The 57009-nt window shown below is 66.2% G+C and carries 49 protein-coding genes and 3 tRNA genes (1 of these 52 only partly in view); 8 read left to right on the top strand and 44 right to left on the bottom strand.

The window, feature by feature from the left end:
• From lpxD to rpsB, 11 genes are all read right to left on the bottom strand, one after another.
• Positions 1-946, bottom strand: partial view of a UDP-3-O-(3-hydroxymyristoyl)glucosamine N-acyltransferase gene (lpxD, locus tag LRH25_RS26805; RefSeq protein ID WP_231012864.1) — the 5' portion only. The gene continues 101 nt to the left of window position 1, outside the view; 946 of the gene's 1047 nt are visible here — the first part of the coding sequence; it begins with the start codon at positions 944-946; its stop codon lies beyond the left edge, outside the window.
• 27 nt (positions 947-973) lie between these two features.
• A complete protein-coding gene (locus LRH25_RS26800) occupies positions 974-1477 on the bottom strand; it encodes an OmpH/Skp family outer membrane protein (protein ID WP_141287902.1) in 504 nt (167 codons plus the stop codon).
• A 2-nt stretch (positions 1478-1479) separates the two neighbouring features.
• Positions 1480-3825 carry an outer membrane protein assembly factor BamA gene (bamA, locus tag LRH25_RS26795; RefSeq protein WP_141287899.1) on the bottom strand — a complete coding sequence of 782 codons (2346 nt, stop codon included), beginning with the start codon at positions 3823-3825 and terminating at the stop codon, positions 1480-1482.
• Between the two features lie 11 nt (positions 3826-3836).
• Entirely contained in the window at positions 3837-5204 is a 1368-nt protein-coding gene (rseP, locus tag LRH25_RS26790) for an RIP metalloprotease RseP (RefSeq protein WP_141287900.1), read from the bottom strand.
• Between the two features lie 11 nt (positions 5205-5215).
• Complete coding sequence (locus LRH25_RS26785) at positions 5216-6406, bottom strand: 1-deoxy-D-xylulose-5-phosphate reductoisomerase (RefSeq protein WP_141287901.1); 1191 nt, start codon at positions 6404-6406, stop codon at positions 5216-5218.
• Positions 6407-6488: 82 nt separating this feature from the next.
• Positions 6489-7325 carry a phosphatidate cytidylyltransferase gene (locus LRH25_RS26780; RefSeq protein ID WP_231012862.1) on the bottom strand — a complete coding sequence of 279 codons (837 nt, stop codon included), beginning with the start codon at positions 7323-7325 and terminating at the stop codon, positions 6489-6491.
• Between the two features lie 7 nt (positions 7326-7332).
• Complete coding sequence (uppS, locus tag LRH25_RS26775) at positions 7333-8103, bottom strand: polyprenyl diphosphate synthase (RefSeq protein ID WP_141289401.1); 771 nt, start codon at positions 8101-8103, stop codon at positions 7333-7335.
• A gap of 15 nt (positions 8104-8118) precedes the next feature.
• Positions 8119-8679: a ribosome recycling factor gene (gene frr / locus LRH25_RS26770; RefSeq protein WP_141289400.1), complete on the bottom strand. Its 561-nt coding sequence runs from the start codon at positions 8677-8679 to the stop codon at positions 8119-8121.
• Between the two features lie 24 nt (positions 8680-8703).
• Positions 8704-9414 (bottom strand): UMP kinase, encoded by a 711-nt coding sequence (gene pyrH / locus LRH25_RS26765; RefSeq protein ID WP_141289399.1) that lies wholly within the window; start codon positions 9412-9414, stop codon positions 8704-8706.
• Positions 9415-9510: 96 nt separating this feature from the next.
• On the bottom strand, positions 9511-10434 hold the full coding sequence (gene tsf, locus LRH25_RS26760) for a translation elongation factor Ts (protein WP_141289398.1): 924 nt from the start codon (positions 10432-10434) through the stop codon (positions 9511-9513).
• A 119-nt stretch (positions 10435-10553) separates the two neighbouring features.
• Positions 10554-11300: a 30S ribosomal protein S2 gene (gene rpsB, locus LRH25_RS26755; RefSeq protein ID WP_141289397.1), complete on the bottom strand. Its 747-nt coding sequence runs from the start codon at positions 11298-11300 to the stop codon at positions 10554-10556.
• Between the two features lie 714 nt (positions 11301-12014).
• Between rpsB and LRH25_RS26750 the strand changes: the two genes are divergently transcribed.
• A complete protein-coding gene (locus tag LRH25_RS26750) occupies positions 12015-13283 on the top strand; it encodes an NAD(P)/FAD-dependent oxidoreductase (protein WP_231012861.1) in 1269 nt (422 codons plus the stop codon).
• A gap of 49 nt (positions 13284-13332) precedes the next feature.
• Positions 13333-14937 carry an NAD(P)H-hydrate dehydratase gene (locus LRH25_RS26745; protein ID WP_231012860.1) on the top strand — a complete coding sequence of 535 codons (1605 nt, stop codon included), beginning with the start codon at positions 13333-13335 and terminating at the stop codon, positions 14935-14937.
• Between the two features lie 24 nt (positions 14938-14961).
• On the opposite strand, the gene rnr is transcribed toward LRH25_RS26745, so the two are convergent.
• Positions 14962-17217 carry a ribonuclease R gene (gene rnr / locus LRH25_RS26740; RefSeq protein ID WP_141286967.1) on the bottom strand — a complete coding sequence of 752 codons (2256 nt, stop codon included), beginning with the start codon at positions 17215-17217 and terminating at the stop codon, positions 14962-14964.
• Between the two features lie 151 nt (positions 17218-17368).
• Between rnr and LRH25_RS26735 the strand changes: the two genes are divergently transcribed.
• A tRNA-Leu gene (locus LRH25_RS26735) sits at positions 17369-17453 on the top strand.
• Between the two features lie 155 nt (positions 17454-17608).
• Here LRH25_RS26735 and LRH25_RS26730 read toward each other — a convergent pair.
• From LRH25_RS26730 to rlmN, 16 genes are all read right to left on the bottom strand, one after another.
• Positions 17609-18130: a phosphoribosyltransferase gene (locus LRH25_RS26730; RefSeq protein WP_141286969.1), complete on the bottom strand. Its 522-nt coding sequence runs from the start codon at positions 18128-18130 to the stop codon at positions 17609-17611.
• Between the two features lie 51 nt (positions 18131-18181).
• Positions 18182-19534 carry an adenylosuccinate synthase gene (locus LRH25_RS26725; RefSeq protein WP_211361342.1) on the bottom strand — a complete coding sequence of 451 codons (1353 nt, stop codon included), beginning with the start codon at positions 19532-19534 and terminating at the stop codon, positions 18182-18184.
• A gap of 61 nt (positions 19535-19595) precedes the next feature.
• Entirely contained in the window at positions 19596-20759 is a 1164-nt protein-coding gene (locus LRH25_RS26720) for an ATP phosphoribosyltransferase regulatory subunit (protein WP_141286971.1), read from the bottom strand.
• 75 nt (positions 20760-20834) lie between these two features.
• Positions 20835-21023: a DUF2065 domain-containing protein gene (locus LRH25_RS26715; RefSeq protein ID WP_141286973.1), complete on the bottom strand. Its 189-nt coding sequence runs from the start codon at positions 21021-21023 to the stop codon at positions 20835-20837.
• A gap of 62 nt (positions 21024-21085) precedes the next feature.
• On the bottom strand, positions 21086-21982 hold the full coding sequence (hflC, locus tag LRH25_RS26710; RefSeq protein ID WP_141286975.1) for a protease modulator HflC: 897 nt from the start codon (positions 21980-21982) through the stop codon (positions 21086-21088).
• A 34-nt stretch (positions 21983-22016) separates the two neighbouring features.
• On the bottom strand, positions 22017-23318 hold the full coding sequence (gene hflK / locus LRH25_RS26705; protein WP_141286977.1) for an FtsH protease activity modulator HflK: 1302 nt from the start codon (positions 23316-23318) through the stop codon (positions 22017-22019).
• A gap of 63 nt (positions 23319-23381) precedes the next feature.
• The gene (hflX, locus tag LRH25_RS26700) at positions 23382-24626 is read right to left on the bottom strand and encodes a GTPase HflX (protein WP_141286979.1); all 1245 of its coding nucleotides are present in this window, start codon (positions 24624-24626) and stop codon (positions 23382-23384) included.
• Between the two features lie 49 nt (positions 24627-24675).
• Entirely contained in the window at positions 24676-24918 is a 243-nt protein-coding gene (gene hfq, locus LRH25_RS26695) for an RNA chaperone Hfq (RefSeq protein WP_141286981.1), read from the bottom strand.
• 81 nt (positions 24919-24999) lie between these two features.
• A complete protein-coding gene (der, locus tag LRH25_RS26690) occupies positions 25000-26334 on the bottom strand; it encodes a ribosome biogenesis GTPase Der (protein ID WP_141286983.1) in 1335 nt (444 codons plus the stop codon).
• 22 nt (positions 26335-26356) lie between these two features.
• Entirely contained in the window at positions 26357-27496 is a 1140-nt protein-coding gene (bamB, locus tag LRH25_RS26685; protein WP_231012859.1) for an outer membrane protein assembly factor BamB, read from the bottom strand.
• Positions 27493-28161: a YfgM family protein gene (locus LRH25_RS26680; protein WP_231012858.1), complete on the bottom strand. Its 669-nt coding sequence runs from the start codon at positions 28159-28161 to the stop codon at positions 27493-27495. Before LRH25_RS26680 ends, bamB begins: the two co-directional genes overlap by 4 nt.
• Before the next feature lie 101 nt (positions 28162-28262).
• Complete coding sequence (gene hisS, locus LRH25_RS26675; protein ID WP_141290134.1) at positions 28263-29582, bottom strand: histidine--tRNA ligase; 1320 nt, start codon at positions 29580-29582, stop codon at positions 28263-28265.
• Positions 29583-29695: 113 nt separating this feature from the next.
• Positions 29696-31000 (bottom strand): flavodoxin-dependent (E)-4-hydroxy-3-methylbut-2-enyl-diphosphate synthase, encoded by a 1305-nt coding sequence (ispG, locus tag LRH25_RS26670; protein ID WP_141290135.1) that lies wholly within the window; start codon positions 30998-31000, stop codon positions 29696-29698.
• Between the two features lie 10 nt (positions 31001-31010).
• Positions 31011-32042: a helix-turn-helix domain-containing protein gene (locus LRH25_RS26665; RefSeq protein WP_231012857.1), complete on the bottom strand. Its 1032-nt coding sequence runs from the start codon at positions 32040-32042 to the stop codon at positions 31011-31013.
• Entirely contained in the window at positions 32035-32811 is a 777-nt protein-coding gene (gene pilW, locus LRH25_RS26660) for a type IV pilus biogenesis/stability protein PilW (protein WP_141290516.1), read from the bottom strand. Before pilW ends, LRH25_RS26665 begins: the two co-directional genes overlap by 8 nt.
• Positions 32812-32903: 92 nt before the next feature.
• A complete protein-coding gene (gene rlmN, locus LRH25_RS26655) occupies positions 32904-33983 on the bottom strand; it encodes a dual-specificity RNA methyltransferase RlmN (protein ID WP_231012884.1) in 1080 nt (359 codons plus the stop codon).
• On the opposite strand from rlmN, the gene LRH25_RS26650 reads away from it, so the two are divergent.
• A complete protein-coding gene (locus tag LRH25_RS26650) occupies positions 33921-34064 on the top strand; it encodes a hypothetical protein (protein ID WP_231012888.1) in 144 nt (47 codons plus the stop codon). The two genes, rlmN and LRH25_RS26650, sit on opposite strands and share 63 nt — an antisense overlap.
• 25 nt (positions 34065-34089) lie before the next feature.
• Here the strand turns inward: LRH25_RS26650 and ndk are convergent, their stop codons facing one another.
• The 4 genes from ndk to LRH25_RS26630 form a co-directional block, all read right to left on the bottom strand.
• On the bottom strand, positions 34090-34515 hold the full coding sequence (gene ndk, locus LRH25_RS26645; RefSeq protein WP_141290512.1) for a nucleoside-diphosphate kinase: 426 nt from the start codon (positions 34513-34515) through the stop codon (positions 34090-34092).
• A gap of 167 nt (positions 34516-34682) precedes the next feature.
• A complete protein-coding gene (locus LRH25_RS26640) occupies positions 34683-36830 on the bottom strand; it encodes a pseudouridine synthase (RefSeq protein WP_231012855.1) in 2148 nt (715 codons plus the stop codon).
• A 10-nt stretch (positions 36831-36840) separates the two neighbouring features.
• Complete coding sequence (scpB, locus tag LRH25_RS26635) at positions 36841-37623, bottom strand: SMC-Scp complex subunit ScpB (protein WP_231012854.1); 783 nt, start codon at positions 37621-37623, stop codon at positions 36841-36843.
• Positions 37624-38126: 503 nt separating this feature from the next.
• A complete protein-coding gene (locus tag LRH25_RS26630) occupies positions 38127-39188 on the bottom strand; it encodes an RluA family pseudouridine synthase (RefSeq protein ID WP_310742446.1) in 1062 nt (353 codons plus the stop codon).
• A 73-nt stretch (positions 39189-39261) separates the two neighbouring features.
• Between LRH25_RS26630 and LRH25_RS26625 the strand changes: the two genes are divergently transcribed.
• On the top strand, positions 39262-40068 hold the full coding sequence (locus LRH25_RS26625; protein WP_141291065.1) for an outer membrane protein assembly factor BamD: 807 nt from the start codon (positions 39262-39264) through the stop codon (positions 40066-40068).
• A gap of 45 nt (positions 40069-40113) precedes the next feature.
• Here the strand turns inward: LRH25_RS26625 and yoaA are convergent, their stop codons facing one another.
• Together yoaA and LRH25_RS26615 are read right to left on the bottom strand one after the other, a co-directional pair.
• Positions 40114-42126, bottom strand: coding sequence for a DNA repair helicase YoaA (yoaA, locus tag LRH25_RS26620; RefSeq protein WP_231012853.1), 2013 nt, complete (start codon positions 42124-42126; stop codon positions 40114-40116).
• Positions 42127-42134: 8 nt separating this feature from the next.
• Positions 42135-42338, bottom strand: a complete 204-nt coding sequence (locus LRH25_RS26615; protein WP_141289428.1) for a DUF465 domain-containing protein — start codon at positions 42336-42338, stop codon at positions 42135-42137.
• 44 nt (positions 42339-42382) lie between these two features.
• On the opposite strand from LRH25_RS26615, the gene LRH25_RS26610 reads away from it, so the two are divergent.
• On the top strand, positions 42383-43150 hold the full coding sequence (locus LRH25_RS26610) for a PP2C family protein-serine/threonine phosphatase (protein WP_141289429.1): 768 nt from the start codon (positions 42383-42385) through the stop codon (positions 43148-43150).
• Positions 43151-43289: 139 nt separating this feature from the next.
• Here LRH25_RS26610 and zapE read toward each other — a convergent pair whose 3' ends face one another.
• The 4 genes from zapE to LRH25_RS26590 form a co-directional block, all read right to left on the bottom strand.
• Positions 43290-44387 (bottom strand): cell division protein ZapE, encoded by a 1098-nt coding sequence (gene zapE / locus LRH25_RS26605; RefSeq protein WP_141289430.1) that lies wholly within the window; start codon positions 44385-44387, stop codon positions 43290-43292.
• Positions 44388-44481: 94 nt separating this feature from the next.
• Complete coding sequence (gene lpdA, locus LRH25_RS26600) at positions 44482-45909, bottom strand: dihydrolipoyl dehydrogenase (RefSeq protein ID WP_141289431.1); 1428 nt, start codon at positions 45907-45909, stop codon at positions 44482-44484.
• Positions 45910-45989: 80 nt separating this feature from the next.
• Positions 45990-47255, bottom strand: coding sequence for a 2-oxoglutarate dehydrogenase complex dihydrolipoyllysine-residue succinyltransferase (gene odhB / locus LRH25_RS26595; protein ID WP_231012852.1), 1266 nt, complete (start codon positions 47253-47255; stop codon positions 45990-45992).
• Between the two features lie 174 nt (positions 47256-47429).
• The gene (locus LRH25_RS26590; RefSeq protein ID WP_141285017.1) at positions 47430-50288 is read right to left on the bottom strand and encodes a 2-oxoglutarate dehydrogenase E1 component; all 2859 of its coding nucleotides are present in this window, start codon (positions 50286-50288) and stop codon (positions 47430-47432) included.
• A gap of 338 nt (positions 50289-50626) precedes the next feature.
• Here LRH25_RS26590 and LRH25_RS26585 point away from each other — a divergent pair, with 338 nt between their 5' ends.
• Entirely contained in the window at positions 50627-50974 is a 348-nt protein-coding gene (locus LRH25_RS26585; RefSeq protein ID WP_141285019.1) for a hypothetical protein, read from the top strand.
• A gap of 30 nt (positions 50975-51004) precedes the next feature.
• On the opposite strand, the gene LRH25_RS26580 is transcribed toward LRH25_RS26585, so the two are convergent.
• The 4 genes from LRH25_RS26580 to LRH25_RS26565 form a co-directional block, all read right to left on the bottom strand.
• On the bottom strand, positions 51005-51964 hold the full coding sequence (locus tag LRH25_RS26580) for an NAD(P)H-dependent flavin oxidoreductase (protein WP_141285021.1): 960 nt from the start codon (positions 51962-51964) through the stop codon (positions 51005-51007).
• Entirely contained in the window at positions 51964-53754 is a 1791-nt protein-coding gene (locus LRH25_RS26575; protein WP_141285023.1) for an acyl-CoA dehydrogenase, read from the bottom strand. Before LRH25_RS26575 ends, LRH25_RS26580 begins: the two co-directional genes overlap by 1 nt.
• An 87-nt stretch (positions 53755-53841) precedes the next feature.
• The gene (locus tag LRH25_RS26570; RefSeq protein WP_141285025.1) at positions 53842-54771 is read right to left on the bottom strand and encodes an electron transfer flavoprotein subunit alpha/FixB family protein; all 930 of its coding nucleotides are present in this window, start codon (positions 54769-54771) and stop codon (positions 53842-53844) included.
• 2 nt (positions 54772-54773) lie between these two features.
• Positions 54774-55523: an electron transfer flavoprotein subunit beta/FixA family protein gene (locus tag LRH25_RS26565; RefSeq protein WP_141285027.1), complete on the bottom strand. Its 750-nt coding sequence runs from the start codon at positions 55521-55523 to the stop codon at positions 54774-54776.
• Positions 55524-55777: 254 nt separating this feature from the next.
• Here LRH25_RS26565 and murI point away from each other — a divergent pair, with 254 nt between their 5' ends.
• Positions 55778-56593, top strand: a complete 816-nt coding sequence (gene murI, locus LRH25_RS26560) for a glutamate racemase (RefSeq protein WP_141285029.1) — start codon at positions 55778-55780, stop codon at positions 56591-56593.
• Between the two features lie 26 nt (positions 56594-56619).
• Here murI and LRH25_RS26555 read toward each other — a convergent pair.
• Both LRH25_RS26555 and LRH25_RS26550 read right to left on the bottom strand, forming a co-directional pair.
• A tRNA-Leu gene (locus LRH25_RS26555) sits at positions 56620-56706 on the bottom strand.
• 90 nt (positions 56707-56796) lie between these two features.
• Positions 56797-56872: transfer RNA gene (locus LRH25_RS26550), tRNA-Gly, on the bottom strand.
• Between the last annotated feature and the right edge of the window lie 137 nt (positions 56873-57009).

The following is a 57009-nucleotide window of genomic DNA, read 5'->3' as shown; positions in this document are numbered from 1 at the left end:
CGATCGGAAAGATGCCGCTGTAATGACCCGGCTGGCGCAGCGAGTGCATCACGAAGCTGCCGGCCGATACCTGCACATGGTCGACGATCTCGATGTGGCCCTGGATCAGCGCCGCACCACCGATCAGGCAATGGGCGCCAATGCGCGCGCTGCCGGCCACGCCCACGCAGGCGGCCATGGCCGTGTGTTCGCCAATGCGCACGTTGTGGGCGATCTGGATCAGGTTGTCCAGCTTCACGCCATTGGCCAGCACCGTGTCGTCCAACGCGCCACGGTCCACGCAGGTGTTGGCGCCAATGTCGACATCGTCGCCGATCTGCACCGTGCCAAGCTGTTCGATCTTTTCCCAGCGCCCTTCGAACGGCGCAAAACCGAAACCGTCTCCGCCGACGACCGCGCCGCTTTGCAGCATGCCTCGCTCGCCGATGCGGCAGGCCTCGGCGAATACCACATGCGCGGCCAGGCGGGTGTGTGCGCCGATCACGGCCGCAGCGCCCACATGGCAGTGCGCGCCAATGATCACGCCTTCGCCAATGAACGCACCGTCGTCGATCACCGCTTGCGGGCCAATGCTCGCCGTGGGATGCAGCCGCACGCCTTCACCGATCACGGCGCTGGCGTGCACGCCGGTCTTGACCGCGGCACGGCGGCGCTCAGCCCACCAGCGTGACAGCCGGGCATAGTAGAGGTAGGGATCGGCGGTGACGATCACCGCACCGCGGGCCTGAGCCGCCTCGCTCAGGTCGGCCCGCACGATCAGGCAGCCTGCCTGCGTCGTGTCCAGCAAGGCCCGCAAACGGGCCTGGGCCAGAAAGCTGATGCTGTGCGCGTCAGCCGCCTCCAATGAGGCGATGCGCCGGATCTCCAGCGCTGCATCGCCCACCAATTCACCGCCCAGGGCCTGAACAATCTCTGCCAGGCGGACCGGAGCGGTCGCACCCGGCATTTGGTTCATTGTTCGTGCCGCCGCAATTCACTTGCCGGCGTTCAACGCGTCGATCACCTTCTTGGTGATGTCCACTCGCGGGCCTGCAAACACGACTTCCTGCAGGATCAGGTCGTACTTTTCCTGTTCGAAGATCTGCTTGATGACCTTGCTGGCGCGCTCGGTCACCGCGGCAAGCTCTTCGTTCTTGCGCTGGTTCAGGTCTTCCAGCAATTCGCGGCGCTTGCGGTCGAAGTCGCGCTGCTGGTCGGACAGGTCACGCTGGCGGCGGCTACGCTCAGCCTCGGGCAATGTCGGTCCGTCCTTGTCCAGCTTGTCCATCGCGGCGCGCAGCTTGGTGCCAACGTCGTTCAGCTCGGTTTCCCGCTTCTTGAACTCGGCTTCCAGCTTGGCCTGGGCCGCTTTCGCCGGCGTGGCTTCGCGCAGCACCCGCTCGCCATTGACATAGCCGATCTTCAGCTCCTGCGCGGACACACCCAGCGCAGCGCACAGGGCCACGGCGGCCAACAGGGATTTCAAAAGCGAAGTCATCATCAAAAGGCCGTTCCGATCTGAAACTGGAAGCGCTGGATTTTATCCCCGCTGAAAGAACGCAAAGGCGTGCCGTAACTCATCTTCAATGGGCCCACAGGCGAGATCCAGCTGAGGCCAAAACCGGCAGAGGCGCGGATGTCGGTGAGGCTGCCTGTGCGGCCACGATCACGGTCTTGCTGCGTCACGGTGCCTGCGTGGTCGCCCCACACATTGCCAGCGTCCGCAAACGTGAAGATGCGCAAGCTCTTGTCGTTTCCGGTGCCTGGCACCGGGAAATACATTTCCGCATTCAGGTTCAGGCGCTTGTTGCCGCCGTTGTAGACGCCGGTGACGTCCACGTCGCCCAGCGAATTCGGCTCGAAGGCACGGACTGAACCGAGGCCGCCACCATAGAAATTCTTGAAAGTGGGATAAGGCAAACCACCCAGCCCTGCGCCATACCCAATTTCACCGTTCAGGCCCAAGGTGAGCTTGGGGAAATACGGCACGGCCATGAAGTGCTGCATCTGACCGTTCAGGCGCGCGTACCGCACGTCGCCGATGAGGCTCAAGTCCAGGTTGATGCGCTTGTATTGACCCCGTGTCGGCGACACCGGGTTGTCGCGCTCTTCCCGCGCCCAGCCCACCGTCAGCGGCGTGGCCCAACTGTAGCGACCAAAGGTGTCGACGTACTTGGTGTAGCTCAGCGGCAGGCCCTCTGAGGTGCCAATGACGGTCTCTTCACCGCCGACGCCAAAGAACACGGTATCGAACTCGGTAAACGGCACACCAAACCGGATCGAGGCACCCGGCGTGGCCAGCTCGAACTTGTCGCCCCGGCTGTTGATTGGCTTGGAGGTTCGGTAGTACACCTCGATGGCACGCGACACGCCATCATCGGTGAAGTACGGGTCCACCGTGCTGACCGACAGGCTTCGGCTGGACCTGCTGGTGTTGATGTCGAAGCCGAGGTAGTTGCCGCTGCCGAAGACGTTTTCCTTGCGGATCGACGCACTCAGCGAGAGCCGGTCAGCACTGGAGAAGCCGGCAGACAACTGCAGGCTGCCGGTCGGCTTTTCGGTCACGGTGATCACCAGGTCGACCTGGTCGGGCGAACCCGGCACCTCGTTGGTCTCGACCGTCACCTCATTGAAGAAGCCCAGTCGCTCGACACGGTCGCGCGAGAGCTTGATCTTGTTGCCGTCGTACCAGGCACCTTCGAACTGCCGGAACTCGCGGCGAATGACTTCGTCGCGGGTGATGGAGTTGCCGGCAATGTTGACGCGGCGAACATTCACACGCTGGCCTGGCGCACCTTGCAGCACCAGCACGACCTGGCCGGTCTTGCGATCAATCTCCGGCCGCGATTCGACCTTGGCGAAAGCGTAGCCGTAGCTGGCGTAAAGATCGGTGAACAGCCGCGTCGTGGCGGTCACATCGTCCCCGCGATAGGCCTCGCCGGGCCGAACCACGACACGGTTGCGGAAGTCGGCTTCGCGGCCCAGGAACTCGCCTTCCAGCCGCACACCTGCCACCACATAGGGCTGGCCTTCGGAGACCGTGACCGAGATGTCGATGTTCTGCTTGTCCGGCGAGATCGTCACCTGGGACGAAGTGATGTCGAACTCCAGATAGCCGCGGTTCAGGTAGTACGAGCGGATCTTTTCCAGGTCGGCATTGAGCTTGGTGCGGGCATAGCGGTCGGACTTGGTGTACCAGGTCAGCCAGCCGCCAGTGGTCAGGTCCATCAGGCCCAGCAGCGTGGACTCGGAGAAGGCGTGCGTGCCGAGGATGCGGATGTCGCCGATCTTCGCAACGCTGCCTTCGGTCACGTTGAAGGTGATGTCCACGCGGTTGCCGCCCACCGGCGTCGCGGTGGTCACGACTTCGGCACCGTACAGGCTGCGCGACAGGTACTGGCGCTTGATTTCCTGCTCGGCGCGATCGATCACGGCCTTGTCGTACGGCTGGCCTTCTGCAATGCCGTTGTCCTTCAGCGCCTTGGCGAGGGTGTCCTTGTCGAACTCCTTCAGGCCGCTGAAGTTGACCGATGCGATGAACGAACGCTCATCGACGATGATCACCACGACCTTGCCATCGAGCTCGATGCGCACGTCCTTGAACAGGCCGGTGGCAAACAAGGCTCGCAGTGCCGCAGCGCCCTTGTCATCGTTGTAGGCGTCGCCAACGCGGAAAGGCAAGGCAGCGAACACGCTGCCCGGGTCGCTGCGCTGCAAGCCTTCGACGCGGATGTCGCGAATGTCGAAAGGTTCGACAGCCAGGCTGACTTGCGCGAAGCCCGCGGCCATCAGAGCCACGCAGGCCGGCACCGGCCGCAAGAAACTTGCTAGAGGGGAAAATCGCATCGGGAGGAGTGTCACTGCAGGCCCAGGAAGCGGGCCACGTCGTTGGATAGGGCGATGGACATCATCAACAGCAGCACCAGCGCACCGCCACGTTGCAGCCACGTGAGCCACTGGTCGGACACCGGCCTGCCGGTCACCGCCTCAAAAAGATAATATATCAGGTGCCCCCCGTCGAGCATCGGCAGCGGCAGCAGGTTGAGCACGCCCAGGCTGACGCTGACGAAGGCCAGGTAGGCCAGGTAGTAAACCAGCCCGCGCTTGATCGCCTTCCCTGCGTAGTCGGCCATCGTCAACGGCCCGCTGATATTGCGTAAAGAAGCTTGTCCAGTCGCCACGCGCCCAAGCATGCGCAAGCTGGTCCAGGCCATTTCGCCAGTGCGCGTCCAACCAGCACTCAAGCCATCCCAGAAGCCCAGTTGCACGAGCGTTGTCGACTCCGGCGCACCCACCTGCGCCTCAATGCGACCAATCGTGCGACCCGCTTCAGTCACCTTGCGCGGCTCGACCACCAACAACACCCGTTGCTGGGCTCGCTCGACCTGCCATTGCATGACGGGCACCGTGAGGCTTCCCGCGCCCCTGATCCGGTCCAGCAACATCTGGGCATCCCGAATGGATTCGCCATCGATGCTCAGCACGCGGTCGCCCGCCTGAAGACCGGCCTGCGCTGCTGCGCCGCCTGGCAGAACAGCATCGATCATCGGTTCGCGAAATGGTGCGCCTATGCCCACCAGTCGAAGCACATCGACACTCGGCTCCTGCCCTGCGAATTGATCAAGCGGTAGCGTCAGCGTACGACGACGTTCGCCTTGTTGGTTGGCCACCTGCAACTGAAGCGGTTGGCCGTCCAACAGCGCCTGCATCAACGCCCACTGCAGTTCGCTCATCGCGCTAAGTTCACGCCACACCTGGCCACCACGCGATACCGCCACGACCTGATCACCAGCCTGCAAGCCAATTTTTTCGGCAAGACTGTTGGCAGGCGGCGTAGCCAAGACCGCCCGCGGCTCCTCATTGCCCAGCCAGCCGACGGCAGCGTAGAGCAGCACGGCGAGCGCCAGATTGGCGAGCGGTCCGGCCAGCACAATGCTGATGCGCGCCCTCAAAGGCTGCCGATCAAAAGCACGCCCTAGCTCCGAATGGGCAACCGGCCCTTCTCTCGAGTCCAACATCCTCACATAGCCACCCAGCGGCAGCGCAGAAAGGGTGAACTCCGTGGCATCCGGACCGGCCTGCCGCCGCCATAGCACGGGACCAAAGCCAATCGAAAACCGATGAATCCGCACACCCCACCATCGAGCGACACGGTAGTGGCCGTACTCATGGATGGGAATCAAGATGCCCAGCATCAACACGATGCCAACGAAGTAATAGCCCATCTCAGTCCGCCTCAGCGTTGCAGAGTCGCAATGACAGCCCGAGCCACAGCGCGCGCTTCCTGGTCCAGCGCCAGCAGGGCCTCGACAGGCGCCTGAAGGTCCAGCTTGGGTGGCAAGGCTTCGAGCGTTGCCGCATTGGCCTGGTGGATGGCGTTGAAGCCGAGCCGGCCGTCCAGGAAGGCCGCCACCGCCTCCTCATTGGCCGCGTTCAGCACGGCAGTGCTGCCGTGCGGCCCCCGCAGCGCGTCCCAGGCCAGGAACAGGCCGGGAAAGCGGCTGCGCTCCGGCGCCTCGAAGGTCAAGGGCGGCAGGCTCAGGAAGTTCAAGGCTTGGGCGCCGGAGGCGATGCGCGCGGGGAAGGAAAGCCCGTAGGCAATGGGCACGCGCATGTCGGGCGTGCCCATTTGCGCCAGCACCGACTGGTCGCGGCAGACCACCATCGAGTGCACGATGCTCTGCGGATGGATCACCACCTGCACCTGCTCGGGCTGCAGGTCGAACAGCCAGCGCGCCTCGATCACTTCGAGCGCCTTGTTCATCATCGTCGCCGAGTCGACCGAAATCTTGCGGCCCATGACCCAGTTCGGGTGCGCGCAGGCCTGGTCCGGCGTCACGTCGGCCAGGCTGGCCGGGTCGCGCTGGCGGAAAGGCCCGCCGGATGCCGTCAACACGATGTGATCAATGCGCTGGGCCCAGGTGCCGCGGTCTTCCGGCAGGCACTGGAAGATGGCCGAATGTTCACTGTCGATCGGCAGCAATTGCGCACCGCCCTGCCGCACGGCGGCCATGAACTGCGCACCGCCCACCACCAGCGCTTCCTTGTTGGCCAGCAGCAGGCGCTTGCCGGCCAGTGCAGCGGCCATGCAGGCCGGCAAACCTGCAGCGCCGACGATGGCCGCCATCACGCTGTCCACGTCTTCGTGCGCGGCCAGCTCGACCAGCGCCTGCGGGCCTTCCAGCACCTCGGTTGGCAAACCGGCTTCTCGCACCTGCCGGCGCAATTCGGCCGCAGCAGCCGGGTCGCTCATCGCCGCGAAGCGTGGTTGCCATTGGCGCAGCTGCGCAAGCAACTCAGGCACCCGCGCATGGCCGGTCAGGGCGACGACCTCGAAACGATCGGGGTGGCGCGCCACCACGTCCAGGGTGCTGGTCCCGATCGAACCGGTGGCGCCCAGAATGCAAAGACGCTGGCGAGTGGTCATGGACAAGTCCGTCAAAACGTAAGAGGCCGACATCACAGTCTGCGCCATCGCGGGACGGCGCGGCGCGGCGTGAAAGGACTGCTCAAAAGCTGGTCAAGGCCATGATGGCCGGCAACACCGGCAGCAAGGCATCCACACGGTCCAGGATGCCCCCATGCCCAGGCAGCAAGGCGCTGGAATCCTTGGCGCCCACGGCCCGCTTGGCCATCGACTCCACCAGATCGCCCATCACGCTGAGCGCGGACAGGAACACCAGCGCCACCGGCCAGCCCAGCCAACCCAAGCGCGCCCAGAGCTGGGCAAAGACGCTGCTGGCACTGCCGAACCAGACGGGCTCCAGTTGCATCCACAACACGCCCAGCACCAGCACGCCCAGCATGCCGGACCAGACACCTTCCCAGCTTTTGCCGGGACTGATGGCCGGCGCCAGCTTGTGGCGGCCGAAGGCACGCCCACCGAAGTAGGCCGCAATGTCGGCCATCCAGACCACGCAGAAGCAGGACAGGATGAAATTCAAGCCGCGGGCCCGCGCAGCAGTCAGCGCCAGCCAGGCGGCGCAAAGCACCAGCACGCCAATCAGCAGGCGCAGGCCCTGGGCCCGCTGCGGCCACGCGCTCGGGCCAGCCCGCAGCGCCGCGGCGCCACCCAGCACCCAGCAGGCCGTGGCCAGCCACCAACCGGCCGCTGGCATGCGCGCCACCCAGCCCGCCCACCAGGCCAGGCCGCACAGCAGCAGCACCAACAGGCCAAGCGCCACCGGCGACACGCCCTTCAGCCCATTCAACCGCCCCCACTCCCAGCCCCCCAGGCCGATCAGCACCAAACTGAGCAACGCGAACGGCAGGGGGTTGACGACCAACAAGGCTGGCAGCAGCAGTGCGAGCAGCACCAGTGCGGTGATCACACGCTGAAGCAGCATCTGGGTCTCAGGCCGAAGCCTCTTGAGTGGAAGGTGACGGCTTGACGCCACCGAAGCGACGGTCGCGCGAAGCGAAGACGGCAATCGCCTTGTCGAGTTCGGCCTCGTCGAAATCCGGCCACAGGCAATCGGTGAAATGCAGCTCGGCATAGGCCAGCTGCCACAACAGGAAATTGCTGATGCGCACCTCACCGCCGGTGCGGATGAACAGGTCCGGATCCGGCGCATAGCCCAGCGCCATGTACTTGCTCAAAGCTTCTTCGCTGAGCGCCTCGGGCGCCAGGCCATCGGCGATGGCCCGCTTGCAGGCCTGCACGATGTCCCAGCGGCCACCGTAGTTGAAGGCCACGGTCAGCTCCAGCCCGGTGTTGCCCGCGGTCGTGGTCTCGGCGTGATGCCACGCCTGGCAGACCCGCTCGGAGACCTTGCTGCGGTCACCGGCCACATGGATGCGAACACCCTTGTCGGCCAGCCTGGCCAGGTACTTCGAAACACCCACCAGCACCAGGTTCATCAGGCCGGACACTTCCTCGTCTGGCCGCTTCCAGTTCTCGGAAGAAAAGGCGTAGACCGTCAGGTATTGGATGCCGCGGCGGTGGCAGTCGTCAATGACGCGCACCAGCGCTTCCATGCCGAACTTGTGGCCGAAGATGCGCGGCATGAAGCGCTTCTTGGCCCAGCGCCCGTTGCCATCCATCACGATCGCAACGTGGCGCGGCAGCGCGGAGTCAGGCTTGGCCGCAGCGCCGCCGCGGAGGAAATTGGACAGGTCGACCATGTACCTTTGTCGACCTCAGACCGCCAGGATGTCGGCTTCCTTGCCCTGCACCAGTTTGTCGATCTCGCCAATGGTGCGATCGGTCAGCTTCTGCACTTCGTCCTGCGAGCGACGCTCCTCGTCCTCGGTCGCCAGCTTGTCCTTCAGCAGCTTCTTCAGCTGCTCATTGGCATCGCGGCGCAGGTTGCGCACGGCCACCTTCGCGTCCTCGCCCGTGTTGCGCACGACCTTGGTCAGGTCGCGGCGGCGCTCCTCAGTCAGCGCCGGCATCGGCACGCGGATCAGGTCGCCCTGCGAGGCCGGGTTCAAGCCCAGGTCCGACTCGCGGATGGCCTTCTCGATCTTCGCGCCCATGCCTTTTTCCCAGGGCTGCACGCTGATCGTGCGTGCGTCCAGCAGGCTCACATTGGCCACCTGGCTGATGGGCACCATCGAGCCGTAATAGTCCACGCTGACCTGGTCCAGGATGCCCGGATGGGCCCGGCCAGTGCGGATCTTCTGCAACTCGCCCTTGAATGATTCGATGGACTTGGCCATCTTCGTCTCGGCGGTCTTCTTGATGTCGGCAATCGTCATGATGTTGGCACTCCTGTCGAGAGGTCAGACGTGCACCAGGGTGCCCTCGTCCTCGCCCATGACCACACGCTTGAGCGCGCCGGGCTTGAAGATGGAAAACACCTTGATGGGCAGTTTCTGGTCGCGGCACAGCGCAAAGGCGGTCGCGTCCAGCACCTGCAAATTCTTGGAAATGGCTTCGTCGAAGCTGATGTTGGTGTAGCGCGTGGCCGTCGGGTCCTTCTTGGGATCCGCGGTGTACACGCCGTCCACCTTGGTGGCCTTCAGCACGATCTGCGCGCCGATCTCGGCGCCGCGCAGCGCTGCAGCCGTGTCGGTCGTGAAGAAGGGATTACCGGTGCCGGCAGCGAACACCACCACCTTGCCTTCTTCGAGATACTGCAGCGCCTTCGGGCGCACATAGGGCTCGACCACCTGGTCGATCGCGATGGCCGACATCACACGGGCCGTCATGCCTTCCTGGCGCATCGTGTCGGCCAGGGCCAGGGCGTTCATCACCGTGGCCAGCATGCCCATGTAGTCGGCCGTCGCGCGGTCCATGCCGACCGAGCCGCCAGCCACGCCACGGAAGATGTTGCCGCCGCCGATCACCACCGCGACTTCACAGCCCAGTTCGGTGACCTCCTGCACTTCCTGCACCATGCGCACGATGGTCGCGCGGTTGATGCCGTACGAGTCGTCGCCCATCAGGGCTTCGCCGGACAGTTTGAGCAGGATGCGCTTGTAGGCTGGCATTGTTTTCTTCCCTGTGGAGCGTGGATCTTGTGAATCGGCTGAAAGTGTACGCGGCAGCCTCTCGATCAGAGTTGCTGCCACGTACAGAGGGCTGACTCAGCCGCCCTTGGCGGCCGCGACTTGCGCGGCCACTTCGGCTGCGAAGTCGTCGACCTTCTTCTCGATGCCTTCGCCGACCACGTAGAGCGTGAAGCCCTTCACCGTGGTGCCGGCAGCCTTCAGCATCTGCTCGACGGTCTGCTTGCCATCAGCGGCCTTCACGAAGACCTGGTTGAACAGCGAGACTTCCTTCAGGTACTTCTGCACGCCGCCTTCGATGCGCTTGGCCACGATTTCGTCGGACTGCACCGGCTTGCCTTCCGCGGTTGCCTTGGCGGCGTCTTCGGCGGCCTTGGCGGTCGCGACCGAGCGCTCACGGGCGATCAGCTCAGCTGGCACGTCGCCGGAGGTCAATGCCACCGGCTTCATGGCGGCCACGTGCATGGCCACGTCCTTGGCGGCGACGGCATCGCCATCAAACTCCACCACGACACCGATGCGGGTGCCGTGCAGGTAGCCGGCCAGTGCGCCGCCGTTCGACCAGCGCTGGAAGCGGCGGAAAGACATGTTCTCGCCGATCTTGCCGATCAGGCCCTTGCGCACGTCTTCCAGCGTCGGGCCAAAGCCGTCCTGCTCGTAAGGCAGTGCGCCCAGCGCGGCCACGTCAGCCGGGCCGTGTTTGGCGATCAGTTCGGCCGCGGCCTTGGTCAGGGCCAGGAAGCTGTCGTTCTTGGTGACGAAGTCGGTTTCGCAGTTCACTTCCAGCAGCGCGCCGGTCGTGCCTTCGATGAAGCTCGACACCACGCCTTCGGCGGTCACGCGCGAAGCGGCCTTGCCGGCCTTGGTGCCCAGCTTGACGCGCAGCAGCTCTTCAGCCTTGACCATGTCGCCTTCGGCTTCGGTCAGTGCCTTCTTGCACTCCATCATCGGGGCGTCGGTCTTGCCACGCAGTTCGGCAACCATGCTTGCGGTAATGGCCATTTTTCTCTCTCCGTTTCGGTGGCAGCCACCAGGGCTGCCGGGCGTTTCATCAGGTTTCGATCGGGGTGTGAAAAAGGGGCTGAAGCAGCCCCTTTCTCATTGGCGCTCAGGCGCCTCGATCAAGCTTCTTCGCTGACTTCGACGAACTCGTCACCATCGGCTGCAACAGCCTGGACCAGGTCGTGGCCGGCGTTGGCCTTGCCTTCCAGCACGGCATCGGCAACCGCCTTGGCATACAGCGCCACGGCCTTGGCCGAGTCGTCGTTGCCTGGGATCACGTAGTCCACGCCTTCGGGCGAGTGGTTGGTGTCGACGATGCCGATCACCGGAATGCCCAGCTTGATGGCTTCGGCGACGGCGATCTTGTGGAAGCCCACGTCGATCACGAACAGCGCGTCAGGCAGCGCACCCATGTCCTGGATGCCGCCGATGTCCTTTTCCAGCTTGGCCAGTTCGCGGTCGAACAGCAGGGCTTCCTTCTTGATCCGCATTTCGGAGCCGGAATCCTTGACGGACTGCATGTCCTTCAGCTTCTTCAGCGAACCCTTGACGGTCTTGAAGTTGGTCAGCATGCCGCCGAGCCAGCGCTGGTCGACAAAAGGCATGCCGGCGCGCTGGGCTTCCATCGCGACCACGTCGCGGGCCTGGCGCTTGGTGCCCACCATCAGGATGCTCCCGCGCTTGCTGGACAGCTGGCGGATGAACTTCAACGCTTCCTCGAACTTGGGCAGCGTCTTTTCCAGGTTGATGATGTGGATCTTGTTGCGATGGCCGTAGATGTACGGGGCCATCTTGGGGTTCCAGAAGCGGGTTTGGTGACCGAAGTGGACACCGGCTTCCAGCATTTCACGCATTGAGACAGACATGGAAAACTCCAAAGGTTGGGTCTTGAATCCCGGCAACCATCGCCACTGCCATCCCCTCCATCATCCTGGGAACTGGCAGCACGCGACACCTTGATAGGCCGGGTTCGCGAATTCGGCCCTGCGTCGCTAAGTCGCTACGTTGACCAGCCAGACCGCGCCGCGGGTGCTCACCACCTGCGCCACTGCCCAGCCAGCCGCAAGGCCGGCTCAGCCAATCAACACCACCTGCTCCGCACCGGCCCTTCGCGCTCAAAAAGCACAAAACGGCGGCATTCGGCAAACAGCTGTCGGCTAAACCCAAGGAGTATAGCAGGCTGGCAAGCCCGATCCGGGCCGCACATGTCAAGCCATGTGCCGGGGCCGGGTTGCACGGACCCCACGAACGCCGCCAAGCTGCGCCCGTCGCCGGCAGCAGCGGCAGCGCACAGGCACAATGCTGCCGCTTGACAGGTGGTTACCCGATGGCACGGCTGCACACTTTTGCCCCCTGCGCGCAAACCACGCTCGGCTCAGAGCCCTGTCGCGCCCACAAGCGCCGACCCGCTGCGCTTGCGGTCACGCGCTGCTGACGGTGTCGCCGGCCTTCTCGCCTCATCCGATTTTCCCACCCTCTCGCCCTCCCCTCCTTGTTGTTCGTGCGCCCGGCGCCATCTGCCCTGTGATCACCTGCCTCGCCAACGCCCCAGGCCCCGCCTTTCCATTCAGGAGCTGCGCATGCATGTCGCAGTGATCGGCGCCGGCATCAGTGGCGTGAGCAGTGCATTGGCGCTCGCGCGGGCAGGCCACAGGGTCGAAGTCTTCGAACAGCACGGCAGCATCGCTGCGGGCGCCAGCTTTGCCGACGCAGGCCTGATGCTCCCGATCGCCCTGCAAGCCCTGGTCCGGCCGCGCCGTGGCTGGCGCAAGCTGACTGCGTGGCTGGGCGGACCGAAAGCCACCGTCACCGCATCGCAGCAGGCCCAGCGCGATACCCAGCGCCTGCTCGCGCTGGCCAGCGCCTCGTTGCTGCAGGAGCTGACGCCTGCGCTGCACCTGGACCACGCGCACAGCCAGGGCTGGACCCTGCTGCTGCGCACCGAGAAGGAACTGAAGGCGCTGGCACCAGACCTGTCGCAACTGGCCAGCGCCGGCATTGCCCATTCGCTGCTCGATGCCTCGCAGATCCGCCAGTTCGAACCCGCCTTGAATCCCGAGGCTCCACTGCATGCCGCGCTGCACCTGCCAGGCGCACCGGTGGTCAACACCCGCCAGCTGAGCCAGCAGCTGCGCATGGCCGCCCAGCGGGCGGGCGCCCGCTTTCACCTGGACAGCAGCGTGCAGCGCATCACGCCCGGCCAGCCGGTCCAGTTGCACTGGCAGCGCAGCAACCCGCCGCCCCGCGCCGCCGCAAGCGACGGCGACACCCGGCCTGAACCGCCGCCCGAGATCGGCACCCCCAGCGGCAGCGGACGCTTTGACGCGGTGCTGCTGTGCGGCGGCCTGGGCAGCACCAGCCTGTTGCGTGAGCTGGGCGTCAAGCTGCCACTTCGCGCGGCTGGCGGCTGCTCGCTGACCGCACCGATGAGCCTGCCCGAGGCCATGCCCGACCCCGGCCCCCGCAGCGCGCTGACCGATGCTCAGCAGCAGATCACGCTGACCCGCCTCGGGGACAGGGTTCGGGCCACCGCCATGTGGTCAGAGCCAGACGCCAGGCAACAAGCGGAGCCGGAGACGGTCGAGCGGCTGTATGCCGCGCTGGACCTCTGGTTCCCGGGCGCCGCCAGGCACGGCCACCACCCGGTCTGGCAAGCCAGCCGCGTGGCACCCGCCGACGGCGCGCCCGTGCTTGGCGCCAGTGGCCTGCCCGGCCTGTGGCTGAACCTGGGCCACCCGGACCACGGCACCGCCCTGGCCATGGGCGCCGCCAGCGCGCTCACCACCATGATCTCCGGCGGCACCCCGCTGATCGACTGCAGCGCCCTCAGTCCACAGCGCTGGCGTTGAGCCGGCACGGTGGTAGGCTGGCCTGGCCATGCGCCAGCCTACAACTTCATTGCCCACAGCAGCCCTGCATGACGCGCTGACCAGCGGACCCGCCTGGCTGCACGACAGCGCAGCCTCGCGCTCACTGGAGGCGCAGGCACTCGCGCAGCAGCCTGCACCCGGCCACCTGATGGCACTTGCCGGGCTTTCAGTGGCACGCCTGGCGCTGGCCATCACGCCACGCATGCATGCCGACCAGGGTTGCGTCTGGGTGCTGGCCGGCCCTGGCAACAATGGCGGTGATGGCCTGGTGGCCGCGCGGCAACTGCACCAGGCCGGACGGCGGGTGCGGGTGGTGCAGGTCGGTGACACAGGCCGGCTGCCGGCAGATGCGCACCAGGCCTTCGAGGCCGCACGCGATGCCGGCGTGCCCTTCTCCGACGCGCCGCCAGCATCCGGCGCCTCCCGCGAAGACCTGATTGTGGACGCGCTGCTGGGCCTGGGCCAAAGCCGACCGCCCGACGGTCCGATCGCCACGCTGGTCGCGTGGCAACGCCAGCAAGCCGGCACGCTGACCCTGGCCGTGGACCTGCCGACCGGCTTGTGCGCTGACACAGGCCGTGTGCTGGACCCGAGCGGCGAGCTGGCCGTGCAGGCGCAGCACACGCTGTCGCTGCTGACACTCAAGCCCGGCTTGTTCACCCATCACGGCCGCGACCTGGCCGGCCGCATCTGGCTGGACACCCTGGGCCAGACCGACGCGGCGTTGGCCGCAGGCGCCAGCGCACGGCTGCTGCGCAGCGAAGCGGCGCAAGCCGCATGGCCTGCGCGCCACCATGCACAGCACAAGGGCAGCTTTGGCGACCTTTGGGTCATCGCCGGAGCGCAGGGCATGACCGGCGCCGCCTGGCTCGCCGCCCGCGCGGCGCTGACGGGCGGCGCCGGCCGCGTCTACCTGGCAGCACTGTCAGGCGCGACCGAGGTCGACCCGCTGTGGCCCGAGCTGATGCAGAGAACCACCGCCGACTGGCAGAAGCCGGGCGTGCTGGAGGCGGCCACCGTGGTCTGCGGTTGCGGCGGCGGAGGAACAATCGCCGCGCTGTTGCCCGAAGTGCTGGCACGCGCCGGCAGGCTGGTGCTGGACGCGGACGCCCTGAACGCCATCGCGGCGAGCGACGCCTTGCTGCGCGCACTGCAGCAGCGCCGCTCCGCCGGGCTCGCCAGCGTGTTGACGCCGCACCCGCTCGAAGCCGCGCGGCTGGCAGGTGTCCAGACAGCAGAGATCCAGCAGCATCGGCTGCAGGCCGCTCAAGCACTCGCACTGCGCTGTGGCAGCGTGGTGCTGCTCAAGGGCGCCGGCACGGTGATCGCCGGGCCGGCAGCCATGACCTGCGTCAACGCCAGCGGCAACGCCAGGCTGGCCACGCCGGGCAGCGGTGACGTGTTGGCAGGCTGGCTGGGCGCAGCCTGGTCCGCCATGCCGACGCCAAACGCGAATGCGGCCGACACTGACCAACGCTGGCAAGCCGCCACGCTACTGGCCATGCAGGCCGCCGGCGCGGCAGCCTGGGTCCATGGTGCGGCAGCGGAAATCGCCCCAGGCGATCTGCGGCTGCCGCTGCGTGCCAGTCAGCTGGTGGCGGCCATGACACAGCTCCTGCAGCCCACACCCTGAGGCGCTGCCACGGACCGCCGGCCTTCAAGCGCCGCTGGTGCGGGACTTGGCGGGTTTGCCGCCTTTCGCAGGCTTGCCGGTAGCCGCAGCCTTGCGGGCGGCGCCCTTGCCTGCCGTGCCGCGCGCCGAACCCTTGGAAGCCCTGGCCGACTTGGCCGCGCTGGTCACGCGGCGCTGCGCGCGGTCGGCCGCCTGGACCTCGGCCAGTTCGTCAACCGCCTTCGTTTCACCCCGCGCCGGAGTGCGCCCCTTGACCGGCGGTCGATCAGCTTCGTTTTCGCGGATCATGCGGAAGTCGATGCGGCGACCGTCCAGGTCCACGCGGCTGACCTGGATGCGCACCCGTGCACCGATGGCGTAACGCACGCCCGTGCGTTCACCACGCAACTCCTGGCGCGCCTCGTCGAAGCGGAAGTACTCGCCACCCAGCTCGGTGATGTGCACCAGGCCGTCGACGTACAGCGCGTCCAGCGTAACGAACACGCCGAAGGTCGTCACTGCGCTGACGGTGCCAGAGAATTCCTCGCCCAGGCGCTCGCGCATGTAGCGGCACTTCAGCCAGGCTTCGACGTCGCGCGAGGCTTCGTCCGCCCGGCGTTCATTGGCACTGCAATGCGCGCCCGCACCGTCCCATGCCGCCTGCTCGGCGGCAGACACCCTGGGCGGCTTGGTCGGTGGCGTGCCGGGCTTGGCGCCCGCGACCAGCGAGCCGCTGCTCAGCTGAAAGCGCTTGCCCTGCAGGATGGCCTTGATGACCCGGTGCACCAGCAGGTCGGGGTAACGGCGGATCGGGCTGGTGAAATGGGTGTATGCCTCATACGCCAGGCCGAAGTGGCCGCCGTTGTCGGGCGTGTACAGCGCCTGCTGCATCGAGCGCAGCAGCATCGCGTGGATCTGCGCCGCGTCAATGCGGTCCTTGGTCGCCGTCGCGATGGCCTGGTATTCGGCCGGCGCCGGATCCTCGCTGATCGTCATGCCCACGCCGACGCTTTTGAGGTAGTTTTGCAGCGTCAGGCGCTTCTCGGGCGTGGGGCCATCGTGAACACGGAACAGGCTCGGATGCTGGGCTTGGGCAATGAAGTCCGCCGCGCAGACGTTGGCCGCCAGCATGGCTTCTTCAATCAGCCGGTGCGCCTCAGTGCGCACCCGCGGCACGATCTTCTCGATGCGACCGTTTTCGTCGCAGACGATTTGCGTTTCGGTGGTTTCGAAGTCCACCGCACCGCGCCGCTGACGCGATTTCAGCAGTGCGCGATAGACCTCGTGCAGGTGCAGCAGGTGCGGCAGCACCGCGGCACGCTTCGCAGCCTCCGGGCCACGGGTGTTGCCCAGCGCCGCGGCAACCTCGGTGTAGGTCAGCCGCGCCTGCGAGCAGATCACCGCCGGGTAGAACTGGTAGGCCGTGACGTCGCCATGCTCGTCGACCAGCATGTCGCAGGCCATCGTCAGGCGGTCGACTTCCGGATTCAGCGAACACAACCCGTTGGACAGCTTCTCCGGCAGCATCGGGATCACCCGGCGTGGGAAATAAACCGAGGTCGCGCGCTCGTAGGCGTCCACGTCCAGCGGCTCGCCCGGCTTCACGTAGTGCGACACATCGGCAATGGCGACGATCAGGCGCCAGCCGCTCACCGCTGTGCGACCACGGCCACTCTGGTAAGGCTCGCAGTAGACCGCGTCGTCAAAGTCGCGAGCGTCTTCGCCGTCGATGGTGACCATCGGCACGTCGCGCAAATCGATGCGCTGCTTCAGGTCGACCGCGCGCAGCTTGTCCGGCAGTCCTGCCGCCTGGGCCAGCGTTTCGGCCGAGAAGCGGTGCGGCACCTCGTACTTGCGCACGGCTATCTCGATCTCCATGCCCGGGTCGTCGATCTGGCCCAGCACCTCGGTCACGCGGCCCACCGGCTGCGAATACATCGAGGCCGGCTCGGTCAGTTCCACCGCCACGACCTGCCCGGCCACCGCATTCGCAATCCCGTTTTTCGGGACCAGGATGTCCTGGCCGTAGCGCCGGTCTTCCGGCGCCACCAGCCAGATGCCGTTTTCCTGCAGCAGGCGGCCGATGATGGGCGTCTTGCGGCGCTCCAGGATGTCAACGACCCGCCCTTCGGGCCTGCCCTTGCGGTCCAGCCTTGCCACGCGCACGAGCACGCGGTCACGGTGCAGCACGGCCCGCATTTCCTGCGGCGGAAGATAGATGTCGGGTTCTCCGTTGCCACGCTGCACGAAGCCGTGTCCGTCGCGGTGGCCGAGGACGATGCCCTCGATGTCGTTCAGCATGGCGCCTGCCGTCGCGGCGGCGCTTGTATTGTTTTTGGCTTTAATGGTATAGTCCTATCTTTCGGCTGGACGCAATGCGCAGCCGAGATCTGTGCAGTGAAACGTTCTTGAATATGCTGTTTCAAACGGCCTTCCAAAACGTACTGCGCATGCCCAGGTGGCGGAATTGGTAGACGCACTAGTTTCAGGTACTAGCGGGTAACTCCGTGGAGGTTCGAGTCCTCTCCTGGGCACCAAGCATAACAAGAACGAAGAAGAACAAAAAAGGCCGGCACGAAAGTGCTGGCCTTTTTGCTTTGCGCCTTCGTGCCTTGTGCTTTCATCTTCAGGGCGGCGTGCATCGCACGCCGCCGAGTGCGAGTCCAGGTCCAGCTCAGACCGCAAATGCGAGTCAGACTGCAAACTTCTTCGCCAGCCCTTCGGGCCTCAGGCTGTCGTACTCTTCGAACGGCTGGTGAATCCAGGGGCTGGTTGCCAGCATTTCGACGTAGTAGTCCGGCATGTAGCTGGACACGGCCTTGGTCCAGATGACCGCGGAGCGCAGCTCCTGGATCTGCGGCAGGCCACGCAGCCTGTCCACCACGGCCTTCAAGGTCTCGCCGGAGTCGGACAGGTCGTCCACCAGCAGCACCCTGCCCGCCAGCTCACCCTTGGGCATGGTGATGTACTTGGCCATGTCCAGCCGGCCCTGGATGGTGCCGGCTTCGGCCCGGTAGGAACTGGTCGACATGATGGCCAGCGGCTTGTCGAAAACACGCGACAACACGTCGCCCGGACGCATGCCGCCACGCGCCAGGCAAAGGATCTGGTCGAACTGCCAGCCCGACTCATGCACCTGGATCGCCAGGCGTTCGATCAGCAGGTGGTAGTCGTCCCAGGACACGTACAGGTGTTTGCCATCGTCAGTCAGCATGCGGTCTCCGGCGGGTTGGCGGTGGGCAATGAAAAGGCGATCAGGATCACATCAGGCCTGGTACGGATGGCGCAGCAGGATGGTGTGGTCGCGGTCCGGGCCGGTGGACACCATGTCGATCGGCGCGCCGATGTGGGCCTGCACTCGCTCCAGGTAGCGGCGCGCGTTTTCCGGCAGCTTGTCCCATTCGGTGATGCCGAAGGTGCTGCCTTCCCAGCCCGGGAAGGTCTCGTACACCGGCTCGCAGGCGGCAATGTCGTCCGCGTCCAGCGGCAGGATGTCGATGGCCTGACCGTCCAACCGGTAACCGACGCAGACCTTGATCTCGCTCAGGCCGTCCAGCACATCCAGCTTGGTGATGCACAGGCCGGACACACCGTTGATGATGATGGAGCGCTTCAGCGCTGCCGCGTCCAGCCAGCCGCAGCGGCGCGGGCGGCCGGTCACGGTGCCACGCTCCTGGCCCACGGTCGACAGGTGATGGCCAACGGTGCCCGGCTCGTCCATCGGCAGCTCGGTCGGGAACGGACCGGAGCCCACACGCGTGGTGTATGCCTTGGTGATGCCCAGGATGTAGTGCAGCATCTGCGGGCCAACGCCCGAGCCCGCGGCGGCATTGCCGGCCACACAGTTGCTGGAGGTCACGTACGGGTAGGTGCCGTGGTCGATGTCCAGCAGCGTGCCTTGCGCGCCCTCGAACAGGATGTTGGCGCCAGTCTGGTGGGCCTTGTGGATCAGGTAGCCCACGTCGGCCATCATGGGCTTCAACACCTCGGCCATCTTCATCGCCTGGTCGAAGATGGGCTGGAATTCCAGCGCGCTGCCCTTGAGGTAACCAGTGAGCGCGAAGTTGTGCAGTTCCAGCAGTTCCTTCAGCTTCTTCGCGAAGCGTTCCGGATGCTTCAGGTCCTGCACGCGCAATGCGCGGCGGGCGACCTTGTCTTCGTAGGCCGGGCCGATGCCCTTGCCGGTGGTGCCGATCTTGCCGGCGCCACTGGTTTCGCGCATCGATTCACGCGCCTTGTCGACCTCGACGTGGAACGGCAGGATCAGCGGGCAGGACTCGCTGATGAACAGCCGCGAACGCACGTCCAGACCCGCCTTTTCCAGGCGCTCGATCTCGCTGAGCAAATGCGTCGGGTCGACCACCACGCCGTTGCCGATGTAGCAGGCCACGCCGTCGCGCATGATGCCCGAAGGGATCAGCTGCAGCGCCGTCTTGACGCCACGGATCACCAGCGTATGGCCCGCGTTGTGGCCGCCCTGGAAGCGGGCCACGCCCTGGGCGTGGTCGGTCAGCCAGTCGACGACCTTGCCCTTGCCTTCGTCGCCCCATTGGGTACCGACGACAACGACGTTGCGGCCGCGCAAGATGGTCGCGGCTGAAGAATTGCCTTGTTGCATGGCGTTCTAGCGAGTTCTCAAAAGTTGTTCATCTCGGTGCAGCGGCGGTTTCGCCAAAGGCTCAAAGCGCGCGCAACACCCACTGTCCGTCGACCTCGCACAGCGCACGGTCGCAGTTGAATTCTTCGGTCTGGTCGGCGTGGCCCGGCAGCATGCAGACCACTGTTTCGCCCTGGGTGCGCAAGGCACGCACCGCCGCTCGCAGGCCCGGATCTTCGCCCCAGGGCGCACGCACGGCAGCGTGCGGCGGCACGCTGCCTGCCACGCTGGCGAGGTTCTTCAGGTCCAGGCTGCAGCCGACCGCCGGTCGGTTGCGGCCGAAGACCGCACCCACCTCGTCGTAGCGCCCGCCACGCACCAGCACATTGGGTGACCCATGGCCATACACCGCAAAGCGGGTGCCGCTGTAGTACGCGTAGCCGCTCATGTCGGAGAGGTCGAAGCCGACCCGGACATCCGGATAGGCCTGGCGGATGTGGCCCGACAGCCAGGCCAGATCATCCAGCGCCGCATTGATGGGCGCGCGCGCCGGCAGGCGTTTGCGGGCCTCGGCCAGCACTTCGTCGCCGCCGTAGAGGTCCAGCAAGGCAGCCAGGCCATCGCGCGTGGCCGCCGGGCAGTCGCGGGCGATCTGGCGCACGGTGCTGCCATCCTTGGCAGTCAGCGCGGCGACCAGTTCGGTCAGCGCCATGGTGTCCAGGGTCACGCCGGCCAGCACCGAACGCACCACGCGGGCGTCGCCCAGGTCCAGCATCAGGCCCGACAGCTTGGCAGCCTGCAGCCCGTCCAGTGCAAGTTCGATGATTTCGAGGTCGGCTTCCAGGCCTGCGTGGCCAAACAGCTCGACACCCAGTTGCAGCGGCTCGCGCGTGGCGTGCAGGCCGGCCGGGCGGGTGTGCAGCACGGGGCCGCAATAGCAAAGACGGGTCACGCCTTCGCGGTTCAGCAGGTGGGCGTCAATGCGCGCAACCTGGGGCGTGGTGTCGGCCCGCAGTCCGAGGGTGCGGCCGCTGAGCTGGTCCACCAGTTTGAAGGTCCGCAAGTCCAGCGCGCGGCCGGTACCGGAAAGCAGGGACTCCAGGTGTTCGAGCAAGGGCGGCATGACCATCTCGAACCCATATGCGCGCGCCAGATCCAGCCACTGGCGGCGCAATTCCTCGATGCGCCTGGCCTCTGCGGGCAAGACGTCAGCAATGTGCTCTGGCAACAGCCAAGCAGAGGACATGAAAATGCACCGGGGGTTAAAACCGGCATTGTACAGGTCACCCCCTACAAACGAAGCCGGTCGCGCCGATGCTGGTCAGCTTCGGAACAGCAGCAACAGCACGAGGCCCAGCACCATGCTGCTCAGGCCCAGGAATCGGATCTGCTTGTCGCCCAGCTGCGTGGCCCGCAGGAACAGCTCCCGCCAGATGCCTGGATTGAGGAAGGGCAGCAAGCCCTCCATCACCAGCATCAGGGCCAGCGCGGTCCACATCACGTCACTCATGCGCCCTCACCCGCCTCCATCGCCCCGCATCGCCAGAGACCCAGCCGGCCCAGGCGCAGGCTTCACTTGCGCGCCGGTGACGCCGCCGGAGCCGCGCCGGCACCGCGCATGGCCTTGAAGAAGTCAGAGCTCGGGTCCACCACCATCACGTCATTGCGACTGCGGAAGCTGGAGCGGTAAGCCTCCAGGCTGCGGTAGAACTGCGCGAACTGTGGATCGCGGCTGAACGAGGCGGCATACAGGCTGGACGCCTCGGCATCGCCCTCGCCCTTGATCTTCTGTGCGTCACGGTAGGCCTCGGCCATGATCACCTGACGCTGGCGGTCGGCATCGGCGCGGATCTTTTCGCCTTCGGCCTGGCCTTGCGAGCGCAGCTCGTTGGCCACCTGCTGCCGCTCGGACTGCATGCGGCGGTAGACCGAGTCGGTGATGCTGGCGACGAAGTCAACGCGCTTGATGCGCACGTCCTGGATCTCGATGCCGAAGGACTTGGCTTCGTCGGCCAGGCGGGCCTTGACGTCGCTCATCACCTTCTCACGCTCGGTGGCCAGCACGCCGCCAACGGTGCGCTTGGTCACCTCTTCATTGAAGGCCGCCTGCACGACCGGGCTCAAGCGGTTTTCCAGGCTGCGCATGTCCACGCCGTTGTTGCGAATGAACTGCCGCGGCTCGGTAATGCGCCACTTGATCAGCCAGTCGATCACCAGGCTCTTCTTCTCGGCCGTGAAGATGGGCCGGGTTTCCGGGCTGTCCAGGGTCTGGATGCGGCGGTCCAGCATCACCAGGTTCTGGAACGGCGGCGGCAGCTTGAACTTCAGCCCGGGCTCGACGATGACTTCCTTGATCTCGCCGAGCGAATACACCACGGCGATCTGCCGCTGGTCCACCACGAAGAGCATGGACGAAGCCAGCATCAGCGCGACCAGCACGCCACCTGCAATCAGTGCTAAACGATTCATGTTCAGGTTCTCGTTTTTCTAGGCAGGCCGTGACTCAGCGCGACTCGCGGTCGCGCGAACGGGCGCTGTCGCGGACGCGGTTGTCGCTGGCGGCCGGTACGTCGGACTGGACTGCCGTGGCCGGCGCGGAGGTCGCCCCCGAAGCCGAGCCGACCGCGCCGCCACCTGCTTGCTGCATCAGCTTGTCCAGCGGCAGATACAGCAGGTTGGAACCGTTGCGGCTGTCCACCATGACCTTGCTGACGTTGCTGTAGACCTCGCGCATGGTGTCGATGTAGAGCCGGTCGCGTGTGACGGCGGGTGCCTTCTGGTATTCGGCATAGACGGAATTGAAGCGCTGCGAATCGCCTTCGGCGGTCGCGATCACGCTGGCCTTGTAGCCCTCCGCCTCCTCGTGCAGCCGCGCGGCCGTACCCTGCGCCTTCGGGATCACGTCGCTGGCGTAGGCCTGGCCTTCGTTCTTGAAACGGTCGCGGTCGGCACCGGCCTTGAAGGCGTCGTCGAACGAAGCCTGCACTTGCTCGGGCACCTGCACGTTCTGCAGGTTCACGTTCTTGATCAGCACGCCGGCCTCCAGCTTGTCGAGCTGGGCCTGGACGGACTTGACCAGCTCGGCGGCGATCGCGTCACGGCGCTCGTAAAGCACCTGGTCGACCCGGCTGCGGCCGACGATCTCGCGCACCGCAGATTCAGCCGCCTGGCGCACCGCTTCGTCGGTGTTCTTGTTCTGGAACAGGTATTGGCGCGCATCCTTCAGCGTGAACTGCACGGTGAAGCGGATGTCGACGATGTTCTCGTCCTGCGTCAGCATCGAGGAGTCACGCAAACCGGTCGCCTGCGCCACCGATTGACCCCCGACCTCGACCGAACGCAGCTGCGTGGTCGGCACGATCTCGTGCGCCTGGACGGGATACGGCATGCGCCAACGCAGACCCGCTTCCAGCGTGCTGCTGTAACGGCCAAAAGTGGTCACCACGGCCTGGTGGCCTTCCTGCACGATGAACACGCCGCTGCCGGCCCAGATCAGCACCACCACCGCGGCGATCAGGCCGACGCCGATGCCGGCACTTTTCATGTCCGGCTGGAAGCCGTCCGGCCCGCTGCCGCCCGGTGGCGTGGACTTGCCACCAAACAAGTTGGACCACTTGCGATTGAAGTCGCGCCAGAGCTCGTCCAGGTCAGGCGGGCCGTCGTTGCGGCCATTGCTCAGCACCACGGTCGCGCCGGCCGGGCTGGGCCGCTTGCGCTGCAACGAGCCGAGCAACAAGGCCTGGCTGGCACTTGCCAGGGCTGACAGTCGGCCGAAGAATCCGGCCCGTTGGGGAAGTTCACGCATGGTCATGCCATTCGGAGAAAGGTCGGAAAACGTCAGGAGGAGCTCAAGCGCCGTCGTGGCCGGTCAGTCTACCGGCCAGGCGTCGTCGGATTCACCTTCGCCGCGCACCGCCGCCACCGCCCGCCCATCAGGCAAGGTGGTGACGACGCCACGCGGATTCAAGTCGGGTGCAGGTGCGGCGTACTCGGCAATCAGCTGGCGCAGCAGGTCCAGGCCCTCGCCGGTCCTGGCGCTGACAAACACCCGTGGCACACGTTGGCCGTTGGCACGCGTCAGTTCATCGCGAAGCTGGCGCGGCCGCTGGCTGGACTCGATCATGTCCAGCTTGTTGTAGACCAGGACCTGCGGCAAGCCGTCGGCACCGATTTCTTCCAGCACCCGTTCGACCTCGGCCTGCTGGTCCTGCAGATGCGGGCCAGCGGCGTCGATCACGTGCAGCAGCACATCGGCATCCGCCGCCTCCTGCAGCGTGGCGCGGAAAGCCTCGACCAGCTTGTGCGGCAGGTCGCGGATGAAGCCGACCGTGTCGGACAGCGAGACCGAACGCCCGGCTTCGCCGAGGTACAGCGAACGTGTCGTCGTGTCGAGGGTCGCGAACAGCTGGTCGGCAGCGTAGGTGCGGGCCTTGGTCAGCGCATTGAACAGCGTGGACTTGCCGGCATTGGTGTAGCCGACCAGCGAGACGCTGTAGGTGCCGCTGCGCTCGCGCGCGCGCCGCTGGGTGCTGCGCTGCCGCTTGACCTTGACCAGCCGCTCCTTGATCGCCTTGATGCGGTCGCCGATCATGCGGCGGTCCAGCTCGATCTGGGCTTCGCCAGGGCCACCGCGCACACCGGTACCACCTTGCTGGCGCTCCAGGTGGCTCCAGCGCCGCACCAGGCGGGTCGACAGGTATTGCAGCCGAGCCAGTTCGACCTGCAGCTTGCCTTCGTGGCTCTGCGCGCGGGCCGCGAAGATCTCGAGGATCAGCGCAGTGCGGTCGGACACCGGCACGCCGAGGTGGCGCTCCAGGTTGCGTTGCTGCGCAGGCGACAGGGCCTGGTCGAAGATCACGCCGTGGGCGCCATGGGCCTGCACCAGCAGCTTGATCTCATCAGCCTTGCCTGAACCGACAAACAGCGCCGGGTCCGGCGACTTGCGCCTGGCGACCACGCGCGCGACAGCCAGGTCGCCAGCCGATTCGGCCAGCAACGCCAGCTCATCCAGCGTGGCCTCAAAAGAAGAACCCGGACCCAGGTCCACGCCCACCAGCACCGCGCGGGGCTGGTTGGCATTGACCTGGTCCGGGGCGGACGCGGGGGCGCTCACGGCATCATCCGGTGGCGCCGGTCGGCAATGAGGAAACGGGGAAAGGGCTTCAGTTGGTTTCGCCCGCGTCAGCGGCGTGGAAGTTGACCGCGCGGCCCGGCACGACGGTGGAAATGGCGTGCTTGTAAACCATTTGGGTCACGGTATTACGCAGCAGCACGACATATTGGTCGAACGACTCGATGTGCCCTTGCAGCTTGATACCGTTGACCAAATAAATGGACACCGGCACATGCTCCTTGCGCAGGAGGTTCAGGAAGGGGTCTTGCAGGAGTTGCCCTTTGTTGCTCACGATATGCTCCGTGTTGGAAAGATGAAGACGGCTTGCACGTTAACACAGGCCGCCCGGCGCCACATTGCGTGGCACCAAGAGTCAGTGTTCGTTTTCAGCAAATGGGTTCCCTGAAAGTTTCATCTGAATGCGCAAAGGCGTGCCCACCAGCTTGAAATGTTCCCGGAAACGCCCTTCGAGATAGCGTTTGTAGACTTCGGTGACGTGCTCCAGCGAATTGCCGTGGATCACGATGATGGGAGGATTCATGCCCCCCTGGTGCGCATAACGCATCTTCGGCCGGTAGGCCCCCACGCGCTTGGGATTCTGGTGCTCCACCGCCTCATGTAAAAGGCGCGTCAGCACGGGCGTGGGCATCTTGCAGGTGGCGGACGCATGCGCGTCGGCAATCGCCTTCCACAGCGGGCCCAGACCCTGGCGCCGCAGCGCCGAGATGTTCAGCAGCGGAGCGAACTTCAGGAAGGCCAGACGGGACTCGATCGAGCGCTCCAGCGTCTGGCGCTGGTAGCTGTCGATGGCATCCCACTTGTTGATGGCAATCACCACCGCCCGTCCGGAATCGAGGATGTAGCCGGCGATGTGCGCATCCTGCTCGCTGACACCCTGCGTCGCGTCTATCATCAGCACGACCACGTTGGCGTCGGCAATCGCCTGCAGCGTCTTGACGACCGAGAACTTCTCGATCGCCTCGAAGACCTTGCCCTTGCGCCGCAGGCCCGCGGTGTCGATCAGCTCGAAGCGCTGTCCGTCACGCTCCAGCGGCACCTTGATGGCGTCGCGCGTGGTGCCGGGCATGTCGAAGGCGATCAGGCGCTCCTCGCCCAGCCAGGTGTTGATCAGCGTGGACTTGCCGACGTTCGGCCGGCCGGCCACCGCCAGGCGGATCGGACCGTCGGCCTCGTCTTCGGGCTCATCCTCGTCCTCGGGAAAGTCTTCAAGCGCAGCTTCCAGCAGGCTGCGAATGCCCTGCCCATGCGCCGCCGAGATGGGGTGCGGCTCGCCCATGCCCAGTTCGTAGAACTCGGCCAGCAGTGGCGATTCCTGCATGCCTTCGGCCTTGTTCACCGTCAGCAGCACGCGCTTGTTGGCCTGGCGCAGGAAGCGGGCAATGTCGTGGTCCTGCCCGGACAAGCCGTTGCGCACGTCGACGACAAACACCACCACGTCGGCCTCGGCCACGGCCTGGCGCGTCTGGCGCGCCATTTCCTTGACGATGCCGGTCGTGCTGTCGGGCTCGAAGCCGCCGGTGTCGACGACGATGAATTCACGGTTGCCGAGACGGCCGTCGCCATAGTGGCGGTCGCGTGTCAGTCCGGAGAAATCGGCCACGATCGCGTCGCGGCTCTTGGTCATCCGGTTGAACAGGGTCGACTTGCCAACATTGGGCCGGCCGACAAGGGCAATCACGGGTTTCAAGCCAGGCCTCGGGTCAAATCAGTCATTCAGGACGGAAGCCGAACAAGCCGCCATTGCGGGTCGTCACGACCATCGTGGTGTCGGATAGCACCGGCACGCCGATCACCGCCGAGCCGTCGGTCGGCAGACGCAGCAGCGGCGTGCCGGCGTCACGCGACAGGAAGTGCACCTGGCCTTCGAAATCACCGAACACCACCGTCTTGCCGACCGAGATCGGTGCGCTCAGGCCGCGGTTCAGGAAGCGTTCGTTGGTCCAGACGGTGTTGCCGTCGCGACGGCGACGGGCGCTGATGCGGTCCGAAGCGTCTGCGCTGAACACGTAGTCAGCATCGGCCGCCACGCTTTGCACGCCGCCGCCGGGCATGGTCCACAGCACTGCGCCACGGTCCGCATCGACGCAGCCGACGCCGGTCTGGAACGCACGCATGCACAGCACATTGCCATTGCGGGCCGGCGGGCCGACCAGATCGGACAGGCGCTCGACCTCGTTGGTGCCGCGCGGCGTGGCCACGGTGGCTTCCCAGCGCACATTGCCCTGGGTCGGGTCCAGGCCCAGCAGACGCGAGCCCTGGGCGGCCAGCAGCGTGTCCTTGTAGGCGGCCAGCACCGAGGACTGGGCCAGCGTCAGCGCGTCGCCGGGACGGCGCAGCGTCCAGAGCTTGTGGCCGTCCAGCACGTCATAGGCCGAGACGGCGCGGTCCACGCTCATCACGAACACGCGCTCGCCCGCCACCAGCGGCGCGGTCACCACGCGGGCGTCCAGCCGAGCCTTCCACTTGTCCTTGCCAGCGTCCAGCACGACGAGTTCATTGTCCTGCGTGACCACCGCGGCAAAACGCCCGTCGCTGCCCACGCCGGCGCTGAGCTTGCCGTCCACCCGGGTGCGCCAGATTTCACGGCCTGTCGCGGCCTCCACTGCCACCACGCTGCCGTTGTCGGAGGCGGCGAAAACCTTGCCGTCGCGCACGACGGTGGCCATTGGGAAGCTGACATCGCTGCCCAGCGGCAGGCGCCAGACCTGGCGGCCGGCGATCTGCGGCTGGACCGGCTGCAGCGGCGCGGGCGGTGCCTTGTCGCTGGAGCAACCCGCCAGGCCGAGCGAGGCGGCGGCCAGCACGCCCAGCAAGCCACCGGACAGCCAGCGGTTCAGCGCGCCGTTCATTTGGCGGCCCCGGAAGCGGCCGGCGCAGGTGCGGCGGCCTGGGCGGTCAGCTTGGCGTCGATCACGCGGCGGTAGTCCTGCTTCTCATCCATCGCCTTCCAGGCCTTCTGCCAGGCGGCCACGGCCTCGGCCGTCTTGCCCTGGGCCATCAGCACGTCGCCACGCCTGTCGTCGGCCAGCGCGGCGAATTCGGGCGACTTCACGGCATCAACCTGCTTCAGTGCTTCGTCATAGGCCTTCTTGTCGATCAGCAGCGCGGCCAGGCGCAGGTGTGCCAGTGCCTGGTAGTCGTCGTCGCTGGCCTGCGTGGCCACCCACTCGAGCGTGGCCTGCGCGGCATCGGCCTGGCCCTTGTCGGCCTGGACATGCGCCGCCAGCAGGCCGCCTTGCTGGGCGAAGGTGGTGCGCGGGAAGCGCTGCTTCAGGTCATTGAAGACCAGTGCGGCCTTGGCGGCGTCGCCGGCCTGCACGGCATGGTCAAGTTCATCGAACATGGTGCCGGCCTTGGCGGCCTGGTCACGCTGGTAGTAGTTCCAGCCGTTCCAGCCGGCGAAGCCGGCCAGCACCAGCGTCAGCGTCCAGGTGATCAGGTTGCCATACTGCTTCCAGAACGCCTTGAGCTCGTCGAGTTGTTCTTGTTCCTGAAGGTCGAGATTGCTTGCCATGAACACGGCCCACGCGAGGCGGGCATAGAAATCGGAACCCGGCAGGGCCAGGGCGTTTTGGGATGCAGTTGGCGCTCGAAGCTTCAGGCGCCAACTGCGGATTATGCGTTGCCTGCAGGCCCGCGCAGCAGCCCGGCCCAGTGCTTCACATCGGCCAGCGGCTGCAGGCTTTGTTCCCCCGCCTCGCGCAACGGCTTCAGCGTGACCTGGCCCTGGCTCAACTCGTCGGCACCGAACACCAGCGCGTAGCGGGCACCGCTGGCATCGGCCTTCTTGAACTGCGATTTCATGTTGCCGCCACCCGCATGCATCTGCACCGCCACGCCTTCGGCACGCAAGGCTTCGAGCACCGGCAGCACCTGCGGCAGCGCTGCAGCATCAGGGATCACTGCATAGGCGTCCGCCGCGCCGCTTGGCACCGGCAGGCCCAGTTCCTGGATCAGCAGCAGCAGCCGCTCGATGCCCAGGCCAAAACCCACCGCTGGCGCGCTCTTGCCGCCCAACTGCTCGATCAGCCCGTCGTAGCGGCCACCGCCGCACACCGTGCCCTGCGAGCCCAGGTGGTCGGTGACCCACTCGAAGACGGTCAGGTTGTAGTAGTCCATGCCGCGCACCAGGCGGGTGTTGACGCGGTATTCGAGGCCGGCGGCGTCAAGGATCGCGCGCACCGCATTGAAGTGCGCCAGCGTCTCTTCACCGAGGAAATCCATCAGCTTGGGCGCGGCTTCCACCATTGCCTGCATTGCCGGATTCTTGGTGTCCAGGATGCGCAGCGGATTGCTGTGCAAGCGGCGCTTGGCATCTTCGTCCAGCAGCTCGGCGTGGGCTTCGAAGTGGGCGATCAAGGCAGCGCGGTGCGCCGCACGTTCTGCCGGCTGGCCCAGGCTGTTCAGCTCCAGGCGCACGTGGTCACCCTCCACCAGACCCAGCTCCTTCCACAGCCGGCGCACCAGCAGGATCAGCTCGGCGTCCACGTCAGGACCGGCAAAGCCCAGCGCCTCCACGTCCAACTGGTGGAACTGGCGGTAGCGGCCCTTCTGCGGCCGCTCGTGGCGGAACATCGCGCCCAGGGTCCACAGCCGCAGCGGGCCGTTGTAGAGCGCGTTGTGCTCGACCATTGCGCGCACGATGCCGGCGGTCGCCTCGGGGCGCAGCGTGAGCTGGTCACCGTTCATCGAGTCGGTGAAGGAGTACATCTCCTTCTCGACGATGTCGGTCACCTCGCCCAGGCCGCGCACGAACAGCGCGGTGGGTTCGACGATGGGCGTCAGGATGTACTGGTAGCCATAACGCGCCAGCACCGAGCGCACGGTGGACTCGAACCAGTGCCACAGCGCCGAGTCGGGCAGCTTGTCCTTGCGGGTCACGCTGCCCGGCAGGATGTCGTTCATCCCCTTGATGGCCTGTAGGGTCTTGCTCATGGTGGTTTGCAACAGAAATGGCAGCCTGAGCCCCGAAAGTGGGCTCGGCAAAGTCATGTAAAGCTTGCGCGGCCAGGCCGCGCAGGGTCAGCGAGCGAAGGCGCGTGGCAGCGTCAATGCGCGGCTGTCACGCTGCCGTAGCGGCGCTCGATGTACTGCTCGACCACCGTCTGGAACTCGGTGGCAATGCCCTCGCCGCGCAGCGTCATGGCCTTTTCACCGTCGATGAAGACAGGCGCGGCCGGCGCTTCGCCGGTGCCAGGCAGGCTGATGCCGATGTCGGCATGCTTGCTCTCACCCGGGCCGTTGACGATGCAGCCCATCACGGCGACCTTCATGCTCTCGACGCCCGGATAGCGCGACTTCCAGACCGGCATCTGCGCACGCAGGTAGTCGTCGATCTGCTTGGCCAGCTCCTGGAAGGTGGTGCTGGTGGTGCGGCCACAGCCGGGGCAGGCGGTGACGCTGGGATTGAAGCTGCGCAGGCCCAGCGACTGCAGGATTTCCAGCGCGACCACGACCTCTTGCGTGCGCGCCTCGCCGGGCTGCGGCGTCAGCGAGACACGGATGGTGTCGCCAATGCCTTGCTGCAGCAGCACCGACAGTGCCGTGGCCGAGGCCACCGTGCCCTTGGTGCCCATGCCGGCTTCGGTCAGGCCCAGATGCAGCGCGTAGTCGCAACGCTGCGCCAGCGCGGTGTAGACCGAGATCAGGTCCTGCACGCCGCTGACCTTGCAGCTGATGATGATCTGGTTGGCCGACAGGCCGATGGACTGCGCGTCGCGGGCGGAATCCAGCGCCGACTGGATCAGCGCCTCGTACATCACCTGCTTCACGTCCCAGGGCTTGGCGCGGTGGCTGTTGGTGTCCATCAGCGCGGCCATCACCTCCTGGTCCAGGCTGCCCCAGTTGACGCCGATGCGCACCGCCTTGTCGTAGCGGCAGGCGGCCTCGATCATCTGCGCGAACTGCTTGTCGCCCTTCTCGCCCTTGCCCACGTTGCCGGGGTTGATGCGGTACTTCGACAGCGTCTCGGCGCAGGCCGGATGCTCGGTCAGCAGGCGGTGGCCGTTGTAATGGAAGTCGCCCACCAGCGGCACGTCAATGCCCATGCGGTCCAGCTGCTCGCGGATGTGCGGCACTGCGGCAGCGGCCTCGGGCGTGTTGACCGTGATGCGCACCATCTCCGAGCCGGCAATCGCCAGCTCCTTGACCTGGATGGCGGTGCCGATGACGTCCACGGTGTCGGTGTTGGTCATGGATTGCACGCGCACAGGCGCATCGCCGCCCACCGTCACCACGTGCGATCCCCAGGCCACGCGGGCCTGGCGGCTGCGGCGCGCCAGCGGGCTCAGCACGGGGATGGGGGCTCTGTCGTCGGGCACCTCGACCTGATCACGCGCGGCTTGCTCAGTCATCTTCATCAACCTATTTCAGCTCGAGGCGGACCACGTTGTCCCGCGTCAGCGATTGCAACTCGATCGGCTTGCCGCGCAGCGTCAAGTCGGTGCCGACGGCATTGCCGATCTTCACACGCATCGGGAAAGCCCCGCTCAGCCCCACGGTATCGCCGGCGGCCACGGTGCGCGCGAGCAGCGTCTTGCCGCTGCCATCAATGACCTCGATCCAGGAATCCTGGCGCGCATGCAGTTGCAGCGGGCCAGCCGGGTCCAGGCCCGCCGAAGCGGCCGGTTGCGGTTTGCTTGCAGCCTCGACGGCGGCCAGTGCAGCCACGCTGCTTGCAGCGGGTTTGACGGCAGGCAACGCGGCGCTGGCCGGGGCCTGAGCCACCGGCGCGGGCTGCGACACCACAGGCGCCGGGCTGCCAGCATCACCGGCGAGCGGCAGATTGGGCTGCGGCACATTCGCCGGCGGCGCGTCGGCCATCGCCGGTGTTCCGGCGTCATGGGTGCCTGTGGCCTCAGCACCATTCGCTGCGCTGGCGGCACCGCTGTCGCCCACGGCCGATGCTGCGGCCACGCTTTCCGGCGCCGCCTGGGTCAGCCAGCGCCAGCCGGCGCCATCGCGTGGCAACAACCAGAGCGCCAGCGCGGCAATCACCAGCAGTGCGATCAGCCCCAGGAAAGCGCGGCTGGCCAGCAGTTGCTCGGCCGGCTCGCGCTTGCCGCCGCGCTCGCGGAACGGCGCATTCAAGCCGTTGCTCACATGCTCCAGCTTGTGCGCCTCGGCCCGCGGCAGTCGCGCCAGCACCGGTGCCGGGTCGATCTTCAGGGCGCGGCAGGCGGCTTGGGCCAGCGCGCGCACAAAGGTCGCCCCTTGCAGTTCATCGTAGCGGTCGGCCTCCAGCGCCTCCAGCTTGCGTGGCGCCACCTTCAGCTGCGTGGCCAGCGCGCCCAGGTGCAGGCCCTGGGCCTCGCGGGCCTGGCGCAACATCGCGCCTGGCGTGGCGTGCACGTCAGCGGCGACGGGGAGGCTGTCCGCCTCGTCTGGCTCACTCATCGAATCGACCCTTTTCGAACAGCAGGGTTTCGGGGGCTTCGGGGAAGCGACCGCGCAACTGGTTGCCCAGCACGCGCACCTGACTGTCCTGGCGCAAGCGATTCTCGACGCGCAAGGCCAGCCACAGCGACTGTGCGGTGACCAGGTTGTCCTGGGAATTCACGCGCCGGATGTAGAAACGCGCGCGCTCGAACTCGCCTTCCTTGTACAGCACCTCGGACAGGTTCACGGCCGTGGCCGGATTGGCTGGGTCGATCTCGTAGGCGCGCGAGAGCGTCTTCTCGGCGTCGGCCAGGCGGAAGTCACGGGCCTGGCAGACACCCTGGGCCAACAGGGCCCGCGAAGCGTCGCGCAGCTCGGGTTGGGCGACCAGGGTGTTGTACTGCGCGTCAGCCTCGCTGAAGCGGCGCTGCTGGCACAGGAACCAGCCGTAGTTGTGCATGGTGCTGAGGTCGCTGGGCGCGAGCCTCAGCGCATGCCTGAAGCTCTCTTCAGCCAGTTGCGGCTGGTTCAGGCTGGCGTAGATCAGCCCGCGCAGGTTGTAGGCCTCGACCGAAGTCGGCTTGGCAACGATGGCCTGCTTGACCTCGTCCAGCGCGGTGGTGTTCATGCCGCGGCCGAAATAGGCCTCGGCGAGCTCCATGCGCACCTTGGCGCGGCGGTCGGCATCGGTCTGGTCCGAAGCAGTCACCAGGTCCTTGCTGTCCCTGGGCTTATCAGCCACGCAGGCGGACAGACCCCAGACGAGCCCCGACGCCAATCCCCACATCAGCAGCCCCCGGCCCAGCGCGGCGCGCCAAGCAGCACGGCCATGGAGTACACCGTCTTGCGAACGGCCCTGTGCGGCGCCAGGAGCAAACATCATCGTAGCGGAGACCCCAGGGGAACAATGGGCACGGGCAGGCGCTTCATGCGCTCGCTCGCTCGGGTGCGGTCCTGCACTTCGCCAGCAAGCTGGCCACAGGCCGCGTCAATGTCGTCGCCGCGCGTCTTGCGCACGGTGGTCACCAGGCCACCGTCTTGCAGGATTTTCGCAAAGCGCATCACCTGCTCGCGCGGCGAGCGCAGCAGGCCGGATGCCGGGAACGGGTTGAACGGGATCAGGTTCAGCTTGCAGGGCACGCGGTTCGGGCCGCGGCCATTGACCAGCGCCAGCAGCGCGCGGGCGTGGTCTTCGGTGTCGTTGACACCGTCAAGCATGCAGTATTCGAAGGTGATGAAGTCGCGCGGCGCGGCTTCCAGGTAACGCAGGCAGGCCTGCATCAGCTCGGCAATCGGGTACTTGCGGTTCAGCGGCACCAGGTCGTCGCGCAATGCGTCGATCGGCGCATGCAGCGACACCGCCAGCGCCACCGGGCAGTCTTCGCGCAGGCGGTCCATCATCGGTACCACGCCGGAGGTGGAGACCGTGACGCGACGGCGCGAAAGGCCGTAGGCGTGGTCGTCCAGCATCACGCGCAGCGCAGGCACCAGTGCGTTGTAGTTCTGCAGCGGCTCGCCCATGCCCATCATCACGACATTCGTGATGGCCCGCTCGCCGGGCTTCAGGCCCAGCCGCTCGCGCAGCTTGTGTTCGGCCATCCAGAGCTGCGCCAGGATCTCGCCGGTCGTCAGGTTGCGGCTGAAGCCCTGATGGCCGGTGGAGCAGAAACGGCAGCCCACCGCACAGCCGGCTTGCGACGACACGCACAAGGTGCCGCGGTCGTCTTCCGGGATGAACACGGTTTCGACCGCGTTGCCGGCGCCGACGTCAAACAACCATTTGACGGTGCCGTCGGTCGAAATCTGCTCGGTGACGACGGGCAACGGGCGAATCTCGGCCTTGCCGGCGAGTTTCTCGCGCAGCGATTTGGCCAGGTCGCTCATGGCGGCAAAGTCTTGCGCGCCTCTTTGATGAATCCAGCGGAAAAGCTGGGTGGCGCGGAAGCGCTTTTCACCCAGACCTTCGCAAAACGCGGCCATGCCATCGAGATCGAAGTCGAGAAGATTGACGACGCCGGTCATGACGATGTGGCCGCTTGAGTTGACAGAAGAATCCAGCCCGCGATCAGCGCGAGTGGATGTTCATGCCGGGGAAGAAAAACGCGATTTCGACGGCAGCCGTTTCGGCAGCGTCAGAACCGTGCACCGCGTTGGCGTCGATGCTGTCGGCGAAATCGGCGCGGATCGTGCCCTTCTCGGCCTTCTTCGGATCGGTGGCACCCATCAGGTCGCGGTTCTTCAGGATCGCGCCTTCGCCTTCAAGGGCGGTGACCATCACCGGGCCGGAGATCATGAAGTCGACCAGGTCCTTGAAGAAGGGACGGGCGGCATGCACGGCGTAAAACGCTTCGGCATCGGCACGCGACAAATGCATCATGCGCGCAGCGATGACCTTCAGGCCAGCGCCTTCAAAACGGGCGTAGATCTGGCCGATGACGTTCTTGGCGACAGCGTCGGGCTTGATGATCGAGAGGGTGCGTTCGATGGCCATTTGATTTTTCCTTCAGGAGTAGTTTTCGGCGAGCGAAAGGACAAAGCCCACAATTTTAGCCTTGCCCCGTGAAACTGGAATAAGACGAAGCAGCCGCGGGGTCAATCCTGGCTTGCCTGAGCGTCGCCGGCTGCCCTCAAAAAGGGACCCGCGACACTCACCGGGCTTCAGCGGCCGCCTCGGCGACCACCACCACCGCCGCCGCCACCGTTGCCCCGGCCCTGCATCTTGCGGGTGAAGGCATCGGCACCGATGTAGCCGACCGAGGTTTGCATCGGATCCGGCTGGCCCTGGCCGCCACCGCCGCCGCCCTTGCCACCCTTGCCGTTGCGACCCTGGCCGGGGCCACGCCCGGTGTTCTGGACGAAACGCTTGTCGTAGGTCTGTTGCAGCGGATTCGGGATCGGGCCGTTCTCGAAATCGTGCTCGCGCGAACCGGCACGCTCGCGTTGGATGGCACGCTTGTCGTAGGTCTGCTGCAGCGGGTTCGGAATGCGGCTGGGATCGCCCGGCTCCCTGTCATCGCGCGGCAGCATCGGTTCACCCTGGTCACGGCGGTTGGCGTTGGGACCAGGGTTGTTGTTGCGGCCACGCGGGCCATCCGCCCGGGCCTCGTCGCGCCGGCCGCCTTGCTGCTGGCCGGGGCCGCCACGGGCCGGCCGACCGTCACGGCGGTCCTGCTGGCCACGGTTTTCGCCGCGTGGCTCCTGGCGCGGCTCACCACGCGGTTCCTGGCGACCCTCACCGCGCGCGCCCTGGCGCGGCTCGCCACGGCGCCCGTCCTGCGGACCATCCCGGCGACCCTCTCGCTTTTCAGGCCGACCCGCATCGCCGCGCGGTGCACCTTGCGACTGGCCCTGCTGGCCACCGGTCAGCTGGCGCAGCGCCTTCACGTCCATTTCGCCCAGGTCCACGCAGGCGCCGCGCTTCAAGCCGCGCGGCAGCACCACGCAGCCGTAGCGCACGCGGATCAACCGGCTCACCGCCAACCCGACAGCATCAAACAACTTGCGCACTTCGCGGTTGCGGCCTTCGGAGATCACCACGCGATACCAGCGGTTCACGCCTTCGCCGCCACCTTCCTCGATGGACTTGAACGCGGCCGTCTGACCCTCGATTTCCACGCCCGCCAGCAAGCGGTCCTTGGCCGGCTTTTCCAGCGTGCCCAGCACGCGCACCGCGTACTCGCGCTCCACGCCGAAGCGCGGATGCATCAGCTTGTTGGCCAGGTCACCGGAGTTGGTGAACAGCAACAGGCCTTCGGTGTTGATATCCAGCCGGCCGACCGACTGCCACTTGCCTTGCTGCAGGCGCGGCAGCTTGCGGAACACGGTGGGCCGCTGTTGCGGGTCGTCATGCGTGACGACCTCGCCCACCGGCTTGTGATACGCGATCACGCGCGGCGGCGGCGGCGCGATGCGCACGCGCACCGGCTTGCCTTCGATCGAGATGCGGTCGCCAAACGAGATGCGCATGCCTGTGTGCGCCACCTCGCCGTTCACCTCGACCCGGCCTTCCTGGATCATCTGCTCCATGTCGCGGCGCGAGCCGATGCCGGACTGCGCCAGCACCTTGTGCAGCTTGGGTGCGTCTGCATCCGGCAGCAGCACCCGCTTCTCGGCCAGCGCCTCGCCCTCAAACGGCGCCTCAGCTTCCGGCTCGGCATCGAACTCGCCCGACAGCAGGCTGGCAAACACCTCGCCGGCATCGACCGCGCTGGGGGCAGCAACCGGCAACCCGGCGCCCGCCGCCTCGCCTTCGCTGTCCGACTCCACCGCCTGCACCTCGCCCGGCGCAGCCTGCGCCTGATCCGCCCCCGCCTCGGCCCGACCGGCCCCCCGGCGCCCGCGCCGACGATTGCGCCCGCGCTCGGCAACCGATTCAGCCTCGGCCGAAGCCTCACCTTCGCTTGCCACGGATTCTTCGCCAGACGGCGCGCTGGCCGCCACATCGCCCCCCACCGCAGCCACCACGGGCGAGGATGCTTCAACCCCGGCCGGCGCAGCGACTGGCGCCGCCTCGGCCACAGTCGCCGCCTCGGCCACCGGAACCTGCGCCACCGCTTCGTCAGCCACGGCAGCCGCGGTCTTGCGCGGCGCCCGAGGCTTGCGCGGCGCGCGCGCCGGCGCAGCCGCCTCTTCGGCAACCACGGGTTCAGCCACCTCAGGCGCAGCCGTCACCTCGGGTGCAGGCTCCGCAGCTTCAACCGCCACCGCAGGCTTGCGGGTGCGGGTGCGCTTCTTCGGCGCTTCGGTGGTTTCGGGTGCCGGGTTGGCGGGCAAATCGTCGGGGGCGTCAGGTGCGTCGGAGTTCATGCTGGGAGTGCTAGGGCTTGGGCGGCGCGGCGGTCGCGTCGGGTTCGGGAGGAAGTTCCGAGGCGGCGGCAGGTGCCGGCGCGTCGAGGGAGGGTGCAGAAGAAGGCGGAAGGGATTCGCCGTCTTCGGATGAGGGGACCGTCAGTTCGGCCTGCAGGATGGGATCGGGGCTTGCGGTTTCAGCGGGCGTGGGCAGCGGCTCGTCCAGTGCCAGCGCGCCCTGCTCGACCAGCAGCTCGGGCTGCGCGGCCGCGAGGCTGGCCAGCGCGGCGTGGCCACCGCCAGCCGATTCCAGCAAGGGCAAACGATCCAGGCTTTCCAGCCCGAGGTCGTCCAGGAACTGCCGCGTGGTGGCATACAGCGCCGGCCGGCCCGGGGCGTCCCGGTGGCCGATGGCTTCGATCCAGTTGCGGTCTTCCAGCTGCTTCATGATCTGGCTGGACACCACGACGCCGCGAATGTCCTCGATGTCGCCGCGTGTGACCGGCTGCCGGTAGGCAATGATGGCCAGGGTTTCGAGCACAGCGCGCGAGTAGCGCGGCGGCTTTTCCGGATTCAGCCGGTCCAGGTATTCGCGCATTTCCGGCCGGCTCTGGAAACGCCAGCCTGAGGCCAGGCAGACCAATTCCACGCCCCGCCCCTGCCAGTCCCGCCCCAGTTCGTCGAGCAGGTAGCGCAGCGTGTCAGCACCGACCTGGTCATCGAACAACACCCGCAGTTCGCGCAGCGGCAAAGGCTGCGCCGCGCACACCAGTGCTGTTTCCAAAACGCGCTTGGCGTTCTCTGTATTCATGGACACACGTCGATGGACCAGGCCTTGGGACAGGCGGTTTTGTCGCCGCAGTGGGCGGACTGTTTCGGCATCAAAGGCTGCATGGGCAGACAGGCAAATACCAGCGGCCAGCCCCATCCTGGCAAACGGATGAAGCGAACAACAGCGGCTGGCATGCCGACTCAATCACCGGCACAGCAAAAACCTGCGGCGGGCATTTTTCAGGGTTGCCGAATTCGGGCGAGTGGTGCGACGGGCTGTGTTGCGGCTTTTCTGCACACAGGCGGTGGCAACGAGGCAACGTCTTGGGCCCTGATCTTCAGGGCGCCGCGGACCGGATTGTGAACAATCAAGGGCCCAATGCCTGCCACGTTCGCAAAGCTTCTCAGAGCGCTTCGCACCATACACCGAGGGCTGCTGGATGCATCTGCCCACCCAAGGCGCGCAGTACAAACTCGGTTCACCAACTCGGTTCAGTTGCGAATTGTACAGCCTGCCCGCTGGCCGGCGGCAATAAAAGAGCTTCAGCCCGAAACTGAAGTCTGCTCCGGCGCATGGTCAGGCGCAATCTGCGCCCAGGCCTGGGCCAGATCAGCCGGCGGTGGCACGCGAAACAGCAGCGGCTCGCGGGTGACCGGATGCTCGAACCCCAGTTCCACCGCGTGCAAGGCCTGCCGCAGCAGGCCGAGCCCTGGCACGCCGCCATACACCGCGTCGGCCAGCAGCGGGTGCCCGCGCTGGCTCAGGTGCACCCGGATCTGATGCGTGCGGCCGGTGTGCAGCTTGCAGCGCACCGCGCTGACGCCACCCGCGAAGGCGACCGGGTAGACATCGGTGCGTGCGGGCTTGCCGCCCGCCTGCACCGCCATGCGCACGCGGGTGCTGGGGTCGCGGCCAATGGGGGCGTCGATCACGAACGGGCTGCTGCCCACGTCGCCATGCACCAGCGCGACGTAGCGTCGCCGCACGTCGCGCTGCGCCATGTCGCGCACCAGCGCCGTCACCGCCTCCAGGCTGCGGCCCACCACCATCAAACCGGAGGTGTCCTTGTCCAAGCGGTGCACGATGCCGGCGCGCGGCAGATGCGCCGCTCGGCCGTCCAGCGCCAGCAAGCCATTGAGCAAGGTGCCAGACCAGTTGCCCGCTGCCGGATGCACCACCATGCCAGCCGGCTTGTTGACAACCAACACATGGGCGTCCTGGTAGACGATGTCAAGCTCAATCGGCTCGGCCCGGAACGCCAGGCTTTCGGCCGGCGGCACCAGCCGCACGACCAGCACCTGCCCGGCGCGTGCCTTGCGCGACACGCTCTGCCCGGACACACCGTCCAGCGTCACCTCGCCTTGCTCGATCAGGCCTTGCAGGTGGTTGCGCGAGAACTCGGGAACCAGCGTCGCCAGCACCTTGTCCAGCCGTTGGCCATGGGCCTGGGCACCCAGCGCATGGGTGCGGACCTCGAATTCCTCGCCAGGCATGGCGCTGGCGTCCAGCGCCACATCGTCCAATTCCAGCACAGCTTCGGCGGACGCATCCATCGACGCAGCCGGCAGCAGCGCGGGGGCAATTTTCGGGCTCTGGGCACTCATATAATCGTTTGGCTTTCTTTCTTGTGTATTCACGCTCAACCGTGTTGCGGGTGCCCCGGCGCCTGCCGGATCCATGACCCAATTTCCCGCATTCCGCGTCGCGTCCCGAATGGCCCTGGTGGCCCTGCTGGCGGTCACCGCCGCCTGCGGCTCACTCAAAGATGAGGAGATGAAGGGCACGGCAGAGAAATTGTATGCAGATGCCAAGGAAGAAATGGCGTCCGCCAACTGGACCGCTGCCATCAAGGGGCTGGAGCGCGTCGAGGGCCGGGCCGGCGGCGGCCTGCTGGGCCAGCAGTCTCAGCTCGACCTGGCCTACTCCTACTGGAAGTCCGGCGAGAAGGCCCAGGCCATCACCACGCTGGACCGCTTCATCAAGCTGAACCCGTCCAGCCCAGGCCTGGACTATGCGCTGTACCTGCGCGGCCTGGTGAACTTCAACGAAGACTTCGGCATCCTCGCCGCCGTCTCGCAACAGCAGCAGTCCGAACGCGACCAGCAGGCCTCGCGCGAGTCCTACCAGTCGTTCAAGCAACTGGTCGACCAGTTCCCGGACTCCAAGTACGCGCCCGATGCCCGGGCCCGCATGGACTACATCGTCAATGCGTTGGCAGACTATGAAGTGCATGTGGCCCGTTACTACCTCCGCCGGGGCGCGCTGGTGGCCGCGGCCAACCGGGCCCAGCAGGCGATCACCGTCTACCCGCAGACGCCTGCGACCGAAGAAGCGCTGTACATCCTCGGTCAGGCCTACGACCGGCTCGGCCTGGACAAGCTGCGCGACGACGCCAACCGCGTGCTGGCCCTGAACTTCCCGAACAGCCGCCTGCCCCAGGAAGGCTTCAAGGAACGTGAAAAGGCCTGGTGGCAACTCTGGTGAGCGCCGCTGCGCCAGCAGAACACGGCGACCCGAGGGTCGCCTTTTTCATGCCTGCGCTCGCTCGCTGGCCAGCTCGCGCAGCCAGCCCAGCGCCTGCTCACCGCTGGTGAGCTCGGCCATTGGCGGCAAGGCCCGCAGCAAGCGCGCGCCGTAGCGGGCCTGCAGCAACCGCACATCGCACACCACCAGCAAACCCTTGTCGGTCTCGGTGCGAATCAGCCGGCCCGCACCCTGCTTCAGCGCGATTGCCGCTTCGGCGACGAAATAGTCGTTGAAGGCATCACGCCCCTGGCTCTTCAGCTGCTTGACCCGGGCCTCGACCAAGGGGTCATTCGGCGGCGGAAACGGCAGCTTGTCGATGATCACGCATTGCAGCGCGTCGCCCGGCACGTCAATGCCTTCCCAGAAACTGTGCGAACCGACCAGCACGCTGTTGCCGGCCTGGAAACGCGACAGCAGCGCGCGCTTGGCGGCCGTGCCCTGCACCAGCACCTCCAGCGGGCTGCCCAGCGTCTTCAGTTCCCCCTGCAATGCCTCGGCAATCGTGCGCATCGCGCGCAGCGTGGTCGTCAGCACGAAGGTGCGGCCACCGAGCGCCACGGCGCAATGTGCCGACGCGCGACCGACCATCACGGGATGATTGCTCTCGCTGGGCGCAGGGAAACGCGGCGGCACATAGACGCGCGCATGAGCCGGGTAGTCAAACGGACTGCCCAGGCGCAGCTTGCGAGCGTCCTCCAGACCGGCGGCTTCGGTGAACCAGCTCAGGTTCTCATCGTCGCCCAGCGTGGCCGAGGTGAAGACCCAGGCCCGGCTGCCAGCGGCACGCTGCTCGCCCATCATGCTGCGAATGTCCAGCGGCGATTCGACGAAGCGTGCCTGGTGCGGCGTCAGGTCGACCCAGCGCACCCTGTCCGCTGGCGTGGGCCCCTGGAAGCGCGCGGCCTGCGCGGCGAGTTCCTGCGCGCGCGCTTGCAGGCGGCCGAAGTCGGGCGAGGCGCCGGTGTTGGCGTCCAGGGCAGCCGCTGCCGACTTCAATGCCTCGGCCAGGCCGCTCAGGCGCTCCTGCAACGCAGCGCCCCGGCGCGTCACCTCTTCCCAGCTCAGCCGCAAGGCCGCGCGCACTTCCAGCTGCGGCCCGGCCGCTGCCAGGCGCAGCTCACGCGCCGCGTGTTCGCAGGCCGCCACCAGGTCCTGCCAGGGTGCCAGGCCACGGGCCTGCTGCAGGCCGGCCGCCAGCATGTCCTGGCCAAAGTCCAGCACCTGGCCGGTGCCCAGGGTCTTGCCGAGGAACTGCACGCCAGCCTCGACCATCTGGTGCGCCTCGTCGAACACCGCCACGTCCACCGTCGGCAGCAGCTCGGCCACGCCGGTGTCGCGCAGCGACAGGTCGGCAAAGAACAGGTGATGGTTGACGACCACCACATCGGCCGCCATGGCCTCGCGCCTGGCCTTCATGACGTGGCAGGCGTGGTATTCGCCGCATTCGCTGCCCAGGCAGTTGTCGCGCGTGGACGTGACCAGCGGGATGATCTCGGAGCGCTCGTCAAGCCCCTCCAGTTCGCTGATGTCGCCGCTCTGCGTCGCCTGCGCCCAGGTTTCGATGCGGGCCAAAGCGCGAATGGCCATGCGGTCCGGCAGCTGCGCGCCCTCGCGCGCCTGCACCAGACGGTGCTTGCACAAGTAGCTGGCCCGGCCCTTCAGCAGCGCCACCGTGGTCGGCAGCTTGAGCACCTCCCTCAGGCGCGGCAGGTCGCGGAAGAACAACTGATCCTGCAGGTTCTTGGTGGCCGTGCTGACCAAGGTGCGCCGGCCCGACAACAGCACCGGCAGCAGGTAGGCAAAGGTCTTGCCGACGCCGGTGCCGGCTTCGGCGACCAGCGCACTGCGCCCGGCGATCGCGTCGGCCACGGCGCTGGCCAGCGCGGTTTGTTGCTCGCGTGGCATGAAGTTGCCGTCCGCCTGGGCGAGCGCGCCGGTGCCGGACAGCGCTTCGCGAACCGCCTCGCCCAGCTCGGCCAGATCGGCCAGCATGGGCTCGTCGGTTTCAACATTCATGGGTGGGTTCAGGCGGGCTCTTTCGGCTCCAGCGATGCTGCCAGCCGGGAAATCTGGTCGCGCAGCAGCAGCCGGCGCTTTTTCAGGCGGCGCAGCGCCAAGTCGTCGCGCTGCGGGGTTTCGCTGGCCTGGTCGATCAGGCTGTCGAGGTCGGCGTGTTCCATGCGCAACTCGATCAGCCGCCTTTGTGGCGAATGCAGGCTATCGGGCATGGGAAGGTCGGCGTCCACAGAACTGAGAGTTTATATTGCGGCCCATGAGTTCGACACCCCAGGGATACCGCATCGCCGCAGCCACCGGGCTGCACAAAGGCGACCGAGCCTATCAGCAGGACCAGGTCCTGGTGCTGCCCCACCCTCGCGTGCAAGGCTGCGCGCTCGGCCTGGTGGCCGACGGCATGGGCGGCAAGAGCGGCGGTCGCACGGCGGCCGATCAGGTCATCATGACCGCCAAGCAGGTGTTCGACCGCTTCACACCCGCCAGCATGGACCCCGGCGAGATGCTGCGCCAATTGGTCATCGAGTCGCACCTGATGATCAAGCTGACGGCCATCACGGCCGACGAAGAGCCGCACAGCACGATTGCCGCCTTCCTGTTCCTGCCCGACCGCAGCGCCTGGACGGTGCACGCCGGCGATTCACGGGTCTACCATTTCCGCGGCGGCGAGCTGGTGCGCCGCACGATCGACCACTCGTACGTGCAGCGGCTGATCGACGAAGGCAAGATCACCGAAGCCCAGGCCAACACCCATCCACAGTCCAACCTGCTGACTGGCTGCCTGGGCACGCAACAAGACCCGCCGATCACGCTCACACAACTGGACAAGCTGGAACTGGGCGACACGCTGCTGGCCTGCAGCGATGGCCTGTGGCACTACCTCAGCCCGAAAGAGCTGGGCGCCATCGTCACCGCACTGCACCCGCGCGACGCCAGCGAGATGCTGGTCAGCAAGGCGCGCCAGCGCGCCCGCGGCATGGGCGACAACCTCTCCTTGGCCATGGTCCGCTTCGACCCGTTGACTTGAAGAAATGGGGCACCCGGCTTCGCGTGTACGCGAAGCCACCCGCCGAGCGGGTTGCGCGACCGCCTGGGGCGGCCCGGCGGCGGCCACGCTCCGCTTCGATCCGGGTTGCTGAAATACCGCGCGGGTCAAAGTCGTCGGATCAGGTCAAGGAGGTGTCGACGTTGCGGCGCTCGAGGGACAAGTATTCCTGCGAGCGCATCTCGTGCAGGCGGGAGACGGTGCGGGGGAATTCGTGGGCCAGCGGGCCTTCGTTGTAGAGGTCTTCGGCGGGCACTTCGGCCGAGATGATGAGCTTGACGCGGCGGTCGTACAGCACATCGACCAACCAGGTGAAGCGGCGCGCTTCCGAGGCCAGCCGGGGCGGCATCTTCGGCACACCCGAGAGCAGCAAGGTGTGGAACTGGGTGGCCAGTTCCAGGTAGTCGTTCTGCGAACGCGGGCCGCCGCACAGGGTCTGGAAATCGAACCAGACCACGCCACCGGCGCGGCGCTTGGCCTTCAATTCGCGGTGCTCGATGTGCAGCAGCGGCGACTCGTCCTTGGCCTCGGCCAGTTCGTCGAAGGTCTGCTTCATCGCGGCTTCTGCCGACGCGTCCAGCGGCGTGTGGTACAGCGCCAGATGCTCCAGCGTGCGCTGCCGGTAGTCGGTTCCGGCGTCGACGTTGATGACCTCCAGCTTGTCCTTCAGCAATTCGATGGCCGGCAGGATGCGATCACGGTGCAGCCCGTTGGGGTACAGCTCGTCGGGCTTGAAGTTCGAGGTCGTGACGATGGAGACCCGGTTCTCGAACAGCGATTCCAGCAACCGGTGCAGGATCATCGCGTCGGTCACGTCTGCCACGTGGAATTCATCGAAGCAGATCAGCCGGTAGCGCCGGGCAATGCGCCGGCCCAGCTCCTGCAGCGGGTTCTGCAGGCCCTTGAGGTCCTGCAGCTCACGGTGCACCTCGCGCATGAATTCGTGGAAGTGCAGCCGGGTCTTGCGGGTCAGCGGCACGGACTGGAAGAAGCAGTCCATCAGGAAGCTCTTGCCGCGGCCCACGCCGCCGTACATGTAGACGCCGCGCGGGATCGGCGGGCGCACCAGCATCTTGGTCAGCGCATTGCTGCGCCGGCCCTTGTAGTCGGCCCATTCGTTCTCGCAACGCTCCAGCGCGTCGATCGCGCGCAGCTGGGCCTCATCGGCGCGGAAGCCGCGCTCTTCGAGCAATTGCGCATACAGCTGGCGAACAGTCATGGCGAGGACAACCGGAGAGGAGATGAGGATTGAAAAGGCCCGCCGGCCTTGGCAGGCGGGCGGGCCGGGGGCTTGCGCAGTCAGCGCTGCCCGGTCAGAAGTTCAGCGTGCGCTTGTCCACCGCCAGCGCGGCTTCCTTGGTCGCCTCGCTGAGCGACGGGTGGGCATGGCAGATGCGCGCGATGTCTTCGGCCGAGGCCTTGAACTCCATCGCCACCACGGCTTCGGAGATCAGCTCCGAGGCCATCGGGCCGATGATGTGCACGCCCAGGATCTCGTCGGTCTTGGCGTCCGCCAGGAACTTGACGAAGCCGGTGGTGTCGCCCAGTGCACGCGCCCGGCCGTTGGCCAGGAACGGGAACTGGCCGGCCTTGTAGGCCACACCGTCCGCCTTCAGCTGCTGCTCGGTCTTGCCGACCCAGGCAATTTCCGGGCTGGTGTAGATCACCCACGGCACGGTGTTGAAGTTGACGTGGCCATGCTGGCCGGCAATGCGCTCGGCCACGGCCACGCCTTCTTCCTCGGCCTTGTGCGCCAGCATCGGGCCGCGCACCACGTCGCCAATGGCCCAGACGCCCGGCAGGTTGGTCTTGCAGTCGCCGTCGACCACCACCATGCCGCGCTCGTCCAGCTTCAGGCCCACGGCTTCCGGGTTCAGGCCGATGGTGTTGGCAACCCGACCGATCGAGACGATCAGCTTGTCCACCACCAGCGACTGCTCGGCACCCTTGGCATCGGTGTAGGCCACGGTCACGCTGTCAGCGGCCTTGGTCACCGAGCTGATCTTCACGCCCAGCTCAATGTTCAGGTTCTGCTTCTTGAAGACCTTGGCCGCTTCCTTGGCCACGCTCTCATCGGCCGCACCCAGGAAAGCTGGCAGCGCTTCGAGGATGGTGACCTCGGCGCCCAGGCGGCGCCAGACCGAGCCCATTTCCAGGCCGATGACGCCGGAGCCGATCACGCCCAGCTTCTTCGGCACCGCGGGAATGCGCAGCGCGCCGTCGTTGGACAGGATCAGCGATTCGTCGAACTCGGCGCCGGGCAGCTGGCGCGGGTTCGAGCCAGTGGCGACGATCACATGCTTGGCCTGCAGCGTCTCTTCAGCAGCGCCAGCGACCTTGATCTCGTAGCCACCGTCCTTGGCTGCGACGAACGAGCCGCGGCCGTGGAAGAAGCTGACCTTGTTCTTCTTGAACAGGTACAGGATGCCGTCGTTGTTCTGCTTCACGACCGCGTCCTTGCGACCGATCATCTTGGCGATGTCGATCTTCAGGTCGCTGACCGAGATGCCGTGGTCGGCAAAGGCGTGGCCGGCATGGTCGAAGTGCTCGCTGGACTGCAGCAGCGCCTTCGACGGGATGCAGCCGACGTTGGTGCAGGTGCCGCCGGGCGCGGGGCCGCCCTTGTCGTTCTTCCACTCGTCGATGCAGGCGGTGTTGAAACCCAGCTGGGCTGCGCGGATCGCCGCGATGTAGCCGCCAGGGCCGCCGCCGATCACGACGACGTCGAATTGCTTGGACATTGAATGAGGTTCCTGTCAGGTCTTGGCAAAACGCCCCCGGCACGAGCCTGGGGGCGTTGGATCGTTCTGGAGGAAAACGATCAGATGTCGAACAAGAGGCGCGCCGGGTCTTCCAGCGCTTCCTTCATTGCCACCAGGCCCAGCACGGCTTCACGGCCGTCGATGATGCGGTGGTCGTAGGACATCGCCAGGTAGTTCATCGGGCGGATCACGATCTGGCCGTTCTCCACCACCGCGCGGTCCTTGGTCGCATGCACGCCCAGGATGGCCGACTGCGGCGGGTTGATGATGGGCGTCGACAGCATGGAGCCGAAGGTGCCGCCATTGGAGATGGAGAAGGTGCCGCCGGTCAGTTCTTCCAGGCCCAGCTTGCCGTCCTTGGCCTTCTGGCCGAACTGCGCAATCGTCTTCTCGATCTCGGCGAAGGTCAGTTGGTCCGCATTGCGGATCACCGGCACGACCAAACCGCGCGGCGAACCGACGGCGATGCCGATGTCGAAGTAGCCGTGGTAGACGATGTCATTGCCGTCGACCGAGGCGTTGATGACCGGGTACTTCTTGAGCGCATGCACCGCCGCCTTGACGAAGAAGCTCATGAAGCCCAGCTTGACGCCGTGTTCCTTCTCGAACTTGTCCTGGAACTTCTTGCGCATGTCCATCACCGGGGCCATGTTCACTTCGTTGAACGTGGTCAGGATGGCGTTGGTGGCTTGCGACTGCAGCAGGCGCTCGGCAATGCGGGCACGCAGGCGCGACATCGGCACGCGCTGCTCGGCGCGCTCGCCCAGGTTCTGCTGGACCGGTGCGGCCACTGCGGGCAGCGGCTTGGCCACGGCTGCCGAAGCCGGCACGGCAACCGGTGCAGCCACCGGCTTGGCAGCGCCGCCGGCCACGGCGCCGAGCACGTCGCCCTTGGTGATGCGGCCATCCTTGCCGGTGCCCGGCACCGAGCCTGCGGCCAGGTTGTTGTCGGCCATCAGCTTGGCGGCGGCAGGCATCGCCACGTCGGACTTGGAACCGCCGGCAGCGGGTGCCGGTGCGGATGCAGTGGCCGGCGCAGGGGCTGCAGCGGCGGCGGGCGCCGGTGCCGCGGCACTGGCCTGGCCTTCGGTGTCGATCTGGGCGATGACCTGGTCGGCCACCACGGTGCCGCCATCGGCCACCACCAGTGCCTTGAGCACGCCGGCGGAAGGGGCCGGCACTTCGAGCACGACTTTGTCGGTCTCGATCTCGATCAGGATTTCATCGATCGCCACGGCATCGCCGGGCTTCTTCTTCCATTGCAGCAGGGTGGCCTCGGCCACTGACTCGGACAGCTGCGGAACCTTGACTTCTACGATTGCCATGATGTTGTTCGTTGGGTGCGGGGATGGGGTTGGTCACCGGATGCGACCTTCGCCAGCACCGCTGTGAGGCTGGCGCAGCAGGTGCCCCGGAGGGCGGCACCTGCGCGCGTTGGCCTGGACTGTGTCTGAGGACGTTGAGCCTGAACGGCTGGATGAGGTCTGTGGACGACAGGCTTATTTCGAGAGCACAAAGCCCTTGAGCTTGCCGAAGGCCTGGTCCAGCAGCGCCTTGAGCTGCTCCTGGTGCAGGTGGGCGTAGCCGACAGCCGGCGATGCCGAGGCCGGGCGGCCGGCGTAACCCAGCTTCTGGCCGTCGAGCATGTTCTCGTGGATGTAGTGCTGCACGAAGAACCAGGCGCCCTGGTTTTGCGGCTCGTCCTGGCACCACACGATTTCCGTCGCGTTCGGGTACTTCTTGATCTCGGTCGCGAAGGCCTTGTGCGGGAACGGATAGAGCTGCTCGACGCGCAGGATCACCACGTCGGTGGCCTTCTTCTCTTCGCGCTTCTTGACCAGGTCGTAATAGACCTTGCCCGAGCACGCGATCACGCGCTTGACCTTGGCGTTGTCGATGTCGGCTGCGGCATCCGGGATCACGGTGCGGAATTCGCCCTTGGTGAACTCGGACAGCGGCGAGGTCGCTTCCTTGTTCCGCAGCAGCGACTTCGGCGTCATGATGATCAGCGGCTTGCGGAACTGCCGCACCATCTGCCGGCGCAGCAGGTGGAAAATCTGGCTGGCCGTCGTCGGCTGCACCACCTGCATGTTGTTGTCGGCCGAGAGCTGCATGAAGCGCTCCAGGCGCGCCGAGCTGTGCTCCGGGCCCTGGCCCTCGTAGCCGTGCGGCAGCATCAGCACCAGGCCATTGGCCCGGCCCCACTTCACTTCGCCAGACGCGATGAACTGGTCGATCACGACCTGCGCGCCGTTGACGAAGTCGCCGAACTGGCCTTCCCAGATGGTCAGCGTGTTCGGCTCGGCCGCGGCGTAGCCGTATTCGAAGCCCAGCACTGCCTCTTCAGACAGGATGGAGTCGATGACGACAAACGGGGCCTGGTTCTCGGCCACGTTCTGCAGCGGGATGTAGATGCCTTCGTCGAAGCGCTCGCGGTTCTGGTCGTGCAACACGGCATGGCGGTGCACGAAGGTGCCGCGGCCGCTGTCTTCGCCCGACAGGCGGATCGGGTAGCCCGACGCGACCAGCGACGCATAGGCCAGGTGTTCGCCCATGCCCCAGTCGATGTTCACGTCGCCACGGCCCATGGCAGCGCGGTCGGCAATCACCTTCTCCACCAGCGGGTGCAGCTTGAAGTTGGAAGGGATGGTGGTGACACGCTCAGCCAGGCGCTTGATCTCGGCCAGCGGCAGCGCGGTGTCGGCTGCGTCGGTCCACTTCTTGCCGAGGAAGGGCGACCAGTCGACCGCGTACTTGCTCTTGAAGTCGGTCAGCACCGGGTCCACCGTGTGCTTGCCGGCATCCATCGCGGCACGGAAGGCTTTGACCATGTCGTCCGGGCCTTCGGGCGGCAGCACGCCCTGCGCCACCAGCTTGTCACCGAACAGCTTGCGCGTGCCCGGGTGCTTGGCAATGGTCTTGTACATCAGCGGCTGGGTCAGGGCAGGCGTGTCCTGCTCGTTATGGCCCAGCTTGCGGAAGCAGATGATGTCGACGACCACGTCCTTCTTGAACTGCTGGCGGTAGTCCATCGCCAGCTGCGTGCACCAGACGACGGCGTCAGGATCGTCGCCGTTCACGTGCAGCACCGGCGCCTCGATCATCTTGACCACGTCGGAGCAGTACAGCGTCGAGCGGGTGTCGCGCGGGTCGCTGGTCGTGAAGCCGATCTGGTTGTTGATGACGATGTGCAGCGTGCCGCCGGTGTAGTAACCGCGGGTCTGTGCCAGCGCCAGCGTTTCCATGACCACGCCCTGGCCGGCAAAGGCCGCATCGCCGTGCACCAGCACCGGCAGCACCTGGCTGCCGACCTTGTCGCCGCGGCGGTCCATGCGGGCCTTGACCGAGCCCTCGACCACCGGGTTGACGATTTCCAGGTGAGACGGGTTGAACGACAGGCTCAGGTGGACCGGGCCACCAGGCGTCGAAACGTCGCTGGAGAAACCCTGGTGGTACTTCACGTCGCCGGAAGGCAGATCTTCCGGCGCCGTGTGGTCGAACTCGGAGAACAGGTCCTTGGGCGCCTTGCCCAGGGTGTTGACCAGCACGTTCAGGCGGCCACGGTGGGCCATGCCGATGACGATTTCCTGCACGCCTTTTTCACCGGCGCGCTGCACCAGTTCGTCCATCGAGGCGATGAAGCTTTCGCCGCCTTCCAGCGAGAAGCGCTTCTGGCCGACGTACTTGGTGTGCAGGTAGCGTTCCAGGCCTTCGGCCGCGGTCAGGCGATCGAGGATGTGGGTGCGCTTCTCGGGGCTGAAACTGGGCTTGCTGCGCGCCGTTTCCAGGCGCTCATGCCACCAACGCTTTTCGGTCGGGTCGGTGCAGTGCATGATTTCCGCACCCACCGAGCCGCAATAGGTCTCGCGCAAGGCTTGCATGATCTCGCGCAGAGTCATGTGTTCAGCCTTGCTGAAATAGGTGTTCGTGGCGCTGAACGTGATGTCCATGTCGGACTCGCTCAGGTCATAGAACGCCGGTTCCAGTTCGGGAATCTTGGGCCGCTCGGTGCGCTTGAGCGGATCCAGGTCGGCCCAGCGGGAGCCGAGGAAGCGGTAAGCCGAGATGAGCGACTGGACGTGCACCTGCTTGCGGGCGACGGCCAGGTCGGTCGAGCTGGCCTTGACGGCGAAAGCGTTCGACTTGGCGCGCTGCGCAAAGGATTCGATCACCGGCGCGTGGGGCACGTCGCGGCTGTCGGAGCCGTCGGCTGCCGGCACGTTTTGCAACGCGTCGAAGTACTGGCGCCAGTTGTCGGGCACGGAGCCCGGGTTGTCGAGGTAGGCCTCGTACATCTCTTCGACGTACGGCGCATTGCCTCCAAACAGGTACGAGTTCGCCCCGTATTGCTGCATCATGTTTCGCTCACCTTTCGCTCCGGTTTCCAGAGCTCCGATGGGTTGATCAACCTTCCGCGGCCCGGCTAGACCGTTTGGCGGATTGCGATCCGCCTTGCTGCCGTGGAAGCGACCAGCAAGGGGACACAGAAGGATCGGATAAGAGGCGGCACTCTAACACCCTTGCTTTGACCTAGGCTAAGCAAAACTACGTGGCAAGGAGGTATCTGTGCGCCGCTTGCAATACGAAGCTTACTGCTGCGCCGCGGAAGTCACAGCCTCCATCGGGGGATAACAGCACTGGCAAAAAGGGGGTGTTCGGCATTTTGGCCAGTGCGGCGCCGGCAGAAACTGGCGGCATGGTTCACCCGCCACCCGCCGCGCCGTTTGTCCAGCGCGTGATCCGCCTGCAACTGGAAGCACCGCCCAAACCGGCCGTTGGCCAGGCCTGCAATGGCTGCGGCGTTTGTTGCGCCTGGGCACCCTGCCCGCTTGGCATGCTGGTGAGCGGCAAACGCCAAGGCGCTTGCCTGGCCTTGCAGTGGCAGGCCGATGCCGGGCTCTACCGCTGCGGCATGGTCGCCGCACCGCGCCAGGTGCTGCACTGGCTGCCCGAACCGGCCGCAAAGCTGCTGAGCCGGCTGGCACGGCGATGGATTTCGGCGGCCAGCGGCTGCGATGCAGACCTGGCGGTCAGCGCCACCTGAGACTGACCTGGCGCGCTGAGGTGATGCCCGTCACCGTGCCCAGAGCTGCAGGCGCGCACGCGCCGTGTCGTACTCGCGCTTGAAGCGGGCCACCAGGTCGGCGGTCGGCTGCACCTTGTCGATCGCCCCAATGCCCTGGCCGCAGCCCCAGATGTCCTTCCAGGCCTTCTTCGCATCGCCACCGAAGTTCATCTTGGACGGGTCGCTTTCCGGCAGGTTCGCCGGGTCCAGGCCAGCCGCGACGATGGAAGGCGCCAGATAGTTGCCATGCACGCCGGTGAACAGGTTGCTGTAGACGATGTCGTCGCTGCTGCCGTCGACGATGGCCTGCTTGTAGGCATCGGCCGCGCGGGCTTCATCGGTGGCGATGAAGGCCGAACCGATGTAGGCAAAGTCGGCCCCCATGGCTTGCGCCGCGAGGATGGCACCACCCGACGCAATGGCGCCGGAAAGGGCCAGCGGGCCGTCGAACCACTGGCGGATTTCCTGGATCAGCGCAAACGGGCTCTTCACGCCCGCATGGCCGCCAGCACCAGCCGCCACCGCCACCAGGCCGTCCGCGCCCTTCTCGATGGCCTTGTGCGCAAAGGCGTTGTTGATGATGTCGTGCATCACCACGCCACCCCAGCTGTGCACAGCGTCATTCACATCGGTACGCGCGCCCAGCGAGGTAATGACCAGGGGCACCTTGAACTTGGCGCACATCGCCATGTCATGGTCCAGCCGGTCATTGCTCTTGTGCACGATCTGGTTGATCGCGAACGGCGCCGCGGGCTTGTCCGGGTTGGCGCGGTCATAGGCGGTCAGGGTCTCGGTGATCTCGGCCAGCCAGTCCTCCAGTTGCTCGGCAGGACGGGCGTTGAGCGCCGGCATCGAGCCGACGACGCCCGCCTTGCACTGCTCGATGACCAGCTTGGGGTTGGAGATGATGAACAGCGGCGAGCCGATGACCGGCAGCGACAGGTTCGCGAAAACAGCAGGCAAAGCCATCAGAAGGCCTCCAGGGCAAGGGCGGTGACGGCGTCTGCGCCATCGACGATGCGGTCGCGCAGGCCGGGCACCTGGGTCAGGATGTGGTCGGCGTAGAAACGCGCGGTGGCGATCTTGGCCGCCATGAAGTCGGAGTCAGTGCCTGCCGCCAGGCCTGCTTCGGCAGCCAGCAGCGCGCGGCCCATCTGCCAGCCTGCCACCAGGTTGCCCGCCAGCATCAGGTAGTTGACGCTGCCGGCGAATACCGCGTTCGGGTTGCTGCGCGTGTGGGCGACCACAAAGTCCACCACCTGCAGGAAAGCCTCGCGCGCCGCACCCAGTCGCTTGGCGAAGGACTGCGCTGCGGCGCTGTCTTGCTGTGCCAGTTGCTGCTCGGTGACAGCGACCTGCGTGGCGACAGCTCGCGCGGTGGCGCCGCCGTCGCGCGAGGTCTTGCGGCCAACCAGATCGTTGGCCTGGATCGCCGTCGTGCCTTCGTAGATGGTCAGGATCTTGGCATCGCGGTAGTGCTGGGCTGCACCGGTCTCTTCGATGAAGCCCATGCCGCCGTGCACCTGCACGCCCAGGCTGGCCACGTCGATGCTCATCTCGGTGGAATAGCCCTTGATCAGCGGCACCATGAATTCATAGAAGGCGGCGTTCTGCTTGCGGACTTCCGCGTCAGGGTGCGCGTGCGCAGCGTCCGAGGCTGCAGCCGCGACCAGCGCCATCGCCCTGCAGCCTTCGGTGTAGGCGCGCATCGTCATCAGCATGCGGCGCACGTCAGGGTGATGGATGATGGGCGCGGCTCCGGGCAGCGAGCCGTCCACCGGGCGCGACTGCACGCGGTCGCGCGCATAGGCCACCGCGCGCTGGTAGGCACGGTCTGCCACGCCGATGCCCTGCATGCCCACGCCGAAGCGGGCCGCGTTCATCATGATGAACATGTACTCCAGGCCACGGTTTTCCCGGCCCACGAGGTAGCCGATGGCGCCACCGTTGTCGCCGTACTGAAGCACGGCGGTCGGGCTGGCCTTGATGCCCAGCTTGTGCTCGATGCTGACACAGTGCACGTCGTTGCGCGCGCCCAGCAAACCATCTGCATTCACCATGAACTTGGGCACGATGAACAGCGAGATGCCCTTCACGCCTTCGGGTGCGCCGGTGACCCGGGCCAGCACCAGATGGACGATGTTCTCGGCCATGTCGTGCTCACCCCAGGTGATGAAGATCTTGGTGCCGAAGACCCTGTAGCTGCCGTCCGCCTGCGGCTCGGCGCGGCTGCGCACCGCCGCCAGGTCAGAACCGGCCTGCGGCTCGGTCAGGTTCATCGTGCCGGTCCAACTGCCGTCGATCAGCTTCGGGATGTAGGTGCTACGTTGTTCTTCGGTGCCTGCGGTCAGCAGGGCTTCGATGGCGCCGTCGGTCAGCAGCGGGCACAGTGCGAAGCTGGTGTTGGCCGCATTGGTCATCTCGATGCAGGCCGCATGGATCAGCTTGGGCAAGCCCTGGCCGCCAAAGTCTGCCGGGTGATGCAAGCCCTGCCAGCCCCCTTGCGCAAACTGCTGGAAGGCTTGCTTGAAGCCCTTGGTGGCGCGCACCTCCCCGCCCTCGAACCACGAAGGGTGCAGATCGCCTTCCCAGTTCAGAGGGGCGATCACATCTTCGTTGAGCTTGGCGCATTCTTCGAGCACCGCCTGCGCGGTATCGAAACCAGCGTCCTCGAAGCCGGGCAGTTGCGCCACGGCCTCGATGTTCGCGAGTTCCTTCATCGCGAACAACATGTCCTTCACGGGAGCGCGATAGGTCATTGGGCTTGTCTCCGGTCGGAAAAAAGGCGCCATCAAGGGCGCCTCTGGGCAAAGCCGCCAGTGCGTGCCGCACCGGCAAGCCATGGGTCAAAGGGCCTTGATCAACTCGGGCACCGCGACGAACAAATCGGCTTCCAAGCCATAGTCCGCCACGCTGAAGATCGGCGCCTCCGGGTCCTTGTTGATCGCCACGATCACCTTGGAGTCCTTCATGCCGGCCAGGTGCTGGATCGCGCCCGAGATGCCGCAGGCGATGTACAGGCTGGGTGCCACGATCTTGCCGGTCTGGCCGACCTGCCAGTCGTTGGGCGCGTAGCCAGCGTCCACCGCGGCGCGGCTGGCGCCGAGTGCGGCGCCCAGCTTGTCGGCCAGCGGCGTCAGCACCTCGTTGAACTTGTCGCTGCTGCCCATCGCCCGGCCGCCGGAGACGATGATCTTCGCGGCGGTGAGTTCGGGCCGGTCGCTCTTGGTGACCTCGCGGCCGACGAAACTGGACTTGCCGTTCGGCGCGACTGCGGTGATGGCCTCCACCGCTGCCGAGCCGCCGGTCGCTGCGGCGTCAAAGCCGGTGCTGCGCACGGTGGCGACCTTGGTCGCGTCGGCGGTCTGCACGGTGGCAATCGCGTTGCCAGCGTAGATCGGGCGCTCGAAGGTGTCGGCGCTGATCACCTTGGTGATGTCGCTGAGCTGGCCCACGTCCAGCTTGGCCGCCACGCGCGGGGCGACGTTCTTGCCGTGCGCGGTGGCGGGGAAGAAGATGTGGCTGTAGTTCGAGGCAATGGCCAGGACTTGCGCGGCCACGTCTTCGCCCAGCTGTTCGGCCAGGTGCGGCGCGTCGGCCTGCAGCACCTTGGCGACGCCTGCGATCTGGCTGGCTGCGGTGGCGGCGCCACCGGCATTGCTGCCGGCGATCAGCACGTGCACGTCGCCACCGATCTGCACGGCGGCGGTCACGGTGTTGAGGGTGGCGCCCTTGAGGCTGCCGTGGTCGTGTTCGGCAATGACAAGCGTCGTCATGGTCAGATCACCTTCGCTTCGTTCTTCAGCTTGTTCACCAGCGCCGCAACGTCCGGCACCTTCACGCCCGCGCCGCGCTTGGGCGGCTCGGAGACCTTCAGGGTCTTGACGCGCGGCGTGACGTCCACGCCAAGGTCGGCGGGCTTGAGCACGTCGAGCTGCTTCTTTTTGGCCTTCATGATGTTGGGCAGCGTGACGTAGCGCGGCTCGTTCAGGCGCAGGTCGGTGGTGATGACGGCCGGCAGCGAGAGCTTCAGCGTTTCTCCACCGCCGTCCACCTCGCGGGTGACGGACACCGAGTCTGCACTCAGCTCGACCTTGGAGGCGAAGGTCGCCTGCGGCAGGTCTGCGAGCGCGGCCAGCATCTGGCCGGTCTGGTTGCAGTCGTCGTCGATGGCCTGCTTGCCCAGGATCACGAGACCCGGCTGCTCCTTGTCGACCAGGGCCTTGAGCAGCTTGGCCACCGCCAGCGGCTGCAGTTCCTCGCTGGTCTCGACCAGGATGGCCCGGTCGGCGCCGATGGCCATCGCCGTGCGCAGGGTTTCCTGGCACTGGGTGACGCCACAGGACACGGCGATGACCTCGGTCACCAGGCCCTTTTCCTTCAGGCGCACAGCCTCTTCGACGGCAATCTCGTCGAACGGGTTCATGCTCATCTTGACGTTGGCGATGTCCACGCCTGTGCCGTCGCTCTTCACGCGGACCTTGACGTTGTAGTCCACCACCCGTTTCACGGGGACGAGTACCTTCATATCGCGTTGCTCCTGTCGGATCTGTCGGTTTGATTGACGTTTACGTAAACGGGAAATTCTATGGCGGCGCAGGTGGCACGCCATCGGGAACAGCCACAGCGAGGTGATCTGAAACGCTCGCCGGATAAAACGAACGATCGTGCTATTTTAGACACAAGGTCAGCAAAATCCAAAGCCCTGCCGTGAACAGATTGCAAGCAGCCTGTCAGGCCGGAACAAGGCCTGCCCCTCCCCGCTAGACTTGCGACCTCCATATGAACCATCCTGCTCCGAACAGCCGACTGATCGGCGTTTTCGACTCCGGTGTGGGCGGCCTTTCGGTGTTGCGCGCACTGCGCCAACGTCAGCCCGCGCTGCCATTGCTTTACATCGCCGATTCAGGCCATGCGCCCTACGGAGACCGCAATCCGGCGCACGTCGTCGAACGCTCACTGAAAGTCACCCAACACCTGATTGACCAGGGCGCAAGCCTGATCGTCATTGCTTGCAACACTGCAACGGCCTGGGCCATTGACACCTTGCGCGAGCGGCACCCCACGCTGGACCTTGTGGGCGTGGAACCCGGCGTGAAGCCTGCCGTCGCGCTGAGCCGCAACCGCAGGGTGGGCGTGATGGCCACGCCGTCAACACTGGCCAGCGAACGCTTTGCCAGCCTGCTGGCTCGTTACGCGAATGACTGCAAGATCCTCGGGGTCGGTTGCCGCGGGCTGGCAGCCGCCATCGAGCAAGGCGAAATCGCCTGCGAACAGGTCGACCAGTTGTTGGACCTCTACTGCGCAGAACTGCGCCGGGCCGAGGTCGACACCGCAGTGCTGGGCTGTACGCACTATCCGTTCGTCGCCGAGCGCATCGCACAACGGCTGGGCCCGGAAGTGCAGTTGCTGGACACGGCAGACGCCGTTGCTCGGCAAGCCTTGAACCTCTGGGTGGCGCGCCATCCGGAACGGTCAGCCGACAGCGGGAACAAGGGCCAGGTGCGGCTTCAATCGACCGGCGACACCATGGTGCTGGCTCGCCTGGCACGAGAGCAACTCGGGCTCTTCGAGCCAGTCGAGAACATCACGCTCTGAGCAGGCCGGAAAGCCAGCCGCCTGCGTGGTACCCGGAACGGGACTTGAACCCGTACGCCTTTTACGGCGGCGGATTTTAAGTCCGCTGCGTCTACCGATTTCGCCATCCGGGCGCGCGCCGAATTATCGCGGGCGCGATTGGCACCGCTGCTGCGGCACCAACAAAAAAGCCGCTGCACAAGATGCAGCGGCCTTTCAGATTTTGGAGCGGGAAACGAGACTCGAACTCGCGACCTCAACCTTGGCAAGGTTGCGCTCTACCAACTGAGCTATTCCCGCTTGGGATCATCAGGCTTTCACCTGACGCCGGAAGCAGCCCGAAGGCACCCCCGTTTGGTGTTTGGAGCGGGAAACGAGACTCGAACTCGCGACCTCAACCTTGGCAAGGTTGCGCTCTACCAACTGAGCTATTCCCG

Source organism: Ideonella azotifigens, from assembly GCF_021043325.1.
In the GTDB taxonomy this organism is placed as follows: domain Bacteria; phylum Pseudomonadota; class Gammaproteobacteria; order Burkholderiales; family Burkholderiaceae_C; genus Ideonella; species Ideonella azotifigens.
This window is presented reverse-complemented; position numbering and strand designations above follow the sequence as displayed.

What these genes read in the sequence shown, in the direction of transcription:
- LRH25_RS26785 (WP_141287901.1), bottom strand. Translation starts at nt 6,406, where the DNA reads ATGACCACTCGCCAGCGTCTTTGCATTCTGGGCGCCACCGGTTCGATC.
- hflC (WP_141286975.1), bottom strand. Translation starts at nt 21,982, where the DNA reads ATGAATCGTTTAGCACTGATTGCAGGTGGCGTGCTGGTCGCGCTGATG.
- tsf (WP_141289398.1), bottom strand. Translation starts at nt 10,434, where the DNA reads ATGGCCATTACCGCAAGCATGGTTGCCGAACTGCGTGGCAAGACCGAC.
- odhB (WP_231012852.1), bottom strand. Translation starts at nt 47,255, where the DNA reads ATGGCAATCGTAGAAGTCAAGGTTCCGCAGCTGTCCGAGTCAGTGGCC.
- LRH25_RS26565 (WP_141285027.1), bottom strand. Translation starts at nt 55,523, where the DNA reads ATGAAGGTACTCGTCCCCGTGAAACGGGTGGTGGACTACAACGTCAAG.
- LRH25_RS26630 (WP_310742446.1), bottom strand. Translation starts at nt 39,188, where the DNA reads ATGAGTGCCCAGAGCCCGAAAATTGCCCCCGCGCTGCTGCCGGCTGCG.
- LRH25_RS26570 (WP_141285025.1), bottom strand. Translation starts at nt 54,771, where the DNA reads ATGACGACGCTTGTCATTGCCGAACACGACCACGGCAGCCTCAAGGGC.
- LRH25_RS26610 (WP_141289429.1), top strand. Translation starts at nt 42,383, where the DNA reads ATGAGTTCGACACCCCAGGGATACCGCATCGCCGCAGCCACCGGGCTG.
- LRH25_RS26800 (WP_141287902.1), bottom strand. Translation starts at nt 1,477, where the DNA reads ATGACTTCGCTTTTGAAATCCCTGTTGGCCGCCGTGGCCCTGTGCGCT.
- LRH25_RS26665 (WP_231012857.1), bottom strand. Translation starts at nt 32,042, where the DNA reads ATGAGTGAGCCAGACGAGGCGGACAGCCTCCCCGTCGCCGCTGACGTG.
- bamA (WP_141287899.1), bottom strand. Translation starts at nt 3,825, where the DNA reads ATGCGATTTTCCCCTCTAGCAAGTTTCTTGCGGCCGGTGCCGGCCTGC.
- LRH25_RS26750 (WP_231012861.1), top strand. Translation starts at nt 12,015, where the DNA reads ATGCATGTCGCAGTGATCGGCGCCGGCATCAGTGGCGTGAGCAGTGCA.
- scpB (WP_231012854.1), bottom strand. Translation starts at nt 37,623, where the DNA reads ATGAATACAGAGAACGCCAAGCGCGTTTTGGAAACAGCACTGGTGTGC.
- LRH25_RS26625 (WP_141291065.1), top strand. Translation starts at nt 39,262, where the DNA reads ATGACCCAATTTCCCGCATTCCGCGTCGCGTCCCGAATGGCCCTGGTG.
- LRH25_RS26780 (WP_231012862.1), bottom strand. Translation starts at nt 7,325, where the DNA reads ATGCTGCTTCAGCGTGTGATCACCGCACTGGTGCTGCTCGCACTGCTG.
- LRH25_RS26715 (WP_141286973.1), bottom strand. Translation starts at nt 21,023, where the DNA reads ATGAGTGACGTGATGTGGACCGCGCTGGCCCTGATGCTGGTGATGGAG.
- LRH25_RS26725 (WP_211361342.1), bottom strand. Translation starts at nt 19,534, where the DNA reads ATGCAACAAGGCAATTCTTCAGCCGCGACCATCTTGCGCGGCCGCAAC.
- LRH25_RS26615 (WP_141289428.1), bottom strand. Translation starts at nt 42,338, where the DNA reads ATGCCCGATAGCCTGCATTCGCCACAAAGGCGGCTGATCGAGTTGCGC.
- pilW (WP_141290516.1), bottom strand. Translation starts at nt 32,811, where the DNA reads ATGTGGGGATTGGCGTCGGGGCTCGTCTGGGGTCTGTCCGCCTGCGTG.
- rnr (WP_141286967.1), bottom strand. Translation starts at nt 17,217, where the DNA reads ATGCTGAACGACATCGAGGGCATCGTCCTCGGCCACCGCGACGGACAC.
- rpsB (WP_141289397.1), bottom strand. Translation starts at nt 11,300, where the DNA reads ATGTCTGTCTCAATGCGTGAAATGCTGGAAGCCGGTGTCCACTTCGGT.
- LRH25_RS26580 (WP_141285021.1), bottom strand. Translation starts at nt 51,964, where the DNA reads ATGGCTTTGCCTGCTGTTTTCGCGAACCTGTCGCTGCCGGTCATCGGC.
- LRH25_RS26640 (WP_231012855.1), bottom strand. Translation starts at nt 36,830, where the DNA reads ATGAACTCCGACGCACCTGACGCCCCCGACGATTTGCCCGCCAACCCG.
- LRH25_RS26590 (WP_141285017.1), bottom strand. Translation starts at nt 50,288, where the DNA reads ATGATGCAGCAATACGGGGCGAACTCGTACCTGTTTGGAGGCAATGCG.
- bamB (WP_231012859.1), bottom strand. Translation starts at nt 27,496, where the DNA reads ATGAACGGCGCGCTGAACCGCTGGCTGTCCGGTGGCTTGCTGGGCGTG.
- uppS (WP_141289401.1), bottom strand. Translation starts at nt 8,103, where the DNA reads ATGGTCGACCTGTCCAATTTCCTCCGCGGCGGCGCTGCGGCCAAGCCT.
- rseP (WP_141287900.1), bottom strand. Translation starts at nt 5,204, where the DNA reads ATGGGCTATTACTTCGTTGGCATCGTGTTGATGCTGGGCATCTTGATT.
- ndk (WP_141290512.1), bottom strand. Translation starts at nt 34,515, where the DNA reads ATGGCCATCGAACGCACCCTCTCGATCATCAAGCCCGACGCTGTCGCC.
- frr (WP_141289400.1), bottom strand. Translation starts at nt 8,679, where the DNA reads ATGACGATTGCCGACATCAAGAAGACCGCCGAGACGAAGATGGCCAAG.
- LRH25_RS26680 (WP_231012858.1), bottom strand. Translation starts at nt 28,161, where the DNA reads ATGGCAAGCAATCTCGACCTTCAGGAACAAGAACAACTCGACGAGCTC.
- murI (WP_141285029.1), top strand. Translation starts at nt 55,778, where the DNA reads ATGAACCATCCTGCTCCGAACAGCCGACTGATCGGCGTTTTCGACTCC.
- zapE (WP_141289430.1), bottom strand. Translation starts at nt 44,387, where the DNA reads ATGACTGTTCGCCAGCTGTATGCGCAATTGCTCGAAGAGCGCGGCTTC.
- LRH25_RS26730 (WP_141286969.1), bottom strand. Translation starts at nt 18,130, where the DNA reads ATGCTGACTGACGATGGCAAACACCTGTACGTGTCCTGGGACGACTAC.
- pyrH (WP_141289399.1), bottom strand. Translation starts at nt 9,414, where the DNA reads ATGCCAGCCTACAAGCGCATCCTGCTCAAACTGTCCGGCGAAGCCCTG.
- hisS (WP_141290134.1), bottom strand. Translation starts at nt 29,582, where the DNA reads ATGAGCAAGACCCTACAGGCCATCAAGGGGATGAACGACATCCTGCCG.
- ispG (WP_141290135.1), bottom strand. Translation starts at nt 31,000, where the DNA reads ATGACTGAGCAAGCCGCGCGTGATCAGGTCGAGGTGCCCGACGACAGA.
- LRH25_RS26720 (WP_141286971.1), bottom strand. Translation starts at nt 20,759, where the DNA reads ATGTCCTCTGCTTGGCTGTTGCCAGAGCACATTGCTGACGTCTTGCCC.
- yoaA (WP_231012853.1), bottom strand. Translation starts at nt 42,126, where the DNA reads ATGAATGTTGAAACCGACGAGCCCATGCTGGCCGATCTGGCCGAGCTG.
- LRH25_RS26585 (WP_141285019.1), top strand. Translation starts at nt 50,627, where the DNA reads ATGGTTCACCCGCCACCCGCCGCGCCGTTTGTCCAGCGCGTGATCCGC.
- hflK (WP_141286977.1), bottom strand. Translation starts at nt 23,318, where the DNA reads ATGCGTGAACTTCCCCAACGGGCCGGATTCTTCGGCCGACTGTCAGCC.
- lpdA (WP_141289431.1), bottom strand. Translation starts at nt 45,909, where the DNA reads ATGTCCAAGCAATTCGACGTCGTCGTGATCGGCGGCGGCCCTGGCGGC.
- LRH25_RS26575 (WP_141285023.1), bottom strand. Translation starts at nt 53,754, where the DNA reads ATGACCTATCGCGCTCCCGTGAAGGACATGTTGTTCGCGATGAAGGAA.